The organism is Streptomyces sp. NPDC049627 (assembly GCF_044465645.1).
Taxonomy (GTDB): Bacteria; Actinomycetota; Actinomycetes; order Streptomycetales; family Streptomycetaceae; genus Streptomyces.
In genome coordinates, this window is the sequence record NZ_JBITLW010000008.1 from 224,772 (window position 1) to 281,216 (window position 56,445).

At 71.1% G+C, this 56,445-nt stretch carries 50 protein-coding genes and 2 pseudogenes (1 of these 52 cut by a window edge); 29 read left to right on the forward strand and 23 right to left on the reverse strand.

Annotated features, from left to right (window positions below; all coding sequences use genetic code 11):
* Window positions 1-61: 61 nt before the first annotated feature.
* Window positions 62-1,264 (forward strand): substrate-binding domain-containing protein, encoded by a 1,203-nt coding sequence (locus tag ACIBU0_RS23130; protein ID WP_398821245.1) that lies wholly within the window; start codon window positions 62-64, stop codon window positions 1,262-1,264.
* A complete protein-coding gene (locus ACIBU0_RS23135) occupies window positions 1,261-2,172 on the forward strand; it encodes a carbohydrate kinase (RefSeq protein WP_398821247.1) in 912 nt (303 codons plus the stop codon). The genes ACIBU0_RS23130 and ACIBU0_RS23135 overlap by 4 nt, the downstream gene beginning before the upstream one ends.
* A 158-nt stretch (window positions 2,173-2,330) precedes the next feature.
* Here the strand turns inward: ACIBU0_RS23135 and uvrA are convergent, their stop codons facing one another.
* Window positions 2,331-5,381 carry an excinuclease ABC subunit UvrA gene (gene uvrA, locus ACIBU0_RS23140; protein ID WP_398821249.1) on the reverse strand — a complete coding sequence of 1,017 codons (3,051 nt, stop codon included), beginning with the start codon at window positions 5,379-5,381 and terminating at the stop codon, window positions 2,331-2,333.
* 251 nt (window positions 5,382-5,632) lie between these two features.
* On the opposite strand from uvrA, the gene ACIBU0_RS23145 reads away from it, so the two are divergent.
* The 5 genes from ACIBU0_RS23145 to ACIBU0_RS23165 all read left to right on the forward strand — a co-directional run bounded on the left by ACIBU0_RS23145 (window position 5,633) and on the right by ACIBU0_RS23165 (window position 10,002).
* Entirely contained in the window at window positions 5,633-6,319 is a 687-nt protein-coding gene (locus ACIBU0_RS23145) for a maleylpyruvate isomerase family mycothiol-dependent enzyme (RefSeq protein WP_398821251.1), read from the forward strand.
* Window positions 6,320-6,455: 136 nt separating this feature from the next.
* Entirely contained in the window at window positions 6,456-7,112 is a 657-nt protein-coding gene (locus tag ACIBU0_RS23150; protein ID WP_398821253.1) for an MBL fold metallo-hydrolase, read from the forward strand.
* A gap of 321 nt (window positions 7,113-7,433) precedes the next feature.
* The gene (locus ACIBU0_RS23155) at window positions 7,434-8,318 is read left to right on the forward strand and encodes an ABC transporter substrate-binding protein (RefSeq protein ID WP_398821255.1); all 885 of its coding nucleotides are present in this window, start codon (window positions 7,434-7,436) and stop codon (window positions 8,316-8,318) included.
* Window positions 8,315-9,235: an amino acid ABC transporter permease gene (locus ACIBU0_RS23160; RefSeq protein WP_398821257.1), complete on the forward strand. Its 921-nt coding sequence runs from the start codon at window positions 8,315-8,317 to the stop codon at window positions 9,233-9,235. The genes ACIBU0_RS23155 and ACIBU0_RS23160 overlap by 4 nt, the downstream gene beginning before the upstream one ends.
* Window positions 9,236-9,273: 38 nt before the next feature.
* Window positions 9,274-10,002: an amino acid ABC transporter ATP-binding protein gene (locus ACIBU0_RS23165; RefSeq protein ID WP_398821747.1), complete on the forward strand. Its 729-nt coding sequence runs from the start codon at window positions 9,274-9,276 to the stop codon at window positions 10,000-10,002.
* Between the two features lie 70 nt (window positions 10,003-10,072).
* Here the strand turns inward: ACIBU0_RS23165 and aroQ are convergent, their stop codons facing one another.
* Window positions 10,073-10,546, reverse strand: coding sequence for a type II 3-dehydroquinate dehydratase (aroQ, locus tag ACIBU0_RS23170; RefSeq protein WP_398821259.1), 474 nt, complete (start codon window positions 10,544-10,546; stop codon window positions 10,073-10,075).
* A 106-nt stretch (window positions 10,547-10,652) separates the two neighbouring features.
* Here aroQ and ACIBU0_RS23175 point away from each other — a divergent pair, with 106 nt between their 5' ends.
* On the forward strand, window positions 10,653-11,699 hold the full coding sequence (locus ACIBU0_RS23175) for a S66 peptidase family protein (protein ID WP_398821261.1): 1,047 nt from the start codon (window positions 10,653-10,655) through the stop codon (window positions 11,697-11,699).
* A gap of 62 nt (window positions 11,700-11,761) precedes the next feature.
* A complete protein-coding gene (locus tag ACIBU0_RS23180) occupies window positions 11,762-13,066 on the forward strand; it encodes an MFS transporter (RefSeq protein WP_398821263.1) in 1,305 nt (434 codons plus the stop codon).
* A 69-nt stretch (window positions 13,067-13,135) separates the two neighbouring features.
* Here the strand turns inward: ACIBU0_RS23180 and ACIBU0_RS23185 are convergent, their stop codons facing one another.
* From ACIBU0_RS23185 to ACIBU0_RS23215, 7 genes are all read right to left on the reverse strand, one after another.
* Window positions 13,136-14,236, reverse strand: a complete 1,101-nt coding sequence (locus tag ACIBU0_RS23185; RefSeq protein ID WP_398821265.1) for a calcium:proton antiporter — start codon at window positions 14,234-14,236, stop codon at window positions 13,136-13,138.
* A gap of 103 nt (window positions 14,237-14,339) precedes the next feature.
* Window positions 14,340-14,642 (reverse strand): hypothetical protein, encoded by a 303-nt coding sequence (locus ACIBU0_RS23190; RefSeq protein WP_398821749.1) that lies wholly within the window; start codon window positions 14,640-14,642, stop codon window positions 14,340-14,342.
* A 141-nt stretch (window positions 14,643-14,783) separates the two neighbouring features.
* Entirely contained in the window at window positions 14,784-15,785 is a 1,002-nt protein-coding gene (locus tag ACIBU0_RS23195) for a TerC/Alx family metal homeostasis membrane protein (protein WP_398821267.1), read from the reverse strand.
* A 224-nt stretch (window positions 15,786-16,009) separates the two neighbouring features.
* Window positions 16,010-18,091: a TerD family protein gene (locus tag ACIBU0_RS23200; RefSeq protein ID WP_398821269.1), complete on the reverse strand. Its 2,082-nt coding sequence runs from the start codon at window positions 18,089-18,091 to the stop codon at window positions 16,010-16,012.
* Window positions 18,092-18,154: 63 nt separating this feature from the next.
* On the reverse strand, window positions 18,155-18,733 hold the full coding sequence (locus tag ACIBU0_RS23205) for a TerD family protein (RefSeq protein WP_398821272.1): 579 nt from the start codon (window positions 18,731-18,733) through the stop codon (window positions 18,155-18,157).
* A gap of 196 nt (window positions 18,734-18,929) precedes the next feature.
* On the reverse strand, window positions 18,930-21,077 hold the full coding sequence (uvrB, locus tag ACIBU0_RS23210; RefSeq protein ID WP_398821277.1) for an excinuclease ABC subunit UvrB: 2,148 nt from the start codon (window positions 21,075-21,077) through the stop codon (window positions 18,930-18,932).
* A gap of 40 nt (window positions 21,078-21,117) precedes the next feature.
* Window positions 21,118-21,984, reverse strand: coding sequence for an MHYT domain-containing protein (locus tag ACIBU0_RS23215; RefSeq protein ID WP_398821279.1), 867 nt, complete (start codon window positions 21,982-21,984; stop codon window positions 21,118-21,120).
* A gap of 278 nt (window positions 21,985-22,262) precedes the next feature.
* Between ACIBU0_RS23215 and ACIBU0_RS23220 the strand changes: the two are divergent.
* From ACIBU0_RS23220 to ACIBU0_RS23230, 3 genes and pseudogenes are all read left to right on the forward strand, one after another.
* A pseudogene (locus tag ACIBU0_RS23220) lies at window positions 22,263-23,120 on the forward strand (glycerophosphodiester phosphodiesterase); the annotation flags it as partial.
* Between the two features lie 77 nt (window positions 23,121-23,197).
* A complete protein-coding gene (locus tag ACIBU0_RS23225) occupies window positions 23,198-23,752 on the forward strand; it encodes a methylated-DNA--[protein]-cysteine S-methyltransferase (RefSeq protein WP_398821281.1) in 555 nt (184 codons plus the stop codon).
* Between the two features lie 221 nt (window positions 23,753-23,973).
* Window positions 23,974-25,263 carry an MFS transporter gene (locus tag ACIBU0_RS23230; protein WP_398821283.1) on the forward strand — a complete coding sequence of 430 codons (1,290 nt, stop codon included), beginning with the start codon at window positions 23,974-23,976 and terminating at the stop codon, window positions 25,261-25,263.
* A gap of 30 nt (window positions 25,264-25,293) precedes the next feature.
* On the opposite strand, the gene ACIBU0_RS23235 is transcribed toward ACIBU0_RS23230, so the two are convergent.
* Window positions 25,294-25,722: a VOC family protein gene (locus ACIBU0_RS23235; protein WP_398821284.1), complete on the reverse strand. Its 429-nt coding sequence runs from the start codon at window positions 25,720-25,722 to the stop codon at window positions 25,294-25,296.
* A 99-nt stretch (window positions 25,723-25,821) separates the two neighbouring features.
* On the opposite strand from ACIBU0_RS23235, the gene ACIBU0_RS23240 reads away from it, so the two are divergent.
* Window positions 25,822-26,730, forward strand: coding sequence for a pseudouridine-5'-phosphate glycosidase (locus ACIBU0_RS23240; protein WP_398821286.1), 909 nt, complete (start codon window positions 25,822-25,824; stop codon window positions 26,728-26,730).
* A 7-nt stretch (window positions 26,731-26,737) separates the two neighbouring features.
* The gene (locus ACIBU0_RS23245; RefSeq protein WP_398821288.1) at window positions 26,738-27,832 is read left to right on the forward strand and encodes a carbohydrate kinase family protein; all 1,095 of its coding nucleotides are present in this window, start codon (window positions 26,738-26,740) and stop codon (window positions 27,830-27,832) included.
* 141 nt (window positions 27,833-27,973) lie between these two features.
* Here ACIBU0_RS23245 and ACIBU0_RS23250 read toward each other — a convergent pair whose 3' ends face one another.
* Window positions 27,974-28,768: a methyltransferase domain-containing protein gene (locus tag ACIBU0_RS23250; protein ID WP_398821290.1), complete on the reverse strand. Its 795-nt coding sequence runs from the start codon at window positions 28,766-28,768 to the stop codon at window positions 27,974-27,976.
* Window positions 28,769-29,029: 261 nt separating this feature from the next.
* Between ACIBU0_RS23250 and ACIBU0_RS23255 the strand changes: the two genes are divergently transcribed.
* Entirely contained in the window at window positions 29,030-30,157 is a 1,128-nt protein-coding gene (locus ACIBU0_RS23255) for a magnesium and cobalt transport protein CorA (RefSeq protein ID WP_398821292.1), read from the forward strand.
* Between the two features lie 164 nt (window positions 30,158-30,321).
* On the opposite strand, the gene ACIBU0_RS23260 is transcribed toward ACIBU0_RS23255, so the two are convergent.
* From ACIBU0_RS23260 to ACIBU0_RS23270, 3 genes are all read right to left on the reverse strand, one after another.
* Window positions 30,322-30,759: a CBS domain-containing protein gene (locus ACIBU0_RS23260; protein WP_398821294.1), complete on the reverse strand. Its 438-nt coding sequence runs from the start codon at window positions 30,757-30,759 to the stop codon at window positions 30,322-30,324.
* Window positions 30,760-30,893: 134 nt separating this feature from the next.
* Window positions 30,894-31,307: a PPOX class F420-dependent oxidoreductase gene (locus ACIBU0_RS23265; protein ID WP_398821296.1), complete on the reverse strand. Its 414-nt coding sequence runs from the start codon at window positions 31,305-31,307 to the stop codon at window positions 30,894-30,896.
* Between the two features lie 48 nt (window positions 31,308-31,355).
* Window positions 31,356-31,997, reverse strand: coding sequence for a uridine kinase (locus tag ACIBU0_RS23270; RefSeq protein ID WP_398821298.1), 642 nt, complete (start codon window positions 31,995-31,997; stop codon window positions 31,356-31,358).
* Window positions 31,998-32,339: 342 nt separating this feature from the next.
* Between ACIBU0_RS23270 and ACIBU0_RS23275 the strand changes: the two genes are divergently transcribed.
* From ACIBU0_RS23275 to ACIBU0_RS23285, 3 genes are all read left to right on the forward strand, one after another.
* Window positions 32,340-33,035 (forward strand): DUF2293 domain-containing protein, encoded by a 696-nt coding sequence (locus tag ACIBU0_RS23275; protein WP_398821300.1) that lies wholly within the window; start codon window positions 32,340-32,342, stop codon window positions 33,033-33,035.
* A 286-nt stretch (window positions 33,036-33,321) separates the two neighbouring features.
* Window positions 33,322-33,801 carry a DUF1772 domain-containing protein gene (locus ACIBU0_RS23280; protein ID WP_398821302.1) on the forward strand — a complete coding sequence of 160 codons (480 nt, stop codon included), beginning with the start codon at window positions 33,322-33,324 and terminating at the stop codon, window positions 33,799-33,801.
* A 455-nt stretch (window positions 33,802-34,256) separates the two neighbouring features.
* Window positions 34,257-35,744, forward strand: coding sequence for a glutamate synthase subunit beta (locus ACIBU0_RS23285; RefSeq protein WP_398821304.1), 1,488 nt, complete (start codon window positions 34,257-34,259; stop codon window positions 35,742-35,744).
* 16 nt (window positions 35,745-35,760) lie between these two features.
* Here the strand turns inward: ACIBU0_RS23285 and ACIBU0_RS23290 are convergent, their stop codons facing one another.
* Window positions 35,761-36,237, reverse strand: a complete 477-nt coding sequence (locus ACIBU0_RS23290; RefSeq protein ID WP_398821306.1) for a carboxymuconolactone decarboxylase family protein — start codon at window positions 36,235-36,237, stop codon at window positions 35,761-35,763.
* Window positions 36,238-36,284: 47 nt separating this feature from the next.
* Between ACIBU0_RS23290 and ACIBU0_RS23295 the strand changes: the two genes are divergently transcribed.
* From ACIBU0_RS23295 to ACIBU0_RS23310, 4 genes are all read left to right on the forward strand, one after another.
* Window positions 36,285-37,766 carry a PLP-dependent aminotransferase family protein gene (locus ACIBU0_RS23295; protein ID WP_398821308.1) on the forward strand — a complete coding sequence of 494 codons (1,482 nt, stop codon included), beginning with the start codon at window positions 36,285-36,287 and terminating at the stop codon, window positions 37,764-37,766.
* Between the two features lie 385 nt (window positions 37,767-38,151).
* Window positions 38,152-40,773 carry a PEP/pyruvate-binding domain-containing protein gene (locus ACIBU0_RS23300; RefSeq protein WP_398821310.1) on the forward strand — a complete coding sequence of 874 codons (2,622 nt, stop codon included), beginning with the start codon at window positions 38,152-38,154 and terminating at the stop codon, window positions 40,771-40,773.
* Window positions 40,770-41,702, forward strand: coding sequence for a hypothetical protein (locus ACIBU0_RS23305; protein ID WP_398821312.1), 933 nt, complete (start codon window positions 40,770-40,772; stop codon window positions 41,700-41,702). The genes ACIBU0_RS23300 and ACIBU0_RS23305 overlap by 4 nt, the downstream gene beginning before the upstream one ends.
* A 128-nt stretch (window positions 41,703-41,830) precedes the next feature.
* The gene (locus tag ACIBU0_RS23310) at window positions 41,831-42,535 is read left to right on the forward strand and encodes a dual specificity protein phosphatase family protein (RefSeq protein WP_398821314.1); all 705 of its coding nucleotides are present in this window, start codon (window positions 41,831-41,833) and stop codon (window positions 42,533-42,535) included.
* A 30-nt stretch (window positions 42,536-42,565) separates the two neighbouring features.
* Here the strand turns inward: ACIBU0_RS23310 and ACIBU0_RS23315 are convergent, their stop codons facing one another.
* From ACIBU0_RS23315 to ACIBU0_RS23325, 3 genes are all read right to left on the reverse strand, one after another.
* Window positions 42,566-43,384, reverse strand: a complete 819-nt coding sequence (locus ACIBU0_RS23315; protein WP_398821316.1) for an SAM-dependent methyltransferase — start codon at window positions 43,382-43,384, stop codon at window positions 42,566-42,568.
* Between the two features lie 64 nt (window positions 43,385-43,448).
* A complete protein-coding gene (locus ACIBU0_RS23320; RefSeq protein WP_398821318.1) occupies window positions 43,449-43,703 on the reverse strand; it encodes a DUF397 domain-containing protein in 255 nt (84 codons plus the stop codon).
* Window positions 43,704-44,564 carry a helix-turn-helix domain-containing protein gene (locus ACIBU0_RS23325; RefSeq protein WP_398821320.1) on the reverse strand — a complete coding sequence of 287 codons (861 nt, stop codon included), beginning with the start codon at window positions 44,562-44,564 and terminating at the stop codon, window positions 43,704-43,706.
* Between the two features lie 291 nt (window positions 44,565-44,855).
* Here ACIBU0_RS23325 and ACIBU0_RS23330 point away from each other — a divergent pair, with 291 nt between their 5' ends.
* The 3 genes from ACIBU0_RS23330 (at window position 44,856) to ACIBU0_RS23340 (ending at window position 48,211) form a co-directional block, all read left to right on the forward strand.
* Window positions 44,856-45,506: an ATP-binding protein gene (locus tag ACIBU0_RS23330; RefSeq protein ID WP_398821322.1), complete on the forward strand. Its 651-nt coding sequence runs from the start codon at window positions 44,856-44,858 to the stop codon at window positions 45,504-45,506.
* A complete protein-coding gene (locus ACIBU0_RS23335; RefSeq protein ID WP_398821324.1) occupies window positions 45,497-45,931 on the forward strand; it encodes a hypothetical protein in 435 nt (144 codons plus the stop codon). The genes ACIBU0_RS23330 and ACIBU0_RS23335 overlap by 10 nt, the downstream gene beginning before the upstream one ends.
* 417 nt (window positions 45,932-46,348) lie before the next feature.
* The gene (locus tag ACIBU0_RS23340; protein WP_398821751.1) at window positions 46,349-48,211 is read left to right on the forward strand and encodes an ABC transporter ATP-binding protein; all 1,863 of its coding nucleotides are present in this window, start codon (window positions 46,349-46,351) and stop codon (window positions 48,209-48,211) included.
* Between the two features lie 71 nt (window positions 48,212-48,282).
* Here the strand turns inward: ACIBU0_RS23340 and ACIBU0_RS23345 are convergent, their stop codons facing one another.
* From ACIBU0_RS23345 to ACIBU0_RS23355, 3 genes and pseudogenes are all read right to left on the reverse strand, one after another.
* Entirely contained in the window at window positions 48,283-48,468 is a 186-nt protein-coding gene (locus ACIBU0_RS23345; protein ID WP_398821326.1) for a hypothetical protein, read from the reverse strand.
* A 154-nt stretch (window positions 48,469-48,622) separates the two neighbouring features.
* A pseudogene (locus ACIBU0_RS23350) lies at window positions 48,623-48,977 on the reverse strand (DUF899 family protein).
* Between the two features lie 101 nt (window positions 48,978-49,078).
* Window positions 49,079-50,431, reverse strand: coding sequence for an amidohydrolase (locus ACIBU0_RS23355; protein WP_398821328.1), 1,353 nt, complete (start codon window positions 50,429-50,431; stop codon window positions 49,079-49,081).
* A gap of 136 nt (window positions 50,432-50,567) precedes the next feature.
* On the opposite strand from ACIBU0_RS23355, the gene ACIBU0_RS23360 reads away from it, so the two are divergent.
* Entirely contained in the window at window positions 50,568-51,557 is a 990-nt protein-coding gene (locus tag ACIBU0_RS23360; RefSeq protein WP_398821330.1) for an endonuclease/exonuclease/phosphatase family protein, read from the forward strand.
* Between the two features lie 39 nt (window positions 51,558-51,596).
* Here the strand turns inward: ACIBU0_RS23360 and ACIBU0_RS23365 are convergent, their stop codons facing one another.
* Entirely contained in the window at window positions 51,597-53,483 is a 1,887-nt protein-coding gene (locus ACIBU0_RS23365) for an FUSC family protein (RefSeq protein WP_398821332.1), read from the reverse strand.
* Between the two features lie 258 nt (window positions 53,484-53,741).
* A complete protein-coding gene (locus ACIBU0_RS23370) occupies window positions 53,742-54,527 on the reverse strand; it encodes a nucleotidyltransferase domain-containing protein (protein ID WP_398821334.1) in 786 nt (261 codons plus the stop codon).
* Between the two features lie 218 nt (window positions 54,528-54,745).
* On the opposite strand from ACIBU0_RS23370, the gene ACIBU0_RS23375 reads away from it, so the two are divergent.
* The 3 genes from ACIBU0_RS23375 to ACIBU0_RS23385 form a co-directional block, all read left to right on the forward strand.
* Window positions 54,746-55,471 carry a hypothetical protein gene (locus ACIBU0_RS23375; RefSeq protein WP_398821336.1) on the forward strand — a complete coding sequence of 242 codons (726 nt, stop codon included), beginning with the start codon at window positions 54,746-54,748 and terminating at the stop codon, window positions 55,469-55,471.
* A gap of 65 nt (window positions 55,472-55,536) precedes the next feature.
* Window positions 55,537-55,974, forward strand: coding sequence for a RidA family protein (locus tag ACIBU0_RS23380; protein WP_398821338.1), 438 nt, complete (start codon window positions 55,537-55,539; stop codon window positions 55,972-55,974).
* Window positions 55,971-56,445, forward strand: the 5' portion of a protein-coding gene (locus ACIBU0_RS23385) for a GNAT family N-acetyltransferase (RefSeq protein ID WP_398821340.1). It continues 65 nt past the right edge of the window; the window shows 475 of its 540 coding nt (coding positions 1-475); the start codon lies at window positions 55,971-55,973; its stop codon lies beyond the right edge, outside the window. Before ACIBU0_RS23380 ends, ACIBU0_RS23385 begins: the two co-directional genes overlap by 4 nt.

The following is a 56,445-nucleotide window of genomic DNA, read 5'->3' on the forward strand; positions in this document are numbered from 1 at the left end:
CCAGAAGACCGCCGCGCCCCGGAGAGGGGCGCGGCACCGGCGGAACAGGGAGGGGATCCGGATGGCGACCATGGCCGACGTCGCGCGGCGCGCCGGCGTATCCGTGGCCACCGTCTCCCATGTGCTGAACGGCACCCGGCCGGTGCTGCCCCACACCCGCCAGGCGGTGCTCGACGCCATGGACGAGCTCGGCTACACACCGAACACCCTCGCCCGTTCCCTGGTGACCGCCCGAACCCGGTCCATAGGCCTCGCGGTGTCGGCGATCAGTAATCCGTACTTCACGGAGATACTCCAGGGCGTCGAGACCGCGGCCCTCGAACACGGCTACAGCCTGCTCATCGCCGACCCGCACGACGATCCGGTGCATGAACGCAAGGTCGTCCAGCTGCTGCACGAACGCCGGGTGGACGGCATGATCGTCGCCCCCTCCGCCGAGCCCCGGGACCTCGTCGCCTACCTAGGGCGCCACCAGGTGCCGACCGTCCTCCTCGACCGCGTCGTCGACACCTCGGCGGACGGCTCACCGCTCTTCGACCAGGTCTGCGCCGACAGCGCCGAACCCGTGACCCGGTTGGTCACTCACCTCGCCGGACTCGGCCACCGGCGGATCGCCCTGGTCGCCGGCCTGCCCGGGCTGAGCACGACCCGCGAACGGCTCACCGGATATCGGGACGGCCTGGCGGCCACCGGGCTCCCCTACGACGAACACCTCGTCGTGCACGGAAACTCCGAGTCGGCCGGCGCCGAGCAGGCCACCGCCGCACTGCTGACCCTCGCCGCGCCGCCCACCGCGCTCGTCACCGCCAACAACGCCATGACGATCGGCGCCCTGCGTGCCTTGCGTGACCGCGGCATGTCCGTGCCCGACGACATCGCACTGTGCTGCTTCGACGACTTCGCCTGGGCCGATCTGTTCTCGCCCCGGCTCACCGCCATAGCCCAGCCCAGCAGGGACATCGGTGCTGCGGCGGTCCGTGTGCTGCTGGACCGCCTCGCGTCGCCGGACCGGCCTGCCCGGACCGTGCGTCTTCCCTGCGCCTTTGTGCATCGCACGTCCTGCGGTTGCGCCGAACAGCCGCGGCGGCCCGAGCGAGCGGGGCGATCCGAGAACGCCGAGACACTCGGGGCACTCGCGCGGCCGGCGATACCCCCGAGCCCGGAGATGCCCACGGGGTCGGAGAAGCCCGAGGGCGCCGCAAAGCCTCCGCCATCCGACAGTCCCGAACAGCCCGTGTCGTCCGTGAAAGGAACCGTCTCGTGATCGTCGTCGCCGGTGAGGCCCTGATCGACCTGGTACCGCAGGGCCCGGGCGCCCTTGCGGGTCTGAAGCCGGCGCTCGGCGGCGGCCCGTACAACACCGCGGTGGCCCTCGGCCGGCTCGGCTCACCCACCGCCTTCTGCTCCCGCACGTCCTACGACGCCTTCGGTGAGGCCCTGCTCGACGGGCTGCGGGAGGCCGGAGTGGACGTGTCGGCCGTGCAGCGCGGCATGGAGCCGACCACCCTCGCGGTCGCGACCATCGACGCGAACGGGTCGGCCGCCTACTCCTTCTATGTGGAGGACACCGCCGACCGGCTCTTCACGGCACCCCAGGAGCTTCCCGCGCAGGCGCGCGCGGTGTCCTTCGGTACCTGCTCGCTCGTCCTGGAACCGGGGGCGAGCGCCTATGAGGAGCTGATGCGGAGCGCGGCCGGGCAAGGGGTCTTCACCGCGCTCGACCCGAACATCCGGGCCGGGCTGATCCCCGACCCGGACGGCTACCGGGCGCGGTTCAAGAGCTGGCTGCCCTCCGTGTCGCTGCTGAAGCTGTCCGAGGAGGACGCGCTCTGGCTGGGCGGCACTCCGCGCGAGTGGCTGGCCGCGGGACCTGCGGCCGTCGTGATCACTCAGGGCGGTGACGGGCTGACGGCCTTCACGCAGGACGGCGCGGTGCATGTCGTGCCGGGCGAGGAGGTCGACGTCGTGGACACGATCGGTGCGGGCGACACCGTGAACGCGGCCCTGTTGCACGGCCTTGCCGCCCAGGACGCCCTGTCCGCCGAGGCGCTCGTGGGACTCGGCGCCGACGGCTGGACACGGCTGCTGCGGTTCGCGGCGCGGGCTGCCGCGATCACCTGCTCCCGGGCGGGGGCTGAGCCGCCGTACGCCTCCGAACTCGGGGACTTCTAGGAGGCGTTGTGTTCCGTTCCATTCCGCTGTTGAGGAGTCAAGGTTCGTCGCAGCCGCAGGGATCGGGCGGCTGATGAGGGAACGTGCGGCGCCCCGCGGGGAGTTCCCGCGGGGCGCCGCACTTTTCGGTTTCTGGTCGGGCTCGTTGCTCGGGAGCCTCAGGCCTTGCGGGCCCGCGTCGTCTTCTTCGCGGTCGCCGCTTTCTTCGTGGTCCCGGTGGCCTTGCCGGTCGCCTTGTCGGTGGCCTTGTTGTTGACCGTCTTCGCGGTCCTGGCGGTCGCCGTCTTCTTCGCCGTCGTTGCCGCCGCGACCGTCTTCCGGGCCGCCGTCCTGCGCGGGGCCTTCACCGAGGCCGCGTCGCTGATCCGGTCGGCGTCGAGGATCTCGCGCAGGAACTTGCCGGTGTGGCTGGCGGGCACCGCCGCGACCTGCTCAGGTGTGCCCTCGGCGACGACGAGGCCGCCTCCGGCGCCGCCCTCGGGGCCCATGTCCACGATCCAGTCGGCGGTCTTGATCACGTCGAGGTTGTGCTCGATGACGATGACCGTGTTGCCCTTGTCGACCAGGCCGGAGAGGACCTTCAGCAGCTTGCTGATGTCCTCGAAGTGCAGACCGGTGGTCGGCTCGTCCAGGACGTAGACCGTGCGGCCGGTGGAGCGCTTCTGGAGCTCGCTGGCGAGCTTGACGCGCTGAGCCTCACCGCCGGACAGGGTGGTCGCGGACTGGCCGAGGCGGACATAGCCGAGACCGACGTCGTTCAGCGTCTTGAGGTGGCGGTTGATCGCCGGGACGGCCTCGAAGAAGGTCATGGCCTCTTCGATGGGCATGTTCAGGACCTCGGAGATGGACTTGCCCTTGTAGTGGACCTCCAGGGTCTCCCGGTTGTACCGGGCGCCGTGGCAGACCTCGCACGGGACGTACACGTCCGGGAGGAAGTTCATCTCGATCTTGATGGTGCCGTCGCCCGCGCAGTTCTCGCAGCGGCCACCCTTGACGTTGAAGGAGAAACGGCCGGGCATGTAGCCGCGGACCTTCGCCTCGGTCGTCTCGGCGAACAGCTTGCGGATGTGGTCGAAGACGCCGGTGTACGTCGCCGGGTTCGACCGCGGGGTGCGGCCGATGGGCGACTGGTCGACGTGCACGACCTTGTCGACGAGGTCGTCGCCGTCCACGCGCGTGTGCCGCCCGGGGACGTTGCGCGCGCCGTTGAGTTCGCGGGCCAGGTGCGTGTACAGGATGTCGTTGACCAGCGTCGACTTGCCCGAGCCGGACACGCCGGTGACCGCGGTGAACACGCCCAGCGGGAACGAGACGTCGATGTCCTGGAGGTTGTTCTCCCGGGCGCCGTGCACCGTGAGCAGCCGGGACGGGTCGTGCGGGCGGCGGATGTCGGGCAGCGGGATGGACTTCTTGCCGGACAGGTACTGGCCGGTCTGCGACTCGGCGTTGACGAGCAGTTCCTTCAGGGAGCCGCTGTGCACGACCTTGCCGCCGTGCTCGCCGGCGCCGGGGCCGATGTCGACGACCCAGTCGGCGGTCTTGATGGTGTCCTCGTCGTGCTCGACGACGATGAGGGTGTTGCCCATGTCGCGCAGCCGGACGAGGGTCTCGATGAGCCGGTGGTTGTCGCGCTGGTGCAGGCCGATGGACGGCTCGTCGAGGACGTACAGGACGCCGACGAGGCCGGAGCCGATCTGGGTGGCCAGGCGGATGCGCTGGGCCTCGCCGCCGGAGAGGGTGCCCGCCGCACGGTTGAGCGAGAGGTAGTCCAGGCCGACGTCGACCAGGAACCGCAGCCGCTCGTTGACCTCCTTCAGCACACGCTCGGCGATCTTCTTGTCGCGGGCGTTGAGCTTCAGCTCGCCCAGGAAGTCCGCGCAGTCGCTGATGGACATCGCGGAGACCTCGGCGATCGACTTCTCCATGATCGTGACCGCGAGCACGATCGGCTTCAGGCGGGTGCCCTCACAGGTGGGGCAGGGCACCTCGCGCATGTAGCCCTCGAAGCGCTCCCGGCTGGCGTCGCTCTCGGCCTCGCTGTGCCGGCGCTTGACGAAGGGGACGGCGCCCTCGAAGGGAGTCGTGTACACGCGCTCGCGGCCGTACCGGTTGCGGTAGCGGACCTCGATCTGCGTCTTGTGGCCGTAGAGGAGGGCCTTCTTCGCGCGCTGCGGCAGGCCCGCGAAGGGGATGTCCGTGCGGAAGCCCAGCGCGTCCGCGAGAGCTCCGATCAGGCGGCCGAAGTAGTCCTTGGTGTGGCCGTGCGACCAGGGGTGGATGGCGCCCTCGTCGAGTGACTTCTCCTCGTCCGGGACGATCAGCTCGGGGTCGACCTCCATGCGCGTACCGATACCGGTGCACTCGGGGCAGGCGCCGAAGGGCGAGTTGAAGGAGAAGGAGCGCGGCTCCAGTTCCTCGAAGGAGAGGTCGTCGTACGGGCAGTACAGGTGCTCCGAGTACATGCGCTCGCGCTCGGGGTCGTCCTCGGGGAGGTCGACGAAGTCCAGGACGACCATGCCACCGGACAGGCCGAGGGCCGTCTCCACGGAGTCGGTGAGGCGGCGCTTGGCGGAGTCCTTCACCGTGAGGCGGTCGACGACCACCTCGATGGTGTGCTTCTCCTGCTTCTTCAGCGTGGGCGGGTTGGACAGCTGGATCGTCTCGCCGTCCACACGCGCGCGGGAGTAGCCCTTGGTCTGGAGGTCGGCGAAGAGGTCGACGAACTCTCCCTTGCGCTCGCGCACCAGCGGCGACAGCACCTGGAAGCGGCTCCCCTCCGGCAGCTCCAGGACCTTGTCGACGATGGCCTGCGGCGACTGGCGCGAGATCGGGCGGCCGCACTGGGGGCAGTGCGGCTTGCCGATGCGCGCGAAGAGCAGACGCAGATAGTCGTAGACCTCGGTGATGGTGCCGACCGTCGAGCGCGGGTTGCGCGAGGTCGACTTCTGGTCGATGGAGACCGCCGGGGACAGGCCCTCGATGAAGTCGACGTCCGGCTTGTCCATCTGGCCGAGGAACTGCCGGGCGTACGACGACAGCGACTCGACGTAGCGTCGCTGCCCCTCGGCGAAGATGGTGTCGAAGGCCAGCGAGGACTTGCCCGACCCCGACAGGCCCGTGAAGACGATGAGCGAGTCGCGCGGGAGGTCGAGCGAGACATTCCTGAGGTTGTGCTCGCGCGCTCCACGGACGATGAGACGGTCGGCCACGCCGGTCCGCACCTTTCTTGAGAGAAGTGACAGGGGGGCGAGGCCCCCGTGCTTTCCCGGATTCGAGGCCCCCGTGTTTTCTCAGACTAGGGGGAGCCACTGACAACGCCGGTCGGATTCCCGGATGCGACAACAATCCCGGGCCATCCAGCATGCCCGACGTCACGACCGACCCTATAGCACGCGCATTCGATTTACGGCACCCGTTCACCACCTTCACCCAAAGGTGTGGCAGGGCTAGTGTCAGCACCATGATTGATCACGCTCGTGACCTGGTGTCTGTACGTGAAGCGACCGACCGGCTGCTCACCGCAGCCGCCAAACTGGACAACGCGTCGGTGGCCGAGCCGTCACGGCTCCCCGGCTGGACCCGTGGCCACGTCCTCGCGCACCTCGCCCGCAATGCGGACGCCCTAGTGAACGTCCTCGAAGGGCGTCCCATGTACGTCTCCGGCACCGCGCGGGACGCCGACATCGAACGGGATGCCCCACGCCCTCTCGACGTCCAGCTCGCCGACGTGCGCGAGAGCGCGGCCCGCTTCCAGGAGACGGGAGCGGCGCCCGCGGACTGGTCGCGCACGGTTGAGCTGCGCAACGGGGTCACCGACGCGGCGGCCCGGGTGCCGTTCCGGCGGTGGGTCGAGGTGGAGCTGCACCACGTGGATCTCGGGATCGGGTACGAGCTGGAGGACCTGCCTGCGGAGTTCGTCGAGCGCGAGACCGACTTCCTCGCGGAGCGGTTCACCGGGCACCCCGATGTCCCGCCGACCCGGCTCACCGACGGCACGCGCGCGTGGAGCACGGGCCGGGAGGAGGACGCTGCCGAGGTCACCGTCCGAGGTCCCGCACCCGACCTGCTCGGCTGGCTCGCCGGGCGCCGCGACGGATCCGGCCTGAGCGTGGAGGGCGGCCCACTGCCGGCACTTCCTCCGCTGTAGCACAGCGGCCCCTGGGGCGCCTCGCCGCTGCAGCACCTGGGCGGTCCCGCCGGACCGCCTCGCCGGTAGTACGCGGACGGTCCCCGGGCCCCTCCTGGACAGCCCAGGGACCGCTCTGCCGCTATAGGCTGCCGACATGACGTACAGCGGACAGGTGACCGTCGGTGGCCCCGCCGACGTGCACGAACTCAAGGACCTGATGATCACCAAGATCGCGGTCGGCCCGATGGACAACAACGCCTATCTGCTGCGCTGCCGGGCCACGGACGAGCAGCTGCTGATCGACGCCGCCAACGACGCGGACGCGCTGCTCGGCATGATCGGTGGCGACGGCATCGCGTCCGTCGTCACCACACACCAGCACGGCGATCACTGGCAGGCGCTCGCCGCGGTCGTCGAGGCCACCGGCGCGCGCACGTATGCCGGACGCGACGACGCCGAGGGGATCCCGGTGCCGACCGACGTCCTGGTCGACGACGGTGACACCATCCGCGTGGGGCGGGTGGAGCTCGTCGCGCGCCACCTCGTCGGGCACACGCCGGGCTCGATCGCGCTCGTCTACGACGACCCGCACGGGCATCCCCATGTGTTCACCGGGGACTGCCTGTTCCCGGGCGGCGTGGGCAATACCCGTAAGGATCCGAAGGCGTTCGCCAGCCTGATCCACGACGTCGAGACGAAGATCTTCGACGTGCTGCCGGACGAGACGTGGGTCTACCCGGGGCACGGCAACGACACGACGCTGGGCGCGGAACGGCCGCATCTGCCGGAGTGGCACGCGCGGGGCTGGTGACCGCCGGGCCGGTGAACGCCCAACCGTCGAGCATGCGCGCCGCGCACTCCCCGCGCACGCGCCCCGTGTGAATGGTTCACACGCGCCGGTGCCATACGCGCGCTCCCGGCGGACGTTGTTGCGCAGTCAACTGGAAGCAGCCCCGCACAGGATGACGGCTCCTGAGCGGTACGGGCCGCCGGTCCCTCAATCCCCGCCCTCGACCGGCGGCCCCGGCGACAGCCGCGGGACGTTCACAAAAACGCAACACCCCTTCCCACTATGCGGACGATTACCGTCGCGACCTCGACAAACACGACGGTGTACTGTCAATCTCCCGCCATGCATCTCGCCCCTCGCGCGCTGCGTCGCGCCGTCGCCGTCGCAACGACAGCCCTCCTCGCCACCGCCCTCGGCTGTGCTCCGCAGCCCGAGGACAAGGCCGCCGGCACTCCGTCCGGGTCGGCCGGGAACACCTGCGCCAAGGGCAAGTTGGCCACCAAGACGTCCGGGAAGCTGACCATCGCCACGGACGAGCCGGCGTACGAGCCCTGGTTCAAGGACGACAAGCCCGCGGGCGGTGAGGGCTTCGAGTCGGCGGTCGCCTATGCCGTGGCCAAGCAGCTCGGCTACGACAAGAGCGCCGTTGTCTGGCAGAGCGTGCCGTTCAACAAGGCTTTCGCACCAGGCGAGAAGACCTTCGACTTCGACATCAACCAGGTGTCGATCAGCGACGAGCGCAAGAAGGCCGTGGACTTCTCCTCCGGCTACTACGACGTCCGCCAGGCCGTCATCGCGCTGAAGGGCACCAAGGCCGCGAGGGCGAAGAGCGTCGCGGAGCTCAAGGGCCTCAAGCTGGGCGCCCAGGTGGGCACCACCAGCCTCGACTACATCGACGACGTGGTGAAGCCGACCCAGCAGGCCGCCGCGTTCGCCAAGAACGACCAGGCCAAGTCCGCGCTGAAGAACGGTCAGGTCGACGCCGTCGTCGTCGACCTGCCGACCGCGTTCTACATCACCGCTGCCGAGGTGACGGACGCGACGATCGTCGGGCAGTTCGAGAACCAGGGTGGCAAGCCGGAGCAGTTCGGGCTCGTGCTCGACAAGGGAAGCGCGCTCACCGCGTGCGTGACGGACGCCGTGGACGCCCTGCGCAAGGACGGCACACTCTCCAAGCTCGAACAGCAGTGGCTGTCGGACGCCGTCGACGCTCCGGTGCTCAAGTGACGGTCACGAAGGAAGAGTCCGGCCAGGAGGGCGCGGACGACAACGGTGGCATGCCCGGCACGGGCGGTGACGGTTACGTCCCGTCGCAGCGGCGCCTCGAACGCGAGCGCTACAAGCGGGCTCGCGCCCGCCGCGCCACGGCGATCGCCGCTCTCTCCACCTTGGTCACCGGCGTCGTGCTGTACCTGGTCGTGGTCAACGCGCCGGGCTGGCCGCGTACCAAGGAGACGTTCTTCGACTGGGGGTACGCGCGCGAGGCGTTCCCCAAGGTCCTGGAAGGGCTGTGGCTCAACGTCCGGCTGCTGCTGATCTGCGGTGCGGCCGTGCTGGTCCTCGGCATGCTCATCGCCGTCGCCCGCACTCTGCGTGGCCCGGTGTTCTTCCCGCTGCGGGTGCTGGCGGCCGCGTACACGGACTTCTTCCGGGGCCTTCCGCTCATCATTAACCTCATGATCGTCGTCCTGGGCGTCCCCGCTCTTCGGCTGCAGGGCGTGACGGTCGATCCGGTGCTGCTGGGCGGTACGGCGCTGACGCTGACGTATTCGGCTTACGTCGCCGAGGTGTTCCGCGCCGGCATCGAGTCCGTTCACCCCTCACAGCGCGCGGCGGCGCGTTCGCTCGGCCTCACCAACCGGCAGGCGCTGCGGCATGTGGTCCTGCCCCAGGCCGTACGCCGTCAGGTGCCGCCCCTGCTGAACGACCTGGTGTCGCTGCAGAAGGACACCGGTCTGGTGTCGATCGGCGGTGCGGTGGACGCCGTACGGGCCGCGGACATCATCGTGGGCCGCAGCCTCAACTACACGCCGTACATCGTCGCGGGCCTGGTGTTCGTCGCGCTGACCATCCCGATGACCCGCTTCACGGACTGGGTGACGGCCCGGATGGACCGTAGGCGCGCCCAAGGAGGAGCCCTGTGAGCGACGCAAGATCCGAGAGCGACGCACCTGTGCTGCGCATGGAGTCCGTCCGCAAGACCTTCGGGAGCTCGGTCGTGCTGCGGGACGTCGACCTGGAGGTCGCCCCGCACACGGTGACCGCGCTGATCGGTGCCTCCGGTTCCGGCAAGTCCACCCTGCTGCGGTGCGCGAACCTTCTGGAGGACATCGACGACGGCGCGATCTGGCTGGACGGCGAGGAGATCACCGATCCGCGCGTCGACCAGGACGCCGTACGGCGCCGTATCGGCGTGGTGTTCCAGGCGTACAACCTCTTCCCGCACATGACGGTCCTGGAGAACATCACCCTCGCCCCGCGCCGGGTGCACGGTGTGCCCCGGAGGGAGGCCGAAGCACGCGCGCGTGAGCTGCTGGAGCGGCTCGGGCTGGCCGGCAAGGCGGGCGAGTACCCGGACCGGCTGAGCGGCGGTCAGCAGCAGCGGGCCGCTATCGTCCGCGCCCTGGCGGTACGTCCGCGGCTGCTGTTGCTCGACGAGATCACCGCCGCCCTCGACCCGGAGCTCGTGGGCGAGGTTCTCGCCGTCGTCCGGGACTTGAAGGAGGACGGGATGACGATGGTGCTGGCCACCCACGAGATGGGGTTCGCCCGCGAGGTCGCCGACCAGGTTTGTTTTCTGGACGGAGGTGTAGTGCTGGAGCGCGGTACGGCCGAGCAGATCTTCGGCGATCCGCAGCAGGAGCGCACGCAGCGCTTCCTGCGGCGGATCGTGGAGGCGGGGCGGCTGTAAGGACCGCCCGGCCAGGAGGGCGGTCCTTACCTGCCTGTCGAGTTCAGGTGTCCGCACCTGCCTGTCGAGTTCAGGTGTCCGCCTGTCCCGTCCCCGCCAGCGCCGCGACCCGCTCCACGCCGAACACGTACCCCTGCACACCGCACCCCGCGATGACCCCGTCAGCGCGCAGGGAGACGTACGAGTGGTGCCGGAACGACTCGCGCTTGTGGATGTTGGAGATGTGGACCTCCAGCACCGGAAGCCCGTCACAGGTGTTGAGCGCATCCAGGATCGCGACCGAAGTGTGGGAGTAGGCGCCGGGGTTGATCACGATCCCGCAGTGGTTCAGCCGTGCCTCGTGGATCCAGTCGACCAGCTCACCCTCGTGGTTGGACTGCCGGAAGTCGATCGTCCCGCCGTGCGCGGCCGCCGCCTTGGCGCACAGGGCCTCGACGTCGGCCAGGGTCTCGGAGCCGTAGATCTCCGGCTGGCGCTGGCCCAGCAGGTTCAGGTTGGGGCCGTTGAGGATCATGATCGGGGCGTGGGCCAGGGTGCGGGGCACGGTTCCTCCGGTCCGTTCGGGGTCGGGCGGCCCGTCGAGGACCGCTGCTCAGACCCCGGTTTATCACGGTGCAGGGAGCACGCCATGAGTCCTACCCTCCGGTCTCATGGCCATGATCTCGTACCCTCCGAAGCCCTTACCCGGCGATCGCGTCGCCGTCATCTCTCCCTCCGCAGGTCTGCCCGGGCTCTTCCCGCGCCCCTACGAGCTGGGCCTGGAGCGGCTGCGCAAGGACTACGAGCTCGAACCGGTCGAGTACCCGGCGACCCGCAAGCTCGGCTCGACGCCTCAGGAGCGGGCCGAGGACATCCACGCCGCGTTCGCCGACCCCGGCATCAAGGCGGTCGTCGCGTCCATCGGCGGCGACGACCAGATCACCGTGTTGCCGCTGCTGGACCGGGAGTTGATCCGGGCCAACCCGAAGCCGTTCTTCGGGATGAGCGACAACACGAACCTGCTCATGTTTCTGCGCAACACCGGAATCGTCGGCTTTCACGGCGCGAGCGTGATGTGCGAGCTGGGCCGTCCCGGTGTCATGCACCCGCAGACCGCCGACTCGCTGCGGGCCGCGCTGTTCACCTCGGGCGAGTACGAACTCAGGCCGGCCGAGCACTGGAACGACGTCAACGGCGACTGGGCCAAGCCGGCGACCTTCGACGCGGAGCCGGAGATGCGCCCCGCCGGCGGATGGACCTGGGTCAATGCCGACCGGGTGGTGGAGGGCCGCACTTGGGGCGGGTGTCTGGAGATCGTCGACCGACTGCTGATGGCCGACCGGGAGATCTCGCGCGACCTGTCGGCACACGACGGCGGAGTGCTGCTCCTGGAGACGTCGGAGGACATGCCGAGCGCCGACGAGGTCTTCCGGACCCTGCGGAACATGGGCGAGCGCGGGCTTGTGCAGCGCTTCGCGGCGCTGCTCATGGGCCGGGCGAGGACCTGGTCCTTCGAGCGCCCGAACAGCCCCGAACAGGGGGCGCGTTACGCCGCCGAGCAGCGTGAGGCAGTGCTGCGCGCCATGGGCATGTATGCCCCCACCACTCCGATCGTCTTCGACGTGGACTTCGGTCACACCGACCCGCAACTCGTCATCCCTTACGGCGGCATCGTCCGCGTCGACGGCCCGGCCCGGCGCATCACCGTCACGTATTGACCAGGGCCCGGCGCGCCCGTACGCCCCCGTAACCAGCGGTCACTGTGGGTAGTTGACGCAGCATGCACGACGTACGCACCGTAAGGGCACCCTCCATGCTGCGGCTCGCGGCGGCCTCGCTCGCCGGGACGGCCATCGAGTTCTATGACTTCTTCGTCTACGGGACCGCTGCGGCGCTGGTCCTGGGCCCGCTGTTCTTCCCTACGTTCTCGCCGGTGGCGGGGACCCTGGCCGCCTTCGCGACGTTCGGCGTGGGTTTTGTGGCGCGGCCTCTGGGGTCGGTGCTGTTCGGGCACATCGGGGACCGGCACGGACGTCGGCCGGTGCTCGTCGCCTCGCTGCTGCTGACCGGTGCCTCCACGGTCGCGGTCGGCTGCGTACCGACGTACGACACGATCGGTGTCACCGCTCCCCTGCTGCTGCTCGTGCTGCGTTTCCTGCAGGGGCTCGGCATCGGCGGCGAGTGGGGCGGGGCCGTCCTGCTGACCGTGGAGCACGCGCCCGCCGAGCGCCGCGGTCTGTGGTCGAGCTTCCCGCAGGTCGGGCCCGCGCTCGGCTTTCTGCTCGCCAACGGTGTGGTGCTGGGGCTGTCGGCGACGCTGTCCGAGGCGCAGTTCGCCGCGTGGGGGTGGCGCGTGCCGTTCTGGGCGGCAGGTGTGCTCGCGCTGGTGGGGCTGTGGCTGCGGTCGTCGCTCGCCGAGAGCCCCCGGTTCCTCGATATCGACGACCCCGCGCGCGTGCCGCTCGCCGAGGTGGTACGGGACCACTGGCGGCTCGTGCTGCTGACGGCCGGGGCGCTGTCCGTCGGATACGCGATCTTCTACGCCGTGACGACCTGGTCCCTCGCGTACGGCACGGACCGGCTCGGTGTGAGCCGCAGCGTCATGCTGACCTGCATCATGGGCGCCGTGGTGGTCAAGGTCTCGCTCACTCCGGTGGCGGCACTGCTGGGCGACCGGTACGGGCGACGGCCCCTGGCCCTGATCGGGTGCGCTGCGTCCGCCCTGTGGATGTTCCCGATGGTCGCGCTCCTCGCAACGGGCGCGCCGCTGCCGATGTTCCTGGGATTCCTCGGGGCGATGATCGCGTTCATCACGATGTTCGCCGTCATCGCCGCGTACCTGCCGGAGCTGTACGAGCCCCGGGTGCGCTGCACGGGTGCCGCGGTGGGCTACAACCTGGGCGGCGTCCTCGGGGGCGCGCTCACGCCGATCGCGGCGACGGCGCTGGCCGAGCAGGGCGGTCGGGTGCCCTGGGGCGTGGGGGCGTATCTGACGGGCATCGCGCTGCTCAGCCTGGGCTGCTTCGCGCTGCTGCCCGAGACGCGTCCGGTGGCCGCTGCGGCGGCGGAGCCCGCCACCGGGTGACGGGCCCCGGAACTCGGCAGCCAGGAAGGACGATCGAGCACGCAGCACAGCAGCTACGGAACGCGGCAGTTACGGATTGATCGCCAGCTCCAGATACGCCGCGAACAGCACCAGATGCACGCCCCCTTGCAACGGCGTCGCCCGCCCCGGCACCACCGTCAGCGAACTCACCACCACCGTCAGGGCAAGCAGCACCATGTGGGTGGGGCCGAGGCCGAGGACGAGCGGACCCGAGAGCCAGACGGAGGCCAGCGCGACCGCGGGGATGGTCAGGCCGATGCTGGCCATGGCCGAGCCCAGCGCGAGGTTCAGGCTGGTCTGGACGCGGTCCCGGCGGGCGGAGCGCAGGGCGGCGATCGTCTCGGGGAGCAGCACCAGCAGGGCGATGATGACGCCGACGACGGCATGGGGGAGGTCGGCGGCCGCCACTCCGGACTCGATGGTGGGCGATACCCCCTTCGCCAGGCCGACCACGCCGATCAGCGCCAGGCCCAGCAGCCCCAGGCTGATCAAGGCACCACGGGCGGAGGGCGCGTCGGCGTGATCGTCCGCTGCGATCACCTCGCCCTGCCGGGTGATGGGCAGGAAGTAGTCGCGGTGCCGCACGGTCTGGGTCGTCACGAACAGGCCGTACAGGATCAGCGAGGAGAGCGCGGCGAACGTCAGTTGCACACTGGAGAACTCCGGGCCCGGCTTGCTCGTGGTGAACGTCGGCAGCACCAGGCTCAGCGTGGCCAGGGTGGCGACGGTCGCGAGCGCGGCTCCGGTGCCCTCGGCGTTGAAGACGGCCGTACGGTGCCGCAGCGAGGCGACCAGCAGACACAGTCCCACGATGCCGTTGCATGTGATCATCACGGCGGCGAAGACCGTGTCCCGGGCCAGGGTGGAACTCTTGTCTCCGCCGTCGGCCATCAGGGTCACGATCAGCGCGACTTCGATGATCGTGACAGCGACGGCGAGGACGAGGGAGCCGAAAGGTTCGCCGACCCGGTGGGCGACCACTTCGGCATGGTGAACGGCGGCCAGGACGGCCCCCGCGAGGACCAGCGTCACCAGCGCGACGACCGCGCCGGGCAGGTCCCGTCCCCAGGTGAAGGCCAGCAGGACGACCGCGAGCACCGGCACGATGGACGTCCACCCGGTCGTGAGCGGCCTGAGCCGAGCGATCATGGAGCGATCGTCGCAGAGGCCCTCGGGGTTCGCATTCCGGTCCTTGTGGCTGTCAGGCGGCCCCGCGCCCTCGGGGTGCGGGGCCCCTGTGCGTCGTATGTCGCTACGCGAAATCGGTCATCTCCTGTACGTCGCAGTCCGTGAAGGACGGCGGCGTGCTGCACAGCGCGGCCATCTGCTCCGCGAACTTGGTCGTCTCGGGGTCCTCGCTGTTGCGCATGGCGTCCTCGTAGGAGTCGAACTCGATCACTACGAGGTAGCGGTTGGCCTGGCTCCGGTCCTTGAGGACGAGACGGCGCGTGGGGCCGCCGCTGCGGCCCTCGAAGCGCTGCTGCGTCTCATGGGCCAGCTCCCGCATCTCGTCGATGCGCTCGGTCTCGAAGTCGATGATCTGCACGAACTTCATGGGTGCGTCCACAGGTGCCTCCACCCCCGGCTGTTGTGTCCCCGGCCGGGGACACCCAGCACCCAACGAAGCACCGGGAGCGGCGCTCGGCAATTCGCTGGGCACCACTCCCGGTGTTGGTTCTTCCTACGCCCGACGTGGTCAGACGTCGATGCTGTCCTTCGGAGCGCCTTCGCTCCGGTCCTGCGCCGCCTCGGCCGCCGCCTGCTTCCTCGACGCCCTCAGGCTGGTGATCGTGGTGACGATCAGGACCGAGCAGATCACGCCGAGCGAGACCGGGATGCTGATCTCCGGGACATGGACGCCGGACTCGTGCAGCGCGTGCAGCACGAGCTTCACGCCGATGAAGCCCAGGATGATCGACAGGCCGTAGCTGAGGTGGACCAGCTTCTTCAGCAGGCCACCGATGAGGAAGTACAGCTGCCTCAGACCCATCAGCGCGAAGGCGTTGGCCGTGAACACGATGTACGGGTCCTGGGTCAGCCCGAAGATCGCCGGGATGGAGTCGAGGGCGAACAGCACGTCGGTGGTGCCGATCGCCAGCATCACCACCAGCATCGGGGTCATGACCCGCTTGCCGTTCTGCTGGATCCACAGCTTGGTGCCGTGGTAGCGGTCGGCGACACCGAACTTGCGCTCGGCGGCCCTGAGCAGCTTGTTCTCCTCGTACTCCTCGTCCTCCTCGTCGGCCCGGGCCTCCTGGATGAGCTTCCAGGCGGTCCAGATCAGGAAGGCGCCGAAGAGGTAGAACACCCACGAGAAGCTGGCGATGATGGCGGCGCCCGCGGCGATGAAGACGGCCCGCAGCACCAGGGCTATGAGGACACCGACGAGCAGCACTCGCTGCTGGTACTGAGACGGCACGGCGAACTTCGCCATGATCAGGACGAAGACGAAGAGGTTGTCGACGCTCAGCGACTTCTCGGTGATGAAGCCCGCGAAGAACTCGCCGGCGGGCTGTCCGCCGCCGAACATCAGCAGACCGAGCCCGAAGAGGCCGGCCAGGGCGATCCAGACGACCGTCCAGATTCCGGCTTCCTTGATCGACACGTCATGCGGCTTGCGGCCGATGAAGAAATCGACCGCGATCAGGGCGGCAAGGCCCACGATGGTCAGGACCCACAGGGTCGTGGAAACTTCCACTGCGCCTCCGGCAGTCGTAACGGCAAATGTCAGCGTCGTCGCGCGCCGGAGGTCTCTTCCACCCACGATGGGCCGACGCCCCGGGATCTGGCCGGATCCGTATTGACGGGTACGTCGCAGCAGACAGGGAGTACTCCCCTCCGTGGGATGAACAGTACCCCAATCACCAAGGGAAGGTAAAGTGCTTGGCAAAAGAAATGCCAAGTATGCTGGTCAGAGGCGCTTTACCAGTGCTTGGCCCGGGCTGCGGCGACCTGCGTGAGCACCTGCTGGAGCACCTGGCTGTTGGGCGGCACGAGGGAGGGCTCGTAGGTCCAGGCGTGCCCGACCCACGGGTCGGCAAGGTGGTCGTCCGGCACCGGGGTCAGTCGCAACAGCGAACGCCACAGCGGGTCGAGCAACGGGCCGTAGCCGGAGGCCTCCTCGCGGTCCGCGACCATCATCAGGTGGACGCCGACAGCCGGGCCCTCGTCCGCCAGGTAGCGCAGCTGGTTCACGGCCCGGTCGTCGAAGCCGTGCGGGAAGTCGTTGACGATCAGCAGCTGCTGCGAGGTGTCGAAACCGGGCGGCAGTGAGTCGGGGGCACCACCGCGCAGAGCCATCTGCACCAGGTCGACGCGCTGAGTGAGCCGCGCCAGGACCTCCGCGACTCCCGCCGCGCCCAGGGCGGGCGGGGCGGCGAGCACACCGGTCTGCACCAGGGGTGCCAGGGCCTGTGCGCCCGAACCCGCCGGATCGATGACGTGCACGGTGAACTCGCCCGCCGGATAGACGGCGAGCAGCCGTGCCGCATGGGCCACCGCCGCCTCCATCGCGAGACGCCGCAGGTCATGGGAGTCCGTGAACGAGCCGTCGAGCGACCCGCCGGGGCCGCTGTCGATCCACAGGCCGCGCTCCAGCGGCAGCCTGACCAGCATGGGGATGCGCAACCGGTCGCTCTCGGGCAGGTGGAGGTCCCCCAGGCGCAGGGCCATGGGTATCTCCATCGGTACGCGGTAACCGTGCCAGACGGGGTTGTCCCAGCGCGCGTACGCGGGCGGCAGTGCGGGCTCGACGACCTCGGACTCCGCGGTGAGCTGGGCGATGTCCCGGTCGAGCGTGGCCCTGGCCTGGTTGACGAGCTGGGCGTGCTTGGCCTGGGCCGCCTCGCGTGCGGCGTCGCCCTGACCGCCGATCCTGCTGCGCGGGTCCGACAGGACCTGGTCGAGCTCCTTCTCCATGCGGGACTCGGCGAAGTCGACCGCACTGCGGTAGGCGGCAGTCGTACGGGCCAGGTCCTCGAACATGCCCCACACCTGGTTGTAGAGCCGTTCGTCCATGGACCAGCCGGTGGCGTCGCCCGCGACGGGTTGAGCCGGCTGCCCCGGCTGGGCGGGGGGCGCGGTCGGCGGGGGCGGCGGCGGAGCCGCGTTCTGGCGGCGCGGGTGGCTGTAGTCGATCGGGCCGCCGGACGTCGGTGCGGACGGCTGGGTGGGGTCGGTGGCGCCGGTTGCGCCCGGATACGACGGCTGCGGCGTGGGCTGGCCCGGTACACCTGGCGTCTGGGTGCCGTAAGGGGAGGTCGACGGCGGTGTCGGCTGGCCGGGCATGACCGGTTCCTGGGTGCCGTAGGGCGACGTCGGCTGGGGTGGGACGGGACCGGAGGCGCCCTGCGGTGAGGGGCCGCCCTGGTCCGGGCCGAGCGCCGGTGCGGCCGCCTGCCGGGAGCGGTCACCGTCTGTCCGTGGCGGGGGTGCCGGTACGGAGCGGGCCATGCCCTGGGCCACCGCTTCATTGATGACGCCGGCGAGTTGGTGGGCCTGGGGCAGGCCCTGGTCGGTGAAGAGGTCGGCGAGGCCACCGGCGTAGCCCTGACCGATCGCGCGCACCTTCCAGGCGCCCTGGCGGCGGTAGAGCTCAAGGGCGACGACGGCGGACTCGGCCTCGAGGCCGGTGATGGTGTAGCTGACGACCTCTGTGCCGTCGAGGCCGGTGACCGCGACGAACGGGGTGGGCACGGCGCCGAACCGGGTCGGGCCTCCTCCACCCCCGGTCGGCAGGGCGAGCAGCACGCTGATGCGATGCACGGCCTCCGGCATGGCGTCCAGGTCCACCGCGAGGCGATGGTCCGCGGCCGCCTGCCGGGAGACCTCGAGGCCGGGCAGAGTCGGGGCGCCGGGGTGGGCCACCCATTCGACGCCGTGGATCCTGCCCTGCTCGTCGCCGAGCGTGGCTCCGGCCACGATCGGCGTGCCGGCCGAGACCCGGATCTCCAGACGGGCCTGGGAGAGCGGGTGGTTCTGCCCCCGCACCAGCTCGGCCGTCATGCCTTCGTCCCCCTGTGTCGCTTGTCGTGTCGTGTGTGCCGCCCGCCGGCCTCGTTGTTGGTCCTACAGGTGCGGCAGGATCGCCGGCATCAGGTCCTGGAAGGTACGGCCGTTGGCCGGGGTGCCGAGGGCCGTCATCGTCCAGCCCGGGCCGTTGCGGTGCACCTTCGCCATGATCTGGGCCGTGTAGGCGCCACCGCCGGCGAGGGTGTAGCGGGCGAGCTCCTGGCCGTTGGTCTCGTCGACCAGGCGGCAGAACGCGTTCTGCACCTCTTGGAAGGTCTGGCCCGTGAAGGAGTTCACGGTGAACACGATCTGGTCGATGTGGACGGGGACACGCGCCAGGTCGACGAGGATCGCCTCGTCGTCACCACCCTGGCCGACACCGCCGACGAGGTTGTCACCGGTGTGGCGCACCGAGCCGTCGTCGCTCACCAGGTGGCGGAAGAAGACGACGTCGACCGGCTGCTTGTCCGCGAACAGGACGGCGGAGGCGTCCAGGTCGACCTCCCGCGTCCGCGAGCCGAACAGGCCGCGCCGGGGAGCCGCCTGCCAGCCGAGACCCATGCGCACCGCGGTCAGGCTGCCGCCGTCGTTCTTCTGCAGACTGATGGCCTGACCCTTGGTCATGTTGACGGTCACGTGCTGATTCCCCTCTCGAACTGTCCCCTGTTGACCGCGGACTCCGCGGATGACCAGAACCCTACGCAGGGGTACTGACAGTGCCGTACCCCGGTCCGCACTTTGTGTCGGTCTTGCAACACAGGGCGTGCTCGGCAGGCCCTTCGAGGCGTTTCGGGGCGCCGGTACCGGGGCGTGGACCGGCGCCCATGGCCGGTCAGGCCAGGCCCGCCTCCTTCATCTGGCGCAGTTCCTTCTTCATCTCGGACACCTCGTCGCGCAGCCGGGCCGCGATCTCGAACTGCAGATCCGCGGCGGCGGCGCGCATACGCGCCGTCAACTCCTCGATCTGCTCGGCGAGCTCGGCCGCCGGCCGGTCGGTCGGCACCGTCTCCCTGGCCTTGCCCTTGGCGGACTTGCCTGCCTTCGCGCCCTTGGCCGCCTTGTCGCCGAGGGAGGGCACGGGGGCCTTGGTGCCGCGGCCGTCCTTCTTCGCGCGGTAGCCCGTACCGAGCAACTGCTCGGTGTCGACGTCCTCGCGGGCGATCTGAGCGACGATGTCGTTGATCTTCTTGCGCAGCGGCTGGGGGTCGATCCCGTTCGCCTTGTTGTACGCGACCTGCTTCTCCCGGCGGCGGTTGGTCTCGTCGATGGCCTTCGCCATCGCCGGGGTGATCTTGTCCGCGTACATGTGGACCTGGCCTGAGACATTGCGCGCCGCGCGGCCGATGGTCTGGATGAGGGAGGTGCCGGAGCGCAGGAAGCCTTCCTTGTCGGCGTCGAGGATCGCCACCAGGGACACCTCGGGAAGGTCGAGGCCCTCACGGAGGAGGTTGATGCCGACGAGGACGTCGAACTCGCCCGCGCGCAGCTCGCGCAGCAGCTCGACGCGGCGCAGCGTGTCGACGTCGCTGTGCAGATAGCGGACCTGGATGCCGAGTTCCAGGAAGTAGTCCGTGAGGTCCTCGGCCATCTTCTTGGTGAGGGTGGTGACCAGGACGCGCTCGTCCTTCTCGACGCGCGCCCGGATCTCGTGCACGAGGTCGTCGATCTGGCCCTCGGTGGGCTTGACGACGACTTCCGGGTCGACGAGGCCCGTGGGGCGGATGATCTGCTCGACCTGGCCGTCCGAGCGGGAGAGCTCGTAGGTGCCCGGGGTCGCCGACAGATAGACGGTCTGCCCGATGCGCTCCTGGAACTCCTCCCACTTCAGGGGGCGGTTGTCGAGTGCGGAGGGCAGGCGGAAGCCGTGGTCGACGAGGGTGCGCTTGCGGGATGCGTCGCCCTCGTACATGGCCCCGATCTGCGGCACCGTGACGTGTGACTCGTCGATGACGAGCAGGAAGTCGTCCGGGAAGTAGTCCAGCAGGGTGTTCGGCGGGGAGCCGGGCTCGCGGCCGTCGAAGTGCATCGAGTAGTTCTCGACACCCGAGCAGCTGCCGATCTGACGGAGCATCTCGAGGTCGTACGTCGTGCGCATCCGCAGGCGCTGGGCCTCCAGGAGCTTGCCCTGCTTCTCCAGCTCGGCGAGGCGCTCGCCCAGCTCCTTCTCGATGTCGTTGACGGCCCGCTCCATGCGCTCGGGGCCCGCGACGTAGTGGGAGGCCGGGAAGACATACAGCTGCTGGTCGTCGCTGATGATCTCGCCGGTGAGCGGGTGCAGGGTGGACAGGGCCTCGATCTCGTCGCCGAACATCTCGATGCGGACGGCGAGCTCCTCGTAGACCGGGAAGATCTCGATGGTGTCGCCGCGCACCCGGAAGGTGCCGCGGGTGAAGGCCAGGTCGTTGCGCGTGTACTGGATGTCCACGAAGCGGCGCAGCAGCTCGTCCCGGTCGATCTCCTCGCCGACCTTGAGGGGGACCATGCGGTCCACGTACTCCTGTGGAGTACCGAGGCCGTAGATGCAGGAGACCGAGGCGACCACGACGACGTCACGGCGGGTGAGCAGCGAGTTGGTCGCGGAGTGGCGCAGGCGCTCGACCTCCTCGTTGATCGAGGAGTCCTTCTCGATGTAGGTGTCCGACTGCGGGACGTAGGCCTCGGGCTGGTAGTAGTCGTAGTACGAGACGAAGTACTCGACGGCGTTGTTCGGCAGGAGCTCGCGGAACTCGTTCGCCAGCTGGGCGGCCAGCGTCTTGTTCGGCGCCATCACCAGGGTGGGGCGCTGGAGCTGCTCGATCATCCACGCGGTGGTGGCGGACTTGCCGGTGCCGGTCGCGCCGAGCAGGACGACGTCCTTCTCGCCGGCTTGGATGCGCCGGGCGAGTTCGGCGATGGCCTGCGGCTGGTCGCCGCTGGGCTGGTAGGGGCTGACGACCTCGAAGGGCGCCACCGTGCGTTCGATGCTGGAAACGGGCCGCATGGAATCCACCGTACGACCCGCCACTGACAACGCGGCCCGATCAGTGGTTTTGCGGGGTCCGGGAGCCTCGGTGCTCCGGCGCGCGGCGCGGTCGCAGCGGCGGCCGGCGGGTCGGGTGCGGGACGGTGGCGTGGGCCGGGACACCCGGCTTGTGCTCGACGGGGGCCACCGTGGGCCTGCCCATGACCATCTTCGGGTCGAAGAGCACGACGACGCCCGCGAGGAGAAGGAAGGCGAGCGGGCCGACCAGCATCGGCGCGAGCAGGGCGGCGGGCGAGTCGCCCGTGGAGGGGGAGCCCGTGCCGTGGAGATGGACACTGAGGGCGGCCATACCGGTGTAGTGCATGCCGCTGACGGCGAGACCCATGACGAGGCTCGCGCCCACGCTCCACAGGAACCCTCTGACCTGTCCGGCGGCCCACAGCGCGGCGGTGGCCGCCACCATGGCTATCACGACGGAGACGCCCACGGTGATCGTGTTGTACTCCAGCTTGCCGTCGAGCCGCATGCCGGCCATGCCCAGGTAGTGCATCGAGGCTATGCCCAGGCCGGTGATGGTGCCGCCGGTGAACAGGGCCGTTCCGCTGGCGCCCTTGTAGCCGACGATGAAGATCCCGATACCCACCATGACGATGGCGACGGCCAGGCTCGCGAACGTCATCGGTTTGTCGTAGTGGATCGGCGTCTCCTTGACCGTGAACCCCATCATCGCGACGAAGTGCATGGTCCATATTCCGGAGCCGATGGCCGCCGCTCCCAGAGCGAGCCAGCCCTGGCGCCAGGACTGTGAGACGAGCATCGATCTGGTGGTGCAGCGCAGGCCCAGGGCACCGCCGAGGCAGGCCATGAGGTAGGCCACCAGCGGTGTGACGAGTCCGTAGCTGAAACCGTCGATCGTGCCCTGCATACGCAGCTGCCCTTCCCGCCCTCTTACGTCCCGGAACCCCGTGGAATGCGCCCCTTCCCAGCACCGCCCGAGCGGTCAGGGTTGAGGCAGAGGGTAACTCCCACCGCAATGGTCGAACGATTTTCCGGCAAAGAAACACGGCCTTGCCCCAGTTGTGGGGCACGAGTGAGCGGGCCTGGGCAACTCCATTCATTCTGTGGCCATTCTGTACTCCTTCATCGTTGACCCTCTGCTGTCACAGTGGTGCTGTCCGTGATCGTTCGATGCGAGGAGTACGCATGCACGCGCGTGCTGTAGCCGCCATGACGACCGCGCTCCTGGGAACCGCCGCTCTGCTGCTTCCCGCCTCCGACGCCCGGGCCGGCGCCGAGCGGCCCACGGTCATCGCTCACCGGGGGGCCTCCGCCTACGCCCCCGAGAACACGCTCGACGCCGTCGACAAGGCCGCCGAACTGGGCATCGACTGGGTGGAGAACGACGTACAGCGCACCAGGGACGGCGAGCTGGTCGTCCTCCACGACGACAACCTCAAACGCACGACCGACGTGGAGCAGGTCTTCCCCGACCGGGCGCCCTGGAAGGTGAAGGACTTCACGGCCGCCGAGATCGCCCGCTTGGACGCCGGCAGCTGGTTCGGCCCCGCGTACGCGGGCGCGCGCGTGCCGACGCTGGATCAGTTCATGGACCGCGTGGAGCTGCACCAGCAGAACTTGCTCCTGGAGATCAAGAATCCCGAGCTGTACCCGGGCATCGAACAGGAGACCCTCGAAGTGCTCAGCGATGGGGGCTGGCTCGATACGCCGCATCTGGCCGCCCGGCTGATCGTGCAGAGCTTCAGCGCCGACAGCATCCGGACCGTCCACAGGCTGAAGCCCGCTGTCAGGACCGGCTTCCTGGGGACGCCGTCCGAGGCGGACCTCGCCGGGTACGCGACCTTCGCCGACCAGATCAACCCCTCGTACGGCTCCATCTCCAGGGGCTACGTCGCTTCCGTGCACGCCTTCACGGGACCGCACGGCCGGCCGCTGGAGCTCTCCACCTGGACCGTGAACGACGCGGACACCGCCCGGCTGGTCGCCGGGTACGGCGTCGACGGCATCATCACCAACCATCCCGACGTGGTGCGGGACGCCCTGTCCGATGGCCCGAGGTCCGCGCGTGGGCCGAGGCCCGCTGCCGGGGCGTTGTCAGTGGTGGGTCGTACGGTTGGCGCATGGACAGCCATGGGCAGTACGAGCAGCAGGTCGTGTGGGCCGTCGTCGGTACCGACATCGGTCCACTGATGCTGGCCGCGACCCGCGACGGCCTGGTCAGTGTCGTGTTCCACGCCACGGAGAAGGTGCGCGACAAGGCGCTCGAGCACCTGGCGTCCCGGCTGGGCACCGAGCCGGTCGAGGCGCCCGGCTCTGCGCTGCTGACCGAGGCGATACGTCAGGTGGAGGAGTATTTCGCGGGTACGCGGCGCGACTTCGAGCTGCCGCTGGACTGGTCCCTCATTTCAGGCTTCAACCGGCAGGTGCTGCGCGAGCTGGCCGCCGGTGTCCCGTACGGCACGGTCGTCGGATACGGCGATCTGGCCGGGCGGGTCGGCCAGCCGGGCGCCGCCCAGGCGGTGGGTATGGCGATGGGCGCCAATCCGCTGCCCGTCGTAGTGCCCTGTCATCGGGTCGTGGAGAGCGACGGCGGCATCGGTGGGTTCGGGGGCGGCCTGGAGACCAAGCGGAAGCTGCTCGCATTGGAGGGAGTACTGCCCGAGCCGCTGTTCTGAGGGCTTCCCGGGCGTTCACCCGGTCGGCCCGGTTCCTTCACGAGGGCGGGCCCGGTGCTTCACCGGTTGGGCAGGCGAGTGAAGAGGGGGGAGACTGCGCCTGTGACGACACTTTTCACCCACCCGTACGCGTCCGGTCCGGTGCGTTGCCTCCGGTCGGCCGGTCCGGTGTGCGTGCCGCTGCCGATCGGTCCGGCGCGCCACACCGCCGGGTGTGCGTCGTGACCGCCGTCGAGCGACCGGTCGTCGCGCCCGTCACGCCCGACCGGTTGCCGGCCCTGCGACGCCGTACGACAGCTGTGCTGATCGTGACGCAGATTCTGGGCGGGCTGGGTGTCGCCACCGGCATCGCACTCGCGGCCGTGCTGGCCACGGAGGTCAGCGGCACCGAGTCGCTGTCCGGGCTCGCGCCCACCGCGACAGTCGCCGGTACGGCCGTGCTGTCGATACCTTTGGCCGCGCTGATGACCGCGCGCGGGCGCCGCCCCGGGCTCGTGCTGGCCTATCTGATCGGAGCGGTGGGCGCCGGTATCACAGTGATCGCGGCCGACGTCGGGAGCTTCCCGCTGTTGCTGTGCGGGATGGCCGCGTTCGGCGCGGCCTCGTCGGCGAATCTGCAGGCGCGTTTCGCGGCCGCCGATCTGGCCGAGCCGGAGCGGCGGGCCCGGGCCATCTCCCTGGTCGTATGGGCGACGACCATCGGTGCGGTCCTCGGCCCCAACATCGCCTCGCCGGCCGGTCGCAGCGTCACGGGCCTCGGGATACCCGCAGCGGCCGGTCCGTTCCTGTGGGCGGCCGGGATCTTCCTGATATCCGCCGCAGTGGTGGCCGTACTGCTGCGGCCGGATCCGCTGCTGACGGCGCGTGCGCTCGCACCGGCCGAGGAACAGTCGTCCGCGGCCCGTTCGCTGCGCGCCGGACTGGCCGCCGTGACCGCCTCGCCGCGGGCCCGGCTCGCGGTGGTGACGGTTGCCGTGGCGCACACCGCGATGGTCTCGGTGATGTCGATGACCCCGGTCGACCTCTCACACCACGGGGCGGGCATCGATCTGATCGGGCTGGTCATCAGCGGGCACATCGCGGGCATGTACGCGTTCGCGCCGCTCATGGGGCGGCTGTCGGACCGGCTGGGGCGACTGTCCGGGATCGGGCTTGCCGTGGGACTGCTGGCATGCGCGGTGTTTCTCGCCGGGACGGCGGGCGGCAGTCACGGGCAGACGGCCGTCGGGCTCTTCGTACTCGGGCTCGGCTGGTCGGCCGGGCTCGTCTCCGGTTCCGCGCTGCTCACGGATTCCGTGCCGCAGCCCGCGCGGGCTGCGGCTCAGGGGCTGTCGGATCTGGTCATGAACGCTTCCGCGGGCATCGGCGGAGCGGCCGCGGGGCTCGTGGTCGCGCAGGCGAGCTACGCCTGGCTGAACTTCACCGCCGCGTGTCTGCTCGTCCCCTTGGCGGCGCTGGCACTGGTCACGCGGGGCAGACGCCGGGCGCGGGACGTCTCGGCGGACAGCTGAGGCCACGGCGGATCAGCTGGGGTGGGCAGACTAGTCGTAGTGCCGGGCCTCGAAGACGTTGCCGTCGGGGTCGCGGAAGTAGAAGCTGCGCTTGGCCTTGCCGCGGGCGCCGAAGGAGTCGCGGGAGATGTCCGACACGGGCGCGCCGCGCTCCTCCAGGCGGGCCCGCAGGGCGTCGAAGTCGTCGCTGGGCAGGGCGAGGCAGACGTGGTTGACGGGGTGGCCGGAGCTGTCGGCGGCGCCGGGCAGCATGTGCATGCGCTCCGCCATGGTGAGCGGCATGAGATCGAGGATCGTCTCCTCGTTGAGGCGCACGGAGGGGAAGGGAGCAGCCCCCGCGGAGAATTCGGAGAGCCTGACCGGCTCCATGCCGACCGCCTTCTCGTAGAAGTCGGCCGACGCCACCGGGTCACGCACCCAGAGGACGACATGGTCGAGACGTGCGGTGTTGTCCGTCATGCACACCAGGCTGGTGTCGTCTCCCACAGGCCGCAAGGGTTTGACTCGGTGCGCCGCCCGCCAGAGATGAGGGAAGACCGACAGACAGGAGGCAGGCGCGTGGTGCTGGTGGTGTCCGAAGAGGTGCGAGAGGCGATCGACGCGCGTCGCCCCGTGGTGGCTCTGGAGTCCACGATCATTGCGCACGGGCTGCCGCGCCCGCGCAATCTGCAGGTGGCGCTGGAGCTGGAGGACGTCGTACGGCAGGAGGGCGCCGTTCCCGCGACGATCGCCGTGCTGGACGGGCGGCCCCATGTCGGCCTGGACAAGGAGCAGCTGGAGCGGGTCGCGAACGAGGACGGGATCCGCAAACTGGGGCACCGTGATCTGCCGCTCGCGGTGGCCTCGGGGGCGAGCGGGGCGACCACCGTGTCGGCCACCGCTCTGCTGGCGGCCCTCGCGGGCGTACGGGTGTTCGCGACGGGTGGGCTCGGCGGCGTGCACCGGCAGTGGACGGTGACACAGGACGAGTCGGCCGACCTGGGGCTGCTGGCCCGTACGCGGATCACCGTGGTGTGTGCCGGCGTGAAGTCGATCCTGGATGTCCCGGCGACCCTGCAGCGGCTGGAGACACTGGGCGTCGCGGTGGCCGGCTACCGCACGGAGCACTTCCCCGGCTTCTATCTGTCCGATTCGGGGCATCCGGTGGACTGGACGCTTCAGTCGCCGCAGGAAGTGGCCGAAGTGATGCGCGCTCAGGACGGGCTCGACGGGCCCGAGTCGGCTCTGATCGTCGCCAACCCGGTTCCGGAGGAGGAGCAGCTGGATCCGCAGTTGCACGCGCGCGTGCTCTCCGACGCGCTGCACGCGTGCGAGGAGCGGGGCATCACCGGTCAGGCGGTCACGCCGTTCCTGCTGGACTACCTGGTGCGGCACACCGATGGTGCCTCGTTGAGCGCCAACCTTGCGGCGGTGCGCGGCAACGTACGGCTGGCCGGGCGGATCGCGGCAGCGTGGGCCGGGGCGTGATCGGCACATGACCGGGTCGGGGGCACGCGGCACCGGAAGCGAGGCGGCGGGCCGCGGACCGGGGATCGAAGCGGCGGGCCGCGGATCGGGGATCGAAGCGGCGGGCCGAGGGCCGGGGATCGAGGCGGCGGCGCGGGAACCCGGCAGCGGCAGGACAGCGCCTGGCGAATCGAGGAGCGAACCGGCCGTCCGCGGCGCCCATGACGGTGCGCTGCTCGTCGTCGGGGACGTGGTGACGGATGTCATCGCACGGCACCGGGGGCCGCTCGCCTCGGGCACGGACACGGCCGCGGCCATCCGGACGGTGCCGGGCGGCGCGGGCGCCAACGTGGCCTGCTGGGCCGCGCGTTGGGGAGCCGCGGACGTGCGGCTTCTGGGGAGGGTCGGGGCGGACACGGCCGCGTGGCACGAGCAGGAGCTGACCGCGAGCGGAGTGCGGCCGCTTCTCGTCGTGGATTCGCAGGCCCCGACCGGGACGGTGATCTGCCTGGTCGACAAGGGCGCCGCCGCCGAGCGGACGTTCCTCACCGACAGCGGCGCGTCCCTGCGGCTCGGTCCCGACGACTGGTCGGACGCGCTGCTCGACGGGGTCGCCCGGCTGCATCTCTCCGGCTACCTGCTGTTCTCCGAGCCGAGCCGGGCGCTCGTGGCAGAGGCTGTGGGGTCGGCACGCGCGCGGGGAGTGCCGGTGAGTCTGGATCCGGCGTCGGCGGGGTTCCTGACCGAGCTGGGCGTCGACCGTTTCCTGGGGTTGGTGCGGGGCGTGGACGTCCTGCTGCCGAGCCGTGACGAGGCGTGCCTGCTCACGGGGCTGCCCGATGCGGAGGACGCGGCGGCCAAGCTGAGCATGCATGTCCCGCTGGTGGTCGCCAAGCAGGGCGCGGACGGCGCCCTGGTCGCCCTGTCGGGCACCGTGAGCGCCCGCGTCCCCGCCGTGCCGGCCACCCCGAGGGATACGACGGGTGCGGGCGACGCCTTCACCGGAGCTTTCCTCGCGGCCCTGCTCAAGGGTGCCGGACCGGAAGACGCGGCGCGGGAGGGGTGCCGGGCAGGTGCGCTGGCGGTGGAGCAGGTGGGTGGGAGACCGCACCGGCCGGTGTGACCTCTCACCTGCGTCTTGCTATCTCGCCTATGCCCTGCATCCCTACCTACGTCTCGTTTCCTCACCCATGCCCTGTGTCCCTACCTATGTCTTACTTCCTCACCCATACCCTGTGTCCCTACTGATCCCCTGCGTCCCCACCTATGCCTTGCGCCCCCACGCCGAGATCATCGGGGTCGCGGCCAGATCCATGCCGCCGGCGGTGACGTTGGCGAGGTGGCGGTCGATGCCCTGGTCGGTGGCGAGGCCGGCGGTGACCAGCTGGTCGCGGAGTTCACGGATGGTGGCGGACTCCAGGTCGGCACAGGCGGGCGAGGCGAACGGAAAGTACGCGTCGGCAGCCACCCGGCACAGTCCGGCCTCCCGGAGCAGGCGCGGGAGTCTGCGGCCGAAGGAGAGATCGGCGCCGTGGTCGGCGAGGAGAGTGCGGACGGCGTCGCGCAGGCGATTCGCCAGTTGCCGGCCGGGGCCGTGCTCGTCGGGGCAGAGCAGGGGCTGCAGGGCGGGGTCGGCGTCCTCCACCAGGAGTCTGCCACCGGGACGGAGGGCCTTGATCATCGACCGCAACGCCCGCTCACGGTCCGGTACATGAGAGAGGACCATCCGGGCGTGCACCACATCGAACTCGTCCCCCGGCGGCTCCTCCGCGCCCACGTCGTGGACGCGAACCTCGACCGGCGGGCGGGCGGCCGGGTCGAGCCGTGAAGTGTCGAGGTCGGTAGCGACCACCTTGCCGGTCGGGCCGACCTTCTTGGCCAGCCAGGAGACCACCGAGGTGCCGCCGGCGCCCACCTCCCAGCAGCGCCAGCCGGGTCCGATGCCGAACCCTTCGAGATGCCGGAACGTCGCGGGGTCGAAGAGAGGTCCCAGGGCGTCGCGGTGCCCACCCGCCTCGGCCGGCCGGTTGTCGAGGAGATGTCCGTCGGTTTGCATCATGTCTGGATCATCCCATTTACCCGCTTTGCCGACAGCGGTCGACGCTCGGCGGGACGGTCGTGAATTCCTCACCACCCCCTTTCCTTCCTCCGGATTCACACCCATGCCACGAGGCGACGTGGGCAAACTCCCTTCATCCACAGGCGGGAACAAAGCGGAATCTACTGTTCCCACAGGCTTACCCGCCGCTCACGCCCAGCTGGCAAACTGGCGTGCCAGGGCGCAGAGATGCGGCGCGAGGATCCACGCAAGGAGATCCAGATGTCCATGGCAGGGAATCTGCGGAAGGTCACGGGCCTCGGCAAGGTCGGCGGCCTCCGCAAGGTGGCAGGGCTGGCTCGACGGCGCCCCCGCGTCGACCTCAGCCATCCCGCCCGGTCCCCGCTGGGCTCTTCGGTGGTGAACTGCGTGACGTACCGGGACGGGATACGGGTCCCGGAGAACGGTGATCTGGTCGACGTCGTGCAGCGGGTGCGCAAGCGCGGAGCGGGCTTCGTCTGGCTCGGCCTCCATGAGCCGACGGACCAGGAGTTCGCGGGTATCGCCGAGTTGTTCGACCTCCATCCGCTGGCGGTGGAGGACGCGGTCGAGGCGCATCAGCGGCCGAAGCTGGAGCGGTACGACGAGACGCTGTTCGCGGTGTTCAAGACAGTCTGCTACGTCGAGCACGAGCAGCTCACGGCGACGAGCGAGGTCGTGAACACCGGCGAGATCATGGTGTTCGTCGGCCGGGACTTCGTGATCACCGTGCGACACGGACGGCACGGCTCACTGGGCCCGTTGCGCGAGGAGCTGGAGTCGGACCCCGAGCAGCTCGCGAAGGGGCCGGCGGCGGTGCTCCACGCGATCGCGGACCATGTGGTCGACGACTATCTGAACGTCACGGACTCGGTGCAGGAGGACATCGACGAGGTCGAGACGGACGTGTTCGCGGAGAACGGCGCGCGGGTCGACCCGGGGCGGATCTATCAGCTGAAGCGGGAACTCCTGGAGCTGAAGCGGGCCGTGGTTCCGCTCAGCCGGCCGCTGGAGGACCTGGCCACGCTGCCCATCCGAGTGGTGGAGCCGGAGATACAGGCCTACTTCCGCGACGTGTCCGACCATCTGCTGCGCGCCAAGGAACAGATCTTCGCCTTCGACGAACTGCTGAACTCGATCCTGCAGGCGCACCTGGCACAGGTCACCGTCGCACAGAACGAGGACATGCGGAAGATCACGGCCTGGGCCGCGATCGTCGCCGTGCCGACGATGGTGTGCGGGGTGTACGGGATGAACTTCGACTACATGCCGGAGTTGCGCTGGACGTTCGGCTATCCGCTGGTCATAGCCGTGATATCCGTCGCGTGCCTGGTGCTGTACCGCGGCTTCCGGCGGAACGGGTGGCTCTGACGGTTGCTTCGGCAGGATCGACGGTTGCTTCGGCAGGATCGGGCGGTTGCATCGGCAGGATCGCGCGGTTGCATCGGCAGGATCGGGTGCGTCCCCGCCCCGCACGGCCGTCCGGCCAGCCGGACGAGGACGTCACAACGGGCGAGGGTGAGGCGTTCGCCGGGTCAGTGCGTCGTCGGCGCCCCGGTCCTGGCGTAGACGCTCTCGGCCCACTGACCGATCTCGCGCTCCGACAGGTGCTGGGCCAGATCGGCCTCGCTGATCATGCCGACCAGGCGCTTGTTGTCGATGACGGGGAGCCGACGGATCTGGTGCTCCTTCATCTCCCGGAGCACTTCCCTGATGTCGGCGCTCGCGTCGATCCAGCGCGGGGTGCCCTGAGCCATCTCGCCGGCGGTGACCTTGCTGGGGTCACGGCCCATGGCCACGCAGCCGATGACGATGTCGCGGTCGGTGAGGATGCCGCAGAGCCGTTCGTTCTGGTCGCTGATGGGCAGGGCTCCGACGCCCAGCTCGCGCATCAGCTGGGCGGCGCGGTCGAGGGTCTCGTGGGCCGGGATCCACTGGGCACCACGGTGCATGATGTCTCCGGCAGTGGTCATGAAGTACCTCCCGATGCCGGACGGCCGGCGCGGCGCGGGACGCACCGCTAGTCCCGGCGCCCTTCATTCTCGCCGCGCCGCCCGGCACATGCACCCGGAACCGACGGGCGACGGCCACCGGCAGCGGGAGGCGCTCAGGCCGAGAAGCGCACGATCTTCCGCGGGACGACACGGATGATCACGCGGGTCTCGTCGTCCTTCTCGGCGGGCGGGTCGATGCCGAGGTACTTGTGCGAGAGCTCGAACGGGAGCCGCTTGGCCTCGTCCGGGAGTATCTCCGCGGTGCCGCGGATCTCGACCGAGCTGTAGGGGTGGGCGAGGTCGTAGACCGAGACGCTGATGCGGGGGTCGCGGCGGAGGTTACGCACCTTCTGGCGGGCGTCGACGGAGGAGAAGAGCACGGTGTCGCCCTCGCGCTTGATCCAGACCACCGAGTTCTGCGGGGCGCCGTCGGGGCCGAGCGTGGCCACGCTGGCGAAGTTCTTGCCGTCCAGCAGGGTGCGGACGGAGTCGTCGAAGGAGATCGGATCACTCGTGGAGGTCGTCATGGGACCAGAGTAATTAAATGCACGTGCATAGAGAAGCGGTTTTTTGGATCACCCTCTCCACGCCGGGTGCCGCGGGTCGTCGGCGCGCACCAGGACATCGGCCGTACCGACCGGATCGGTCTCCTGCTCGTAGCGCTCGAAGGCGGGGATCGTCCAGTGCTCGGCCTCGGGGCTCCGTCGGCGCAGAGCACCGGGTGAGAGCAGGACGTGGACGGTCAGATCGAAGGGGAACCAGTGACGAAGCAGGAGGGGACCGTGCAGCAACAGGAAGCCGCCGGGCGGAAGTTGGACGTAGGGACTGCGGGTGGCTCGGTCGGCGACCGGGTCCCACAGATCAGGCAGGACACGGCCGTCGCCACCGGGTTCGAGGGGGCCGAAGACCTCGCGCCACAGGGCGCCGGTGTCGAACCAGCCGTCGTAATAGGCATCCACGTCCCGGTGGCCGTGCTGCAGCCGGACCGAGGCGGGGCGCAGGAAGCCCTCCGCGCCGACGGCGAGCGAGGGACGGCCGCGTATACGCAACGCCTCACCGACCCGCTCGGCGAGGTCTCCCGGGCGGGCCGCCGGGGCACCGTCGAAGGCGATGCGCGGCCAGGGGCTGCCGTCGGCCGGCTTCAGGTCGAGCAGCCGCTCGGCCAGCAGGTCGCCGAGCCGGTCCCAGGTGATCGCTTCAAGTCGCACAGGGCCCATGATGCGACAGAGAACGGGTGCGACGAGGGGGCGCTCCGCAGTCGGGAGGCGCGACTGCTCTGCGGTCGGGATGCGCGGGCGCCCGCGGGTCGGGAGGTTTCGGCCCGATCGCGAGGGCCGGGCGGGCGGGGCGAGCGGGGCGGCTCCGCCGGATCGCATCGACGCCCTGCTCGCACCGCCCAGCGGACCGATCAGGCCGCCGGCCCCACCCGATCAGGCAGCTTCCCGTCCCCCAACCAGGCAGTTTCCCGTGCCGATCAGGCAGACGGCTGTTCCGATCGCGCAGCCCGCTGCCCCAGTCGGATAGTTCCCCAGAGCCGCCCCACGGGGAATGAACCGGGTATGGCGCCCCTCGCAACTCCCCCGCACCGCACCGGCCTTCTGGTGATCCAGCCTCTCAAGCGGCGGCACTGTGCGGAGTGTCATGGGGGGCCGTTGCCGATGCTCGTGCTGGAGGACGGGGCGCCGCGGTGTCTCGACTGTGCCGACCTCGGGCATCTGGTGTTCCTGCCGCGCGGCGACACGGCGTTGACGCGTCGGTCACGGGAGGAGAGTGCGCTGTCGGCGGTGGTCGTACGGTTCAACCGGCGCAAGAGCCGTTATGAGCGGCAGGGCGTCCTCGTCGAGGAAGCGGGGCTCGCCCGGGCCGAGCAGCGGTGCCTGGCGGACGCGGAGGCTCGGCGGCGGCGCCGGGTGCGGGACGCCCGGCGGCGGGCGCGGGAGGACGTGCGGTTCGCGGAGGCGTTCGCGGCTGAGATACGGCGGCTGTTCCCGGGATGTCCTGCGGACCGGGCGCGGGACATCGCCGCGCATGCGTCGGTGCGGGGCAGTGGTCGGGTGGGGCGGAGTGCGGCGGGGCGGGCGTTGTCCGAGGGGGCGGTGACGTCGGCGGTCGTGGCGTCCGTTCGGCATCTGGACACCCCGTACGACCAGTTCCTGATGAGCGGGGTACCGCGGCACGAGGCTCGGCGCCGGATCGCGGCGGTGGTGGAAACGACGTTGCGGGCGTGGCGGGCGGAGGTGTCGGGGGTGGGCTGACGGTGGCGCGGGGGACGGCCATCGGGGACGAGTACGGGAACAGGAACCGGAACCGGCACGGTCACGGGCAGGAGCACGGGCACGGGCACATGGAGACCGGGACGCGAACTGGCCACCCGACGGTGCCGTCCTTCAAGGCTCGGCGCCCGTCCTTCGCCCCGCTGGACGCTCGCGTATGGCTGCGCGTCGTTCAGCCATGGTGAGCGTTCCCGGGCAGGACTTCACTTGAGGTGACGAATGGGACTGGGCTGGGAAGGATCCCGGCCGGACACAGGAGTTGACGTTGATGATTGACGGGCCGTACTTCGTCCTGGTCGTGATCGGCGTGGTCGGAACCGGTCTCGTGGCCGGGGTCTTCTGCGCCTTCTCGACCTTCGTGATGCGCGGGCTCGCCGCGCTGCCGCCGGCGCAGGGCGTCGCCGCGATGAAGGCGATCAATGTGACGGCGTTGACGCCGGCGTTCATGCTGGTGTTCATCGGGTCGGCGGTGCTGTGCGCGGTGATCGCCGTGGTGACGTTCGTGCTCTGGCCGGACGAGGGGACCGTGGAGCTGCTGCTGGGCAGCGGGCTGTATCTGTTCGGCTCCTTCGGGGTGACCATGGTGGCGAACGTGCCCCGCAACGAAGCGTTGCTCAAGCTCGACGCGGGCACCCCTGAGGCGGCCGCCTACTGGCCGACGTACGTGCGTGAGTGGACGACGTGGAACCACGTGCGCATGGCCGCCTCGGCCGCCGCGACGGTGTCGTACGTCCTCGCCCTCAGCTGACCCGCCCCTGCCCCGCCCCGCGCCCACCCGGCCCACTCCGCATGGCCCCCATCCGACCCACTGCGCATGGATCGCCCGACCACTCCACATGGCCCCGGACCGACCACTCCGCATCGACCCCACCCGACTCACACCGCACGGGCTCCGCCCTCCGCTCCACTCCACGGGCCCCGCACCGCCCCCGTCCGCATGCACATCGCCCCGACCGGCCCGCATGTGCCACGCCCCGCCCTACCCCAAGCCCCACCCACGCCCGCCCCACCCACCCCCATAAAGCGAGCCTGGGAATAGTCCACGGAGCGAGCCCGGGAACAGTCCACGGAAAAACCGCGGAGAAAGCGCTGTCCCTCCCCTCTGCGCACGCCGCCGACGGGACGTATCGTGGCCGGAAGAGTGCCGCCCGATGACGCACGGCTCCCACACGTCACAACCGCGCACACGCTAGGAAGACGGCCATGGCCGATCCCAAGGGTTTCATGACCACCCCCCGCCAGGACTGGCCGCGTCGGCCCGTCGAGGAGCGGGTCAAGGACTGGGACGAGGTGTACGTCCCCGGGGCGCTGCTGCCGATCATCAGCAAGCAGGCCGACCGCTGTATGGACTGCGGCATTCCCTTCTGCCACGACGCCTGTCCGCTCGGCAATCTGATCCCCGAGTGGAACGACCTGGTGTCACGGGAGGACTGGCGGGCTGCCGCCGACCGGCTGCACGCGACGAACAACTTCCCCGAGTTCACGGGGCGGTTGTGCCCGGCACCCTGCGAGTCGGGGTGCGTGCTGGCGATCAACCAGCCGGCCGTCACCATCAAGAACGTCGAGTGCGCCATCGCCGACCGGGCCTGGGAGGAGGGCTTCGCGCCGCCTCGTCCGCCGGAGCGGCTGTCGGGGAAGACGGTGGCGGTGATCGGCTCGGGACCGACCGGACTCGCGGCGGCACAGCAGCTGACCCGGGCGGGGCACACGGTCGCCGTGTACGAGAAGGACGACCGGATCGGCGGGCTGATGCGGTACGGGATCCCCGAGTTCAAGATGGAGAAGCACCATCTGGAGCGGCGGATCGAGCAGATGCAGGCGGAGGGGACCAAGTTCCGTACGTCGACGGCGGTCGGGCGGGACATCGGGGCCGCCGAGCTGCGGTCGCGCTACGACGCCGTGGTGATCGCCACAGGAGCCACGGCGTGGCGCGAACTGCAGGTTCCCGGGCGGGAGTTGGACGGCATCTATCAGGCGATGGAGTATCTGCCGCTGGCCAACCGGGTGTGTGAGGGGGACCTGGAGACGTCCCCCCTGTCCGCCGCCGGGAAGCACGTCGTCATCGTCGGCGGCGGGGACACGGGGGCCGACTGTCTGGGCACCGCCGTACGGGAGGGTGCCGCGTCCGTGACCCAGCTGGACATCTACGCCCAGCCGGGCGCCGAGCGCGACGAGGACACCGAGCCCTGGCCGACGTACCCGAAGATCTACCGTCTGTCGGCCGCGCACGAGGAGGCGCGCGATCTTCAGACGGCGCCCGCGGCGGACGCGGACGCCCGGCTGTTCGCGGCGTCCACGCTCCGCTTCACGGGTGACGCCGACGGGCACGTGCGGTCGCTGCACCTGGTGGAGGTGGACGCACAGCGCCGCCCGCTGCCGGACACCGGGCGATCGCTGCCGGCCGACCTCGTCCTGCTCGCCCTCGGCTTCTCCGGGCCCGACCGGGAGGACGGGCTGATCGACCAGCTGGGGCTGGAGCTGCAGCCTCGCGGCACGATCGCGCGGGACGCCGGGTTCGCCACGAACGTCCCCGGTGTGTTCGCCGCGGGGGATGCCGCCCGGGGGCAGTCGCTCATCGTGTGGGCGATCGCGGAGGGACGGGCGGTGGCGGCGGCCGTCGACCGTTGTCTGACGGGGAGTTCGAGGCTGCCGGCGCCCATATCGCCGTACGACCGCCCGATGACGGTGTAAGGCGCAGGCCGGCGATTCAGCGCCGCTCGTCCGTCCCGGCCACCTTCCCCGTCGCCAGCGCCACCCTGTTCCATGTGTTGATCGTGAGGATCAGGGCCAGGACGTGGGCCAGTTCCTGCTCGTCGAAGTGGGCCGCGGCGCGGGCGTAGACCTCGTCGGGGACGCCGCCGTCGGCCACCAGGGTCACCGCCTCCGTCAGGGCCAGGGCCGCCTGTTCCTTCTCGGTGAAGAAGTGGCGGGCCTCGCGCCAGACCGCGACCATGTGCAGCCGGTCCTCGCTCTCACCGGCCTTGCGGGCGTCGTTGGTGTGCATGTGGAGGCAGTAGGCGCAGTGGTTGAGGTGCGAGGCACGGATCTGGATCAGCTCGACGAGCGCCGGGTCCAGGCCCTCGCGGGCGGCGGCGTCGAAGCCGACGAGGGCGCGGAAGGCCTTCGTGGCGGATCGGGCGAAGTTCAGCCGGGTGCTCTCGGGTGCGGTCGTGTTCGTCGTCATGCAGATCAACCTACGGAATGGAAAGACCGGCCGTAGGGTGCATTTCCATGACGGATTCATGGGTCAATTACGCCGAGCGCATCGGCACCGACCTGCACCTGGAGCTGTCCGGCCCGGGGGGCCGGCGGGCCGCGTTGACCCGTGCGCTGCGGGAGACCGTGCGCAGTGGCCGGCTCGCGCCCGGCACCCGGCTGCCGCCATACCGCTCGCTCGCCGCCGACCTCGGGGTCGCCCGCAACACGGTGGCCGACGCCTACGCGGAGCTGGTCGCCGAGGGCTGGCTCACCGCACGACAGGGCTCGGGGACGAGGGTGGCCGAGCGCGTCCAGCCCTTGCGGCGTGCCGAGCGAGTGCCCCGTAAGGCACCGCCACGCGCGCGTGGACCTCGGCACGACCTGCGGCAGGGCACCCCGGACGCGTCGGCGTTCCCGCGCGCGGCCTGGCTGGCCTCCTACCGGCGGGCTCTCCAGCAGGCGCCGAACGAGGTCTTCGGGCCCGGTGACCCCGCCGGACGCGTCGAACTGCGGGAGGCCCTCACCGAATACCTGGCACGCGCGCGTGGCGTGCGCACCGAGCCGGGCCGGATCGTGATCTGCTCGGGCTTCGCGCACGCTCTGCGGCTGCTCTTCGGCCAGGACAGGGGCGGCGGGCGCGGCGTGCTGCGCGGGCCGCTGGCCGTGGAGGCGTACGGGCTCGGCTTCCACCGGGAACTCCTCGCCGCCGGAGGCGTACGGACCGCACCGCTCCCCCTCGACGGGGACGGTGCCCGCGTCGACCGGCTGGGGCGCGAGCGGGCCGTGCTGCTGACGCCCGCGCACCAGTTCCCGACCGGCGGCCCGCTGCACCCCGAGCGCCGCGCCGCGCTGATCGACTGGGCACGCGCGCGTGGGGGCGTGGTGCTGGAGGACGACTACGACGGCGAGTTCCGCTACGACCGCAAGCCCGTGGGCGCCGTCCAGGGCCTCGACCCGGATCGGGTGATCTTCATCGGCTCGGTCAGCAAGAGCCTGTCGCCGGCAGTGCGGCTGGGGTGGATGGTGCTGCCGGAGCGGTACGTCGACGACGTGCTCGCGGCCAAGGGGGAGCGCGAGGCGTGGGCGAGCGTCCTCGATCAGCTGAGCCTGGCCGACCTCATCGCCTCCGGGGCGTACGACCGTCATGTACGGCGTATGCGGCAGCGGTACCGGAGCCGTCGCGACCGCCTCGTAGCGGCGCTCGCCGAGCACGCGCCGCACATCGGGGTCACCGGTGTCGCCGCCGGGCTGCACGCCGTGCTGCGGCTGCCGCCCGGCACCGAGCGCTCCACGGTCAAGGCAGCCACCTGGCAGGGCATCGCCCTGGACGGCCTCGCCGAGTTCCGGCACCCGGAGGCCCCGGAGACGGACACGCCGGTGCGTGACGGCCTCGTCGTCGGCTTCGCGACCCCCTCGGAGCATGCGTACGGGGCGGCCCTGGAGGCACTGTGCGGGGTGCTGCCGCCGGTCGAGGAGCCGGGTCGGGAACGGCGACGGAGACCGGACGGCGACTGAGGCGCCCGGCACCGCGAGCCGGCCTTGCCCGGGGCGCCGCACCGAGCACACGCCTCGCCCGGCCCCACGGCACCGCACTCCTGCCCGCGAAGGAGCCCGCCCGTAGCGCCTCCTGCCCGGGGAGGAGCCGGGGACCGCTGCCGCTGGACGATTCGTCCCGTCCCGGCATACCGCCGCCTTCCGATTTGTTCTCCCATGTGTCCGAAAAGTGACTTCTGGGCTACATGTATCCGAACAGGAGTGGGATCATCGGAGCAGGAGGCGTGCTGTCGTCGCACCCGGGACCGGGTCGGTAGCGGCTCGCCCCCATCCTTCGTTCCGTCGTCAGGCGCAGGGCCACCCCCGCGCGTCCCCCCTGTTGGCGGTCGGTCCTGGAGGGTGTTCGATGACGACGCTCGATGAACGTCATGGAGAAGCTGCCCGCGACGGGGAACAGCACCGGGGCGACGCCGCCCCCGGACCGGCCGAGGCGTACGGCCCGGCCGTCGTCCCGCTCGACCAGCCCGGCGCCGTACTCCCCCAGCTCATAGGGTCCAAGGCCGCGAACCTCGCCCGCGCGGCCCGCGCGGGACTGCCCGTCCTGCCCGGGTTCGTGATCCCGCACCGGGCGCGCGGCGACACGGTGGCCTTGCGCCGCGCCTGGGACGAGCTCTCGGGCGACGGCGCCCTCCCCCTGGTCGTACGGTCCTCCTCGCCGCAGGAGGACACCGAGGAATCCTCGCTGGCGGGCCAGTTCGCCTCGGTGCTCGACGTACGCGACTGGCGGGGCTTTCGTACGGCCGTACAGACCGTGCTCGACTCGGCGCGCCGTCCCGACGGGTCCACGGCGCCGATGGCGGTGCTGGTGCAGCCCATGCTCACGGCACGGGTCGGCGGGGTGATGTTCGGCGCCGACCCGGTCGCGGGGCGGGCCGACCGGCTGCTGGTCAGCGCGGTGCGCGGCGGTCCGGACAGCCTGGTCGGCGGTGCGCAGGCCGGCACCGACTACTGGCTGAGCGGGCACGGACGGCTGCTGCGGACGGAGAGTTCGCAAGAGGCGGCGTCGGCGGAGGACTCAGGGGACTCGCGGAGGAGGTCCCCTACGGATCCGCCGGCCCTGCCCTCCTTGAACCCGCACGCCGCGTCCGCGGAGGGCGGCTCGCTGCTCACGCGGGCCGAGTTGTTCCGGCTGGCGCGGCTCGCGCGGCAGGTCCGGCGGGTCTTCGGCGGGCCGCAGGACGTGGAGTTCGGGTTCGACGCGGACGGGCGGCTGTGGCTGTTCCAGAGCCGGCCGATCACGGCGATGGCGGCGCGGCCGGCCCGCGGGGCGCGGCTGCTCGGGCCCGGTCCGGTGGCGGAGACGCTGCCGGAGCAGTTGGCACCCCTGGAGGAGGACCTGTGGGTGGCGCCGATGGACCGGGGGCTCGCCGCCGCGCTCGACATCGGGGGCACGGCCCCGCGCCGGCTGCTCAAGTCGGTGCCCGTGGTCACGACGGTCGCCGGACGCGCCGCCGCCGACCTGCGCCTCCTCGGCGCGGTTCCGCCGCGGCACCGGTGGCTCGCGTGGCTGAACCCGGCGCCCGGCGCGCGCCGGCTCGCCGCCGCCTGGCGGGTGGGCCGCCTCGCGTCCTCCCTGCCCGGGCTGGCGGCCGATCTCGTCGCCGACGTGGACCGCCGTCTGGCCGAGATCCCGTCACCCGGGTCGCTCTCGGGATCCGCTCTGGCCGCGGAGCTCCGCTGGACCCGGCGGGTCCTGGTCTCCCTGCACGCCCAGGAGGCACTCGCCGGAGCCCTCCTCGGCGAACCACCCAAGAGCCGCACCGCGGCCGGAACGGCCCTGGCCGCCCTGGCCGAGGCCCGCGCGCGGGGCGTGCCGGACGACCGGATCGTCGCCGCCGACCCCGTGATCCTGGCCCTCACCTCCCCGACCCTGCGCGGCCGCGGGCGACTGCCGAGCGCCCCGGCAACCGCCCCGCCGACGACCGCGACCGACCCCGCCCAGGCCCCGACGGCAGAGCAGAACGGCCAGCCACAGCACACGAGCACACCCGACCGGCACAACGCCGAACCCGGTCGGCCGACGACCCGCCTGCCGACCACCGGCACCCCCCGCCCCCATGCACCACCGACCCGCACCGCACAAGCGGGATCCGCGGGCAACGGCCACCGCAGCCACCCGCCCTCCCCGCGCCCGCCGGCCCTCGAACCGGCTCGGCGAGCCACCCCTGCCGAGCCGCCCCTCGCCACTCATGTCACGGCGCCCGCTCATGTCACGGCGCCCGCGGGCCGCCGTGCGCCGTCCACCATGGCCCCTCAGGCCACTCCCCACCCAGAAGCGGCCCCTCAGGCCACTGCCACTCCCCACCCAGAAGCCCTCGCCCCCGCCCTCCCTGAACCGGCCGGCACGCACCCCTTCACCACACCGGCCACTCCGTCCCCCCACCTCACCCCCCTCCCACCCCGCGAAGCCCTCCGCCTCCGTATCCGCTGGGTGCAGGAGCTGCAGGTGCGGCTCGTGCGGGAGGTTGCGCGGCGGCTGGGGATCGACGTGGAGCGCGTCGGGCTGTTGCGGTGGGCGGAGCTGGCCGCCGTGCTGGGCGGCGCGGCGCTGCCCGGTGACCTCCACGCGCGCGTGCCGCAGGCCGCGTCGCCACCGCTGCCCGACGCCTTCCGGCTGGCCGACGGTCAGGTCGTCGTCACCGAGCGCGCGGCGGGCCGGGGCGACGGAGTGCGGGGTGTGTCCGCGGGGCGCGTCGTCGGGACCGTATGGGACGGGGCGGGTCCCCGGCCGGTGGACGCCGTGCTGGTCGTCCGCACCCTGGACCCCGCGCTCGCCCCGCTGCTGCCCGGGCTGACCGGCCTGGTCGCCCAGACCGGCAGCCCGCTGTCCCATCTGGCCGTACTGGCGAGAGAGTTCGGACTCCCCGCGGTGGTCGGCGCGACCGACGCCGTGCGCCGTTTCCCGCCCGGCTCCCGGCTCTCCGTCGACGGGACCGCCGGTGACGTACGACTGGGGGACGTGTCATGAGGAAGATCGCGTACGTCCTGGGAGCGCTGGCCGCCACCGGCGCGGGCACCTACCTCATCGTCTATCTGTACCGCTGGCAGTGGCAGCGGGCGATGATCTGCGGGGTGTTGCTGCTGGTGGTGGAGGTGATGCTGTTCGCGCTGGTGACGCTGGGGCGGCTGAGCCGGATCGAGGAGCGGCTGCGGGACACCGACCGGCGGCAGCGGGAGCTGGACGCCCGCCAGGAGGACGTGCTGACGCGGCTGCGGGAGCCGGCCGTGGCGCGCGAGGAGACACGGTTCCGCTGGCTGGAGGACCCGGCGGACCGGGCGTACGTCTTCGTCCCGGTCCTCATGGTCGCCGGAGTGGTGCTGTCCGGGCTCGCCTGGGTGGTGCAGAGGGTCGCGTCGGCCACGGCCAGACCCGCCGAGCGCCGTCTGGCCGGGCGGCTGGCCGTCCTCGCCGCACCCGATCCGGCGGCACCCGGCGACCTGGACGACCTCGACGATCTGCCGAAGCTCGGCGCCGGGGCCTCCAGGGGGCACACCGCGCGCGTGACCGGCGTCGCGGTCTTCGGTGTCGCCCTGCTCGCCGCGCTGGTCGTGGGGCTCGCCGATCTCACCCAGACCAGGGCGGAGGAGGCCAACGAGCACCAGGCGACCTCGGTGCTCGTCCGGATCGACCTGCGGGGGCCGGGCATGTCGTCCGAAGGCAAGGCACTGGCCGCACACCAGATCTGGGAGAGCTGCCGGCACTCCACGGCCGCACCGCTGCGGCACGCCCCCCTCGGCGACCTCGGGAACGGCATGTTCGCCGGGGTCGTGCGGCCCGCGCTCACCGATCACGACCTGTTGCGGCTGCGCGGCTGTCTGGAGGACGCGACGCTGGAGCGCGCCCATCTCACCGTGGTCGGCGTCTCCGACGTGGAATCGGGCGGCGACTCCCGGTGACCACGGAATCGAGTGACCGGTCCGGCAAATGAGACATAGTGCACAGAATCGGACGTAGCGCCCTATTGATCACAGACCCGGGGGTACCCTTCCAAGGCGTCCTCGTCCCCTAGTCCCCCAGGTCGCCCATGGCTGTTCTCACCGCAACGCTGCCCCGTCCTGCCCTCCGCAAGCGCCCGCTCTCCCGGCGTGCACTGCGGATCCTCCTCGGCATCGTGATCGGTTACCTCGTTCTCTGGGCAGTCGGCGCAGGCAGCATCCTGGGGGCCTCGTACTGGGCCCGCGAGGAGACTCCGGCGCCTGCCGGAACCCGCTCCGTCCAGGGCGTGAACCACTTCCAGCCCGTGGATCCCGCAGGCCGGCTGTGGCGCGGCTCCGCCCCCTCCCCCGCGGGCTACCGCGCACTGGCGGGCATGGGGATCACCACCGTCGTCGACCTGCGCGCCGAGCACATGAGCGCGGCCCAGCTGGCCGAACCGGGCAAGGTCGGGCTGAAGGTCGTACGCCTGCCGATCCGTGACGGACAGACGCCGTCGCCGCAGCAGGTGCAGCGCTTCCTCGGCGTCGTCTCATCGGCGTCCGGCCCGGTCTTCGTGCACTGCGGCGCGGGTGTCGGCCGTACGGGCGCGATGGTCGCCGCGTACCTCGTGAAGACCGGCGAGGAGTCGCCGTCGCAGGCGGTCCGGCGCAACCTCGCGGTCGGACCGCCGTCGCTGGAGCAGATCTACTACGGGCTCAACCTCAGCCCCGCCAAGGCCGAGCAGCCGCCGCTGCCGGTCGTGGTGGTGAGCCGCCTGGTGGACGCTCCGCGGCGCCTCATGTCGTACCTGTAAGCACGCAAGGGGACCGTAGGACCACGCCTGCTACGGCTTGCGCCCCACCGCCCCGTACCCGGGAATGACCCCGTCGTCCTGCCCGGGCACCGGCTCGCCCAGCTCGGGGTGCCAGTGGTGGGGCACTTCCACGCCCGGCTCGACGAGTTCGAGGCCGGTGAAGAAGCGGATGAACTCCTCGCGGGAGCGCAGGGCCAGCGTGACGCCGGCCGCCTTGAGCTTCTCGGTCGCCGCCCTGGACTCCTCGGGGGTGAAGTCGGCGGTGGCGTGGGAGACGACCAGGTAGCTGCCGGAGGGGAGTTCGGACAGCAGCCGGCCGACCAGCTCGTGCGCGCCGTCCTCGTCGGAGACGAAGTGCAGCAGTGCGACGAGGGACAGGGCCACCGGCTCGCGGAAGTCCAGGACGCGCTTGGCGCCTTCGAGGATGGCGTCCGGGTCGCGGACGTCGGCCTGCAGGTACTCCGTCGCCCCCTCCTCGGTGCCGCGCAGCAGGGCCGCCGCGTGCGCGAGCACGATGGGGTCGTTGTCGCAGTAGACGACACGCGCGTCCGGCGCGATCTCCTGGGCCACCTGGTGGAGGTTCGGCTCGGTCGGGATGCCGGTGCCGACGTCGAGGAACTGGCGGACGCCCTGCCGGGCGAGCCAGCGGGTGGCGCGATGCATGAACGCGCGGTTGACCCGCGCCATCACGGGGACGCGCGGGTCGAGGGTGAGCATCTGCTGCCCCATGGCCTCGTCGACCGGGTAGTTGTCCTTGCCCCCGAGATACCAGTCGTACATGCGTGCGGGATGCGGCTTGCTGGTGTCGATCTCGACGAAACGGTTCCGCCCGGTCATGACGAACTCCATGAGGGTCTGCAGCAGTAAATGTTCAACTCGGCATCAAAATAAGGGAATCGACTCAGCAACAAGGTCACGACAGCAGGAAGTCCGCCTCCCCCGCCTTGGCACCCTCGATGAACGCCGTCATCTCGGCCGGGGTGTAGATCAGCGCCGGCCCGTCCGGGTCGGTCGACTGACGGACGGCGATCCGGCCGTCGGCGAGCTTCATCGCCTCCAGGCAGCTGCCGCCGTTGCCGCCGCTCCACGGCTTGTGCCAGCCTTCGCTGCCCAGGTCCCGCGCGGGCATGCCGTTGTAGACGCGTATGCGCGGCTTGATGCGATCCATTCACAGCTCCTTGCGGAGACCCCGGAGGATCTCCTTCGTGCGATGTGCCGTGGCGGCCTGCGCCGCCATGCGGTCCATGACCTCGAGATGGGTCGCCACCTCGACGCGCGCGTCGAGGTAGACGGCGCCGGTCAGGTACTCGATGTAGACCATGTCCGGGAGTTCCGGCACGGCGAATCGGAACAGCGCGAAGGGCCCGTACGTGCCGGGGTGCGGCCCGTTCGCGAACGGGGCCACCTGCAGCGTCACGTTGGACAGCTTCGTCGCTTCGAGCAGCCTGTCGATCTGGGCACGCATCACCTCCGGGCCGCCGACCCGGCGGCGCAGCGCGGTCTCGTCCATCACCACCCACAGCCGGGGTGCGTCGTCACGGGTGAGCAGTTGCTGGCGTTGCATGCGCAGGGCGACATGTCCCTCGATGTCGTCCGGGCTGGTCTGGCCGATGGCGCCCGACCGCAGCACCGCGCGCGCGTAGTCCTCGGTCTGCAACAGACCGGGCACGAAGTGCGGTTCGTACGACCGGATGAGCGAGGCCGCGCCCTCCAGGCTGACGTACATCGAGAACCAGCCGGGCAGGATGTCGTGGAACCGCTGCCACCAGCCGGGCTTGTTGGCCTCTTCGGCCAGCTGCACGAAGGCGTCGGCCTCGTCGTCCGCGATGCCGTAGGCCTTCAGGAGCAGTTGGAGGTACGGGATCTTGAGCGCGACCTCGGCCGTCTCCATACGGCGGACCGTGGCGGGAGCGACGCGGAGGATGCGGGCCGCCTCCTCGCGTTTGAGTCCGGCGCGTTCCCGCAGGTCCAGCAGGCGCCGACCGAGAACCACCTGACCGACCGTCGGCGCGGACCGCGGCTCGCTCACGCCCCACCTCCACGATGAATCCCGACAGACGACTGAATCCGGCAGGCCGACCGGGCCCTGACAGGTTGTGCGGTCCCGACAGACTTCCCCCTCCTGACGGGCCGACTGAATCCTGACAGGCCGACGGCGCCATTCGAAGACCTATTCGAAGATCGCGGTGGATCTTCGGTGATCCCAACTGGCGCCGTTCGACATGCTGTTGCGAGCAGTGTGCCACGGCCTTCCAGAGAGTCACACGGCACTCTGCAATTTTCAGAGTGACGCTTGCCAAGTGTTCACGACGGGGCGATAGTGGCAAGCGTGATTCCGTCCCCGCCCTTAGGAACAGACGCCGCCGCGGTCCCCCACGACCTCGGTGCCGCCCCGGTAGTGGGACCCCAGCGGGGAACCGCCGCCGAGCGCCGGTTCCGCTTCGAGCTGGCCGCGCATCCGGGTTCTCCCGCGCAGGCCAGACGCCTGACCAGAGCTCGGCTGAGCGGCTGGTCGGTGTGCGAGGACACCTGCGACACGGCGGCTCTCGTCGTGTCCGAGCTGGTCACCAACGCGATCGTGCACACCGCCAGCGAGCACATCGTCTGCGAGGTGCACGACGGCGCCGAGCTGGTGCGGATAGCCGTGCGTGACGAGGGTTGCGCGCCGGGTGAGCCCCACCCGTTGGCGACGCGGCCCGAGGAGGAGCACGGGAGGGGACTGCTCATCGTCGACGCCCTCTGCCATGCGTGGGGGGCACAGGAGCAGGGGACCGGACTGGTGGTCTGGGTGGACCTGCCGCGCGGGGCCGCGTTCCGGGCGGCCTCCCGCGGCGGCGCTCACCGGGACGCCGGGCCGTGCAACGACCTCGGATGGGGGTCCCGGCCCAAGCAGGGATCGTCCGGGGGCTCCGGTGACGAGGACGAGGCGCAGGGGCGGCACGGCAGGGAGACGGGGGCCGGATGGCTGTGAGCGGGGCGTCCGGCGGGGGTCAGGTGCTGAGCCTGGACACGCTGGTACGGCTCCGTCGTGGCCTGCGGACCGGTGACGGCCCTCGGCGGCTGCCCGTTCCCGAGGGGATGACGGCGCCCCTGGGCTGCGACGCGGTCGCGGTTCCCGCCCGCTTCGGGCCTCTCGTTCTGCCCCGGTTGCCTCGGGTGGGGTGTGTCTACGCCGACGAGGCGCACTGGTGGTGGATCGTGCCGTCGGACTCCGACTATGCGCTGGAGTGGCCGGCGTCAGTGCGGTATGCGACGGGGGCCGTGGTTCTGGACGTTCCTCGGCTGATCCATCGACCGGACGGGACGGTGCCGTACACGCCGCCGATTCCGCTGTATCTGGCGCTGTGCCGGGTCATGGGGACTACGCCGGCGTGGTCGCGGCAGCTCAGCGCGTGAGGCTCCGCCGGGGGCCGTCTTGTTTTTCGCCCCCGCCGCCCCTACCCGTCCCATCCTGAAGGGGCTCCGCCCCCTCCACCCCGCCAGGGGGCTGCCGCCCCCTGGACCCCCGCTTCGGCCCCTAAAGGGCCTCGTCCTCAAACGCCGGACGGGCTGAATGCAGCTGACCGGCGTCGAAGAGCGCGGGCAACGGCGCTGCCCCTCCCGCGTCATCCGAAGTGCGGCGCACGCCCGCGCGCACCCCCGCCTCCCACTTGCGCCCTCCCCCGAACCCGCCCACCCCGCCATAGTGGCCCTCCGTCACGAGGGACGGTCGGGGGAGGCTGCGTGGTGGGGAAGAAGCGTCGTTCCGGTGAGGTCGCGGCCGAGGTGTCCGAGTCGGAGCGGCTGTTGTTCGGGGGTGCCCTGCGGTACGACATGGGGTGGAATCAGCACCGGGACGCCTTTCTGGAGTTGAACTTCCGGGCCATGGTGACGCGGTTGCCGTCGCTGTTGGGGTCCAGCTTCCGCCTCGCCTGGCAGGCCGATCGGCGGGCCGCGCGGACGGTGCTGGGCGCCGAGGTGGTCCGAGGACTGGCGCAGGCGGTCGGGCTGCTCGCCGTCAACAGCGTGCTGGGGCGGATCATGGGAGGCGGGCCGCTGGAGGAGCGGTTACGCGGCGCGGTTCCCGCGCTCGTCGCCATGGCCGCCGTGATGGTGGTCTCGACGCTGCTGCGGGCCGCGTCGACGTATGCCACCGGGCGCCTGGAGCCCAAGGTGGAGCGGGTGGCGACCGAGCTGTACCTGGAGCGGGCGGCGGCCGTGGAACTCGCCGCGATCGAGGACCACGCCTTCCACAAACTGCTGGACACCGCGCAGTACGGGGCCTCCTCCGCCCGCCGCATGATCTCGTACAGTACCCGTGTCGTGAACGCGGCCATCTCGCTGATCGCGGCGGCGGGCGTGCTGACCGTGCTGCACCCCGCCCTGCTCCCGCTCCTCGCCACCATGACCCTGCCCAGCGCCTGGAGCGCCCTGACCAACGCGCGCCGCCGCTACGAGTCGTTCCACACCTGGGTGCAGCATTCCCGCGCGGGCCATCTGATCAGCGGGCTGCTGACCGAGCCGGCCGCCGCGCCCGAGATCCGCGTCCATGGCGTGGGGCCCTTCCTTCTGCGTCACTACCGGGCCGTGTCGGAGACGGCGGAGGCGGAGCAGGCCCGGCTGGCCCGGCTCGCGGCGCGAACGGGGCTGATCGCGGCGGTGTGGACAGGGCTCGCGACGGTCGCGACGTACGCCACGCTGGGCGGGCTGCTGCTCGCCGGCGCCATGGCGCTCTCCGTGGCGGGTACGGCCGTGATCGCCATCCGCACCGGCTCGTCGAGCCTCGACAGTCTGGTCCTGGAGGTCAACGCCCTGCACGAGGAGGCCCTCTTCGTGGGCGACCTGCAGCGGCTGTACGCCGAGGCGGCCGAGCGGGCGATTCCGGTCGGCGGAGCACCGTTGCCCGAGGACCCCGAGGAGATCCGCTTCGAGCACGTCAGCTTCTCCTACCCCGGCGAATCCTCCCGCCCCGCCCTCGACGACGTCACGCTCACCCTCCCGCTCGGCCGGATCATCGCCCTGGTCGGCGAGAACGGCTCCGGGAAGACGACCCTGGTGAAGCTGCTGGCGGGCCTGTACACACCCGACCGCGGCCGCATCCTCTGGGACGGCGTCGACGCGGCCACCGCCGACCGGCACCAGCTCGCCGAGCGCATCGCGATGGTGGCCCAGGACTTCAAGCGCTGGCCGTTCACCGCCAGGGTCAATGTGGCCGTCGGGCGTTCGTCCGCGCCCCTCACCGAGGAACGCCTGGCCGCCTCGCTCGCCGAGGCCGGGGCCGAGGAGGTGGTGGCCGATCTGCCGCGCGGCCTGGACACCCTGCTGGCCCGGCAGTTCAGCGGCGGGCACGAGCTGTCCGGCGGGCAGTGGCAGCGCCTCGGGATCGCCCGGGCCGCCTACCGGCGCGGCCGCATCCTGATCGTGGACGAGCCTACGGCGGCCCTGGACGCGCGGGCCGAGCTGGAGGTCTTCGAGAAGATCCGCGCCCTGGCCTCCGCCGGTCAGACGGTCGTCCTCATCACCCACCGGCTGGCGTCCGTACGCCATGCCGATCTGGTGCACGTCCTCGACCAGGGCAGGCTCGTGGAGTCCGGGACACCGGACGAGTTGCTGGCCACCGGCGGGGTCTACGCGGAGCTGTACTCGCTCCAGGCCGAGCAGTTCACGGCACGGGTGCCCGCACCGAAAGCCGGCTGATCAGCGAGGGGCCCGCCTTGATGCGGGCCGGCCCGCACGAGGGCCCGGCCGGGCGGCGGGCCGCTCTCGTCTCACGCGGCGGCGTCGGCCGTGGCCTCACCGCGGACGATCACCAGGAACGCGTCCGTCGCGAGGTCCATGACGACCTCCGCGGGCAGACCTTCCATCCGCCGCGCGTGCGCGAACTCCTCCGCCGGCCACGATCCTCGCGGCCCGCCCGCGGGAAAGCGTTCGAGCACTGTTCGCCCGTTCACCATCTCGCACCTCCAGTAAGCGTTGTACTTGTAGGAGTTAACGCCTGCCGGGGGTGAAACGCCTCGCCCGGTGACGGGACTGAGACGTAGTTGACACTCGTTCACCGCGATGTGTGAGCGTCTGCTCACACTCGATGATCAATCGCTACCGAACGCGTCAATCCTCGTACTCATCGTGACAGCGGAACCGCTCACTGCCCGCAGGCGCCCCAAGAGCCGATGCGCGCCCCTCGGGCACCTCCCACGCCTCCTGCCGGCCCAGCGCCGTGAAGTCCCGGAAGCCGGCGGTCGAGGCCAGCCAGTCGAGGCCGCAGCTCGCGAACATGAAGTCGTACACGACCAGCCGGTGGCGCCCCTGGAAGATGGAGTCCTCCTCGACCTCGGCCATGGGCAGTCTGCGCCGCTCGGCGTTGAGGGCGTCACGCGCGCGTGTGGCCGCCTTCTCCTTGACGAGCAGTTCCTCGCGTGCCGCGCGCCACCGGCTCACGCGAGACGATCTCCGGAGGCGACACGGGCCCCTCCTGTGCGACGGTCCGATCCGGGTGGTGACCGGTGGGAGGGGCGGAACGCATCGCCGGGCGAGGAGAATTCCAGGCTTGTCCGAAGCCGGTTCTCAGGTCTTGTAATCCTGGATCCGCTTGCCGTGACTCCGGTCCAGCAACGCGGGCATCCGCTCTTCCAACTCCCGTACGACGGCCGGCACGTCGATCGTCAGCAGTTCCCTGTCGCGCATCAGCACCCGCCCGTCGACGATCGTCGTGCGGACGTCGGAGGAGCGGGCGCTGTGGACGAGGGTGGCGGCGAGGTCGTGGACGGGCTGGGTGTGCGGGCCGGTGAGATCGACCAGGATGATGTCGGCGCGGCGGCCGGGTGCGATGCTGCCGATCGCGTCGCCCAGGCCGACAGCGCGGGCGCTCTGCAGGGTGGCGTGGTGCAGGGCTTGACGGGACGTCAGCCAGCGTGGGTCGCCGGTGGTGGACTTCTGGACGAGCGCGGTGAGGGCCATCGACTCCCACACGTCGAGGGAGTTGTTGGAGGCGGCGCCGTCCGTGGCGAGGCCGACCGGGACGCCGATGTCGTGCAGGGCGCGTACGGGTGTGGTGGTGGGCCAGGCGAACTTGAGGTAGCCGCGGGGTGCGGTGGCGACGGCGATGCGGCCGGAGGCACCGGCGAGGACAGGCAGGTCGCGGTCGAGGATGCCGGTGCCATGGGCGATGAGGACGTCCGTGTCGAGGATTCCGGTGCGCCGCAGGACCTCGATGGGGGTGACACCGTGGCGGGCGAGGCCGGTGTCGGCCTGATCCCGGTTCTCGGCGGCGTGGAGGTGGACGGGGAGGCCGTGCTCGCGGGCGAGTTCGGCGGTGGCGGCCAGGTCGGCGTCGTCCACGGTATAGGGGGCGTGCGGGGCGAGGGCGGTGGTGATACGGCCGCCGGCGCCGCCGCGATGCCGTAGCGCGAACTCCAGGGAACGCTCCCGCCCTTGCGGGCCCTGGGAGGAGAAGTAGGCCTCCCCCAGATGTGCCCGCATCCCGCACTCCTCCACGACGGCGGCGACGGCGTCCATGGAGAAGTAGTGGTCGGCGAAGCAGGTGACCCCGCCACGGATCATCTCGGCGCAGGCGAGCCGGGCCCCCGACTCGACGTCCTTCACGGTGAGGTTGGACTCGACCGGCCAGACGACGTCGTTGAACCACTCCTCGGTGGGCAGGTCCTCGGCGACTCCGCGCAGGGCGACCATCGGGGCGTGCGTATGGCAGTTGATCAGGCCGGGAAGGGCGACCTGGCCGCGCGCGTCGATGCGCTCGGCCGCGGACAGGCCCTCGGCCTCCGCGCTGCTGACCACCGCCTCGACGACCCCGCCCCGCACGACGATCGCCGCGTCCTCGGCGAACCCGATCCCCTCATGATCGTCGTGCGTGAGAACCGTGCATCGAGTGATGATGAGACCGGCGGGAGAAGGCGTCATACACGCACCGTACGGCGCGGTCATGCCCTCGCAGGGGGTGAACCGTGCATCCGGTCGCCGCTCTGTCCCGGCGACGCCGGCACGTGCACGCTGGCCTCACCGCAGCCCGTCGTACGGCTTCTGGAAGGGGCCCGACATGCTCCTCGGTACGTGGAATCTCGAGAATCTGATGCTGCCGGGCGACGAGCAGGGCGCCCCCAAGTCCCAGGCCGAGTACGAGGCGAAGGTGACGGCCCTCGCCTCCGTCATCACCGCGCTCGACCCGCTGCTGCTGGGCGTCCAGGAGGTCCAGCAGCAGGAAGCGCTCGACGACCTGGTCGCGGCCGTGGGCGGGGAGTGGCACACCGCGCTGTCCCGGCACCGGGACCGCCGGGGCATCCGCGTCGGCTTCATCAGCCGTGCGCCGATGCGCGTGCTGCGGGACACGCGCGTCTTCGCGGACAAGCTGCGCCCGGTGCAGAGCGACGACGGCGTGCAACCCGGCGAGCACGACCGTGAGACCAGTCGCGGTTTCCTGGCGGTGGAGGTGGACACCGGGAACGGTCCCCTCCGGGCGGCCGTCGCCCACCTCAAGTCGAAGCTGCTGACCTACCCGGGCAACGGCGGGAAGTCCCGCTTCCATCCGCACGACGAGGCCGAACGGGCCCGTTTCGCCGCCTACGCCCTCTACCGGCGGGCCGCCGAGGCGACGACCCTGCGCGCACTCGCGGACTCCCTGCTCGAAGGCGAGGGGCGCGACCGGGACGTGGCCGTCCTCGGCGACATGAACGACGTCGTGAACGCGGCGACCACCCAGATCCTGCTCGGCCCTCCCGGCTCCGAGCTCGACCGGCCGGGCGCCTTCGGCGACCCCGACCTGGGTGATCCGTTCCGGCTGTGGAACGTGGCCCCGCGCATCCCCGCGAAACGGCGTTTCTCGCGCGTCAATGTCGGGCGCCCCGAGCTGATCGACCACGTCCTGGTGAGTCATAGGATCGCCCGTCGCCTCCCCGAGTCGGGGGCCGGCACGGGCCTGCCCGCCCTGCACGAGGAGCCCCTGGAACTGCCGTCCGTCGGCGAGGACCCGACGGACCGGGTCGGAACGCCGGGCTCGGACCATGCGCCGGTGTGGATACGGATCGACTGACCGGGGCGGACAGGGACGAGGGCGACGAGGCGGGCGGCGTCAGCCGGCGAGGCGCGCCCGAGAGACGTCGGGAACCCGTACCCCGGCCCGCTCCCCACGCGCGGTGAGCTCGTCCAGCAGTTCGGCCAGCCGCTCGGTGTGACGGGGTGTGAGCCGCCCGGTGTCGTCGAGGTGCACGGCGCACGCGGTGGTGGTGTCGACGAGCCGTTCGAGCAGGGCGGCCACCTCGTCGGCGCCCTCCGTGTGCCGGGCGAGCGCGGGCAGTTCGGCGGAGGCGACGGCGATGGCGGTCCGGGCCTCGGCGAGTGCCCGGTAGGCCTCGCGGCGCAGGGTCCAGCGGGCGGAGCGGTCGTCGGACTCGCTGAGCACATGGGCGAGGTAGGCCTGCGCGGCCCGGCCGGCCGCGGTGAGCCGGGACCGCACGCCCCCGCCCCGCTGCCCCGGCATCGGCAGATGCCCCACGACGAGCACGATCGCGCAGGCCAGCAGGGTCTCCCCGATCCGGCTGACGGAGGCCTGCGGCTCGCCGCCCACCATGACCAGGGCCAGCACGAGCACCGTCACCACGGCGGTCTGGGCGGCGAAGTGCCGCGTCGACACGGGTATGAGCGCGCCGCTCAGCGCCACGAGGGCGATGAGCCCTTCGGGCCGGGGCAGAACGGCAGCGAACCCGGCGAAGAGCAGCGCTCCCAGCACGGTCCCGGCGGCCCGGCACAGCACCCGGGAGGCAAGTGGCCCGAGGTCGGGCTTGACGAGGAAGACGGCGGTGGCCGGAAGCCAGTACCAGTGCTCGTGCTGCCCGTACCACCGGGCGTGGTGCAGGGCCTGCGCGATGGCGGCGCTGACTCCGAAGCAGAGGGCGACCCGGAGCCCGTACTCCCGCCCGCCGACCCCGAACACGGATCGGACGAGATCCTTGGCCGTACGACGCCGGGTGTGCAGGTCGTCGGTGTCGTCCCGGCCCCGGTCGAAGGCTTCGGCGGCGTGCAGCAGGGCGTCGTCGAGGGCGCGCAGGGCGGGCGCGGAACGGGAGGGCGCGGGGAGCGGGCCGGTGTGCGTGTTGCCGCGTACGGCGGCGGCGAGGCGCCGGGGGCCTTCGGAGCCCCGGGTGGGCACGGGTTCCCCGGCCCAGGCGAGCGCGGTGGCGGCCTCGGCGAGGGGCAGGGCGGCGGCGTACTGCGCGTGCAGCCTCCGCTCGGCGGACGAGGAGGCGTACCGCCGCAGCCGGGGCCCGGTGAGGGCGTCCTGCGCGTGATCGAGAGCGGCGGTGAGGGCGGCGCGGCGGGCGGTGGCACGGTCGGTGCCCACGGCATCGAGAAGCTCGGCGACGGCGTCGTACACGTCGGCCACGGCCTCCCGCTCCCCGTCGAACCGGAAGTCCCCGGCGAGGGAACCGGGCGTGGGCAGCGCGAGCCGCAACGCGAGCAGCCACGCCGCCCCCGCCAGATAGGCGAGCGCCCGCTGCCACCCGCTCTCGGGCAGCGGCATCCCGGCCCCGACGGCCGCGGCGACGAGCAGCTGCGTACCGGCCCCGGAGGCGACCGTCCCGACGGCACTGATGCCGCCGGCGAGGAGCCCGAGACCGGTGAGGAGAAGGGTGAGCGCAACGGCCCCGATGTGCTCCCCGGCGTACGTCCCGACGAACAGCCCGGCGGCCCCTGCCAGCGCGGGCACGCCGAGCCGCTTGACCGAGGCACGGCGGCTGCCGGGGCGGTCGTTGATACCGGCGAGCATGGCGGCGATGGCGGCCACGACGCCGAGGGAGGTGCGGCCGGCGAGGACGGCGGCGAGGAGGAGGGGGCCGGCGGCCAACGCCCCCCGCGCGACCGCACTCCAGGGGACAGGGCCGCGCTGGGTGCGGAGGGCGTGGGCGAGCCAGGGCGGGAGATGCAGTCGGGGAACGGCTGTGCGGGCGGGGCGGGACACGGGGCTCCTGTCGGGGCGAGGGCGAGGGTGTGCCATCGGGCGACGGTGGCCGGGCGCGGTGGGCCGTATCGGGTGGGCCCGTGATGTCCACGGTAGGGCGGATTCTTGGGGGTGATGGGACGGTGACGTTTCGGGGATGTGACGATGGGTGGAAAGGCCACGTTCTTTATGAACGCAATTGCTCAGCGACGTGCTCGGCCGCGAGGCCGGCGCAAATCCCCCGTCGGTCGCGCACGCTCGTGCGTTGATGCCGCGACGTCAGGCGCGCCTTGACTCCGTCCTCTCCATCGCCCGCGCGAACAGCTCCTCCGCTTCGGCCACGACCTGGTTCAGCCCCTCTCGACGGGTCCCCAGCGTCCCGATGAGCCCGTCGGTACTCCGCAGCCCCGCCCGCTCCAGCAACCGCTTCTCATTCGTCACCCACTCCCCCCGCGCCGCCAGCACCGCATGCCCGGTCTGCATGGCGGCAGTGGCGATGGCGCCGGCGAGTTCGGTGAGACGGCCCGCTGGGGCGTGGTTGGCCTTCGCGTACGCGAGGGTGGCTCGGGCGGTGCCGTACCAGCGCTCGCCCGCCGCGCCGCGCAGCTTCTCCGGATAGCCCGCCGGCCGCGGCAGCTCACCTCGCAGCACCCGGTTGACGGCCAGCTCCGCCACCACCAAGTAGCTGGGAATTCCGGCGAGATGGAACAGCAACGGCTCCACCCGGAACCGCCCTTCCTCCGCCTCTGCCAGCTCCCGCTCGACGACGTCGAGGTCGCGGTAGTGGACGTCGACACGTCGGCCCTCGATCGTCAGCCAGGCGCCCCCGTTGAAGACGCCGCCACCCCAGCCGCCGATCTCGGAGACCTCGCCCTCCCAGCCGATGGCGCGCAGGTCCGCGGGATCGAAGGCACCTCGGTAGTAGATCGCCAGGTCCCAGTCGCTGTCCGGGCGTTCGGTGCCCTGCGCCCGGGAGCCGCCGAGGGCGACGGCCTGGACGGCGGGGAGGGCGGCGAGGCGGTCGGCGGTGGTGTCGAGGAAGGCGGTGTCGTCAGGGGTGGGCATGTGGGCAGCGTACGGAGCCGGGGGGCATGCCTCTACGCGATTACGCCCCTGAGACTCCGGCACCTCATCCCGTTGCCGCCGCCCCGAAGAACCGCGCTGGAAATGCCGCCCGAGCCCGCCACTTTGCACCGGGGCCCAGGGCGGATCGGGGCCGTTGTCAGTGCCGTGCGTTATCAATGAAGTCGTCACTCAGCGTAACGGCGACGGGGGAAGCAGTGATGACGACGCACGAGCGGGATCACGAGGGCCATGGCGGTCGGGAGCCGCAGCCTCGGCACACCCACCTCTCCGCAGCGGGGCTGCGGGCCCGGGGCTGGACTCCGGGCATGGTGCGGCAACTGCTCGGTGAGCCCGACATGCTGGTGGGCCATCCGATCTTCCAGTCCGCCCCGCGGACCCGGCTGTACCTGATGGAGCGGATCGAGGCCGCTGAGCGGAGTGAGGAGTTCAGGGCCATTGCGGCCGCCGCGGCCCGGCGGTCGGGTGCGGCGCGGGCTGCCGCTGCGCGCAGGCGGCGGGAGGTGCTCGCGCGGATCGCGGCGGAGCCGATGGACGTGCCGCGGCTGGCTCCGGACAGGCTGGCGGCGCTGGCGGTCGAGCACCGGAACCGCCGGGAGGAGGAGAAGCGGACGCTCGGCCGGTGGCGGCGGGGGCGGGGGCACGCGGCAGAACCGGCCACCGTCGAGGGTGCCGAGCCCGCCGCGCTCAACCGCTGGAAGGTCGACTACCTGCGCCATCGGCTGACCCGGCACCACCAGGTCCTCGGTGAGTTGTACGGCAGTACCGGGCGTGCCGCAGCCGAGGAACTGCTCTGGCGCCGTGTCTACGCGGCCATCTCCGAGGCGTACCCGGACCTAGCACAGGAGTGCCAACGTCGGCTGCTCGCCACACTCGCCTCGGGGAGAAGGAAATTGGGATGCGGGCGTGGGCCAGGGCTCGGATGATCGGCGGGTTGTTCGCCGTACGACTCAATGAATCCGCCGCACCACTCAAGAACACAGGAGTCTCCATGATCCGTCGTGTCACCTCCCCCGCCCTCTTCCCACCCCCCACCTACTCCCACGCCTCCGTCGTCGAGGCCGGCACCAAGCTCGCCTTCCTGGCCGGTTCCGTGCCGCTCGACGCCGACGGGAACCTCGTCGGTGAGGGAGACCCCGTACGGCAGGCGAAGCAGGTGGTGGCCAACCTTGAGGAGCAACTGCGCTGCGTCGGCAGTGACTTGGCGCATGTGCTGTCGACCGATGTGTACGTCGTGAGCGGTGACACCGCGGTGCTGTCGGCCGTGTGGGAGGTCGTCGAGGCCTCCGGGCTCAGTGTCGGGCCGCATTCGTCGACGCTGATCGGTGTGGCGTGCCTCGGGTACACGGGGCAGCTGGTGGAGATCACGGCCACGGCCGTCGTACCCGAGGCAGGGGCGCACGTACCCGAGGAAGGGGCGCAGCCATGACGTCCGTCGCGCTCCGCCGCGCCACCCCCACCGACGCCGGACCCGCCGCCGACGTCTGGCTGCGGTCGTTCGCCTCCGCGCTGCCGACGGTCGTCCGGGCGCACTCCGACGACGAGGTGTGGGCGTACTTCCGGGAGGTGGTGGTGCCACGGCAGGAGACGTGGGTGGCCGAGGCCGCCGAGCGCATCGTCGGCCTCCTGGTGCTCGACGACGACCAGCTCTCCCAGCTCTACCTCGACCCGGACTGGCGCGGGCGCGGCATCGGTGACCGGTTCGTCGGCCTCGCGAAGCGGCGCCGCCCGGACGGTCTGAGCCTGTGGACCTTCCAGGTCAACAAGCCCGCCCACCGTTTCTACGAGCGGCACGGCTTCGTCGCCGTCGAGTACACGGACGGCAGCGGGAACGAGGAGCGCGAGCCCGACGTGCGGTACGTCTGGCGTCCGGGTGGCGGCGGTGCCGCCGTCGTTCGCG

Coding starts and splice junctions, on each gene's coding strand:
- ACIBU0_RS23130 (WP_398821245.1), top strand. CDS start 62: ATGGCGACCATGGCCGACGTCGCGCGGCGCGCCGGCGTATCCGTGGCC.
- ACIBU0_RS23145 (WP_398821251.1), top strand. CDS start 5,633: ATGATTGATCACGCTCGTGACCTGGTGTCTGTACGTGAAGCGACCGAC.
- ACIBU0_RS23150 (WP_398821253.1), top strand. CDS start 6,456: ATGACGTACAGCGGACAGGTGACCGTCGGTGGCCCCGCCGACGTGCAC.
- ACIBU0_RS23155 (WP_398821255.1), top strand. CDS start 7,434: ATGCATCTCGCCCCTCGCGCGCTGCGTCGCGCCGTCGCCGTCGCAACG.
- ACIBU0_RS23165 (WP_398821747.1), top strand. CDS start 9,274: ATGGAGTCCGTCCGCAAGACCTTCGGGAGCTCGGTCGTGCTGCGGGAC.
- ACIBU0_RS23175 (WP_398821261.1), top strand. CDS start 10,653: ATGGCCATGATCTCGTACCCTCCGAAGCCCTTACCCGGCGATCGCGTC.
- ACIBU0_RS23180 (WP_398821263.1), top strand. CDS start 11,762: ATGCACGACGTACGCACCGTAAGGGCACCCTCCATGCTGCGGCTCGCG.
- ACIBU0_RS23185 (WP_398821265.1), bottom strand. CDS start 14,236: ATGATCGCTCGGCTCAGGCCGCTCACGACCGGGTGGACGTCCATCGTG.
- ACIBU0_RS23190 (WP_398821749.1), bottom strand. CDS start 14,642: ATGAAGTTCGTGCAGATCATCGACTTCGAGACCGAGCGCATCGACGAG.
- ACIBU0_RS23200 (WP_398821269.1), bottom strand. CDS start 18,091: ATGACGGCCGAGCTGGTGCGGGGGCAGAACCACCCGCTCTCCCAGGCC.
- uvrB (WP_398821277.1), bottom strand. CDS start 21,077: ATGCGGCCCGTTTCCAGCATCGAACGCACGGTGGCGCCCTTCGAGGTC.
- ACIBU0_RS23215 (WP_398821279.1), bottom strand. CDS start 21,984: ATGCAGGGCACGATCGACGGTTTCAGCTACGGACTCGTCACACCGCTG.
- ACIBU0_RS23225 (WP_398821281.1), top strand. CDS start 23,198: ATGGACAGCCATGGGCAGTACGAGCAGCAGGTCGTGTGGGCCGTCGTC.
- ACIBU0_RS23235 (WP_398821284.1), bottom strand. CDS start 25,722: ATGACGGACAACACCGCACGTCTCGACCATGTCGTCCTCTGGGTGCGT.
- ACIBU0_RS23245 (WP_398821288.1), top strand. CDS start 26,738: ATGACCGGGTCGGGGGCACGCGGCACCGGAAGCGAGGCGGCGGGCCGC.
- ACIBU0_RS23250 (WP_398821290.1), bottom strand. CDS start 28,768: ATGATGCAAACCGACGGACATCTCCTCGACAACCGGCCGGCCGAGGCG.
- ACIBU0_RS23255 (WP_398821292.1), top strand. CDS start 29,030: ATGTCCATGGCAGGGAATCTGCGGAAGGTCACGGGCCTCGGCAAGGTC.
- ACIBU0_RS23260 (WP_398821294.1), bottom strand. CDS start 30,759: ATGACCACTGCCGGAGACATCATGCACCGTGGTGCCCAGTGGATCCCG.
- ACIBU0_RS23265 (WP_398821296.1), bottom strand. CDS start 31,307: ATGACGACCTCCACGAGTGATCCGATCTCCTTCGACGACTCCGTCCGC.
- ACIBU0_RS23270 (WP_398821298.1), bottom strand. CDS start 31,997: ATGGGCCCTGTGCGACTTGAAGCGATCACCTGGGACCGGCTCGGCGAC.
- ACIBU0_RS23275 (WP_398821300.1), top strand. CDS start 32,340: ATGGCGCCCCTCGCAACTCCCCCGCACCGCACCGGCCTTCTGGTGATC.
- ACIBU0_RS23280 (WP_398821302.1), top strand. CDS start 33,322: ATGATTGACGGGCCGTACTTCGTCCTGGTCGTGATCGGCGTGGTCGGA.
- ACIBU0_RS23285 (WP_398821304.1), top strand. CDS start 34,257: ATGGCCGATCCCAAGGGTTTCATGACCACCCCCCGCCAGGACTGGCCG.
- ACIBU0_RS23290 (WP_398821306.1), bottom strand. CDS start 36,237: ATGACGACGAACACGACCGCACCCGAGAGCACCCGGCTGAACTTCGCC.
- ACIBU0_RS23295 (WP_398821308.1), top strand. CDS start 36,285: ATGACGGATTCATGGGTCAATTACGCCGAGCGCATCGGCACCGACCTG.
- ACIBU0_RS23300 (WP_398821310.1), top strand. CDS start 38,152: ATGACGACGCTCGATGAACGTCATGGAGAAGCTGCCCGCGACGGGGAA.
- ACIBU0_RS23305 (WP_398821312.1), top strand. CDS start 40,770: ATGAGGAAGATCGCGTACGTCCTGGGAGCGCTGGCCGCCACCGGCGCG.
- ACIBU0_RS23310 (WP_398821314.1), top strand. CDS start 41,831: ATGGCTGTTCTCACCGCAACGCTGCCCCGTCCTGCCCTCCGCAAGCGC.
- ACIBU0_RS23315 (WP_398821316.1), bottom strand. CDS start 43,384: ATGGAGTTCGTCATGACCGGGCGGAACCGTTTCGTCGAGATCGACACC.
- ACIBU0_RS23320 (WP_398821318.1), bottom strand. CDS start 43,703: ATGGATCGCATCAAGCCGCGCATACGCGTCTACAACGGCATGCCCGCG.
- ACIBU0_RS23335 (WP_398821324.1), top strand. CDS start 45,497: ATGGCTGTGAGCGGGGCGTCCGGCGGGGGTCAGGTGCTGAGCCTGGAC.
- ACIBU0_RS23340 (WP_398821751.1), top strand. CDS start 46,349: ATGGGGTGGAATCAGCACCGGGACGCCTTTCTGGAGTTGAACTTCCGG.
- ACIBU0_RS23345 (WP_398821326.1), bottom strand. CDS start 48,468: ATGGTGAACGGGCGAACAGTGCTCGAACGCTTTCCCGCGGGCGGGCCG.
- ACIBU0_RS23355 (WP_398821328.1), bottom strand. CDS start 50,431: ATGACGCCTTCTCCCGCCGGTCTCATCATCACTCGATGCACGGTTCTC.
- ACIBU0_RS23360 (WP_398821330.1), top strand. CDS start 50,568: ATGCTCCTCGGTACGTGGAATCTCGAGAATCTGATGCTGCCGGGCGAC.
- ACIBU0_RS23370 (WP_398821334.1), bottom strand. CDS start 54,527: ATGCCCACCCCTGACGACACCGCCTTCCTCGACACCACCGCCGACCGC.
- ACIBU0_RS23375 (WP_398821336.1), top strand. CDS start 54,746: ATGACGACGCACGAGCGGGATCACGAGGGCCATGGCGGTCGGGAGCCG.
- ACIBU0_RS23380 (WP_398821338.1), top strand. CDS start 55,537: ATGATCCGTCGTGTCACCTCCCCCGCCCTCTTCCCACCCCCCACCTAC.